36 protein-coding genes and 1 tRNA gene are annotated in these 44,290 nt (G+C 45.9%); 3 read left to right on the forward strand and 34 right to left on the reverse strand.

The features are described 5' to 3' along the window. The 14 genes from A1D16_RS06520 to A1D16_RS06585 form a co-directional block, all read right to left on the reverse strand. A partial coding sequence (locus A1D16_RS06520) for a DUF481 domain-containing protein (RefSeq protein ID WP_290708502.1) occupies nucleotides 1-558 on the reverse strand: 558 nt, incomplete at its 3' end. Between the two features lie 73 nt (nucleotides 559-631). Beyond that, complete coding sequence (locus A1D16_RS06525; protein WP_290708503.1) at nucleotides 632-1,651, reverse strand: LacI family DNA-binding transcriptional regulator; 1,020 nt, start codon at nucleotides 1,649-1,651, stop codon at nucleotides 632-634. Between the two features lie 24 nt (nucleotides 1,652-1,675). Then, a complete protein-coding gene (gene iolG, locus A1D16_RS06530) occupies nucleotides 1,676-2,695 on the reverse strand; it encodes an inositol 2-dehydrogenase (protein ID WP_290708504.1) in 1,020 nt (339 codons plus the stop codon). Nucleotides 2,696-2,723: 28 nt separating this feature from the next. Next, nucleotides 2,724-3,650 carry a TIM barrel protein gene (locus A1D16_RS06535; protein WP_290708505.1) on the reverse strand — a complete coding sequence of 309 codons (927 nt, stop codon included), beginning with the start codon at nucleotides 3,648-3,650 and terminating at the stop codon, nucleotides 2,724-2,726. Nucleotides 3,651-3,668: 18 nt separating this feature from the next. Then, nucleotides 3,669-5,141, reverse strand: coding sequence for a CoA-acylating methylmalonate-semialdehyde dehydrogenase (locus A1D16_RS06540; protein ID WP_290708506.1), 1,473 nt, complete (start codon nucleotides 5,139-5,141; stop codon nucleotides 3,669-3,671). Nucleotides 5,142-5,154: 13 nt separating this feature from the next. Next, nucleotides 5,155-6,729 (reverse strand): solute:sodium symporter family transporter, encoded by a 1,575-nt coding sequence (locus A1D16_RS06545; protein WP_290708507.1) that lies wholly within the window; start codon nucleotides 6,727-6,729, stop codon nucleotides 5,155-5,157. A 19-nt stretch (nucleotides 6,730-6,748) separates the two neighbouring features. Beyond that, on the reverse strand, nucleotides 6,749-8,611 hold the full coding sequence (iolD, locus tag A1D16_RS06550) for a 3D-(3,5/4)-trihydroxycyclohexane-1,2-dione acylhydrolase (decyclizing) (protein WP_290708508.1): 1,863 nt from the start codon (nucleotides 8,609-8,611) through the stop codon (nucleotides 6,749-6,751). A 20-nt stretch (nucleotides 8,612-8,631) separates the two neighbouring features. Then, the gene (gene iolC, locus A1D16_RS06555) at nucleotides 8,632-9,645 is read right to left on the reverse strand and encodes a 5-dehydro-2-deoxygluconokinase (protein WP_290708510.1); all 1,014 of its coding nucleotides are present in this window, start codon (nucleotides 9,643-9,645) and stop codon (nucleotides 8,632-8,634) included. Between the two features lie 12 nt (nucleotides 9,646-9,657). After that, entirely contained in the window at nucleotides 9,658-10,527 is an 870-nt protein-coding gene (gene iolB / locus A1D16_RS06560; RefSeq protein WP_290708512.1) for a 5-deoxy-glucuronate isomerase, read from the reverse strand. Next, the gene (locus tag A1D16_RS06565) at nucleotides 10,524-11,501 is read right to left on the reverse strand and encodes a class II fructose-bisphosphate aldolase (RefSeq protein WP_290708514.1); all 978 of its coding nucleotides are present in this window, start codon (nucleotides 11,499-11,501) and stop codon (nucleotides 10,524-10,526) included. Before A1D16_RS06565 ends, iolB begins: the two co-directional genes overlap by 4 nt. Nucleotides 11,502-11,572: 71 nt before the next feature. After that, on the reverse strand, nucleotides 11,573-12,931 hold the full coding sequence (locus A1D16_RS06570) for a c-type cytochrome domain-containing protein (RefSeq protein ID WP_290708515.1): 1,359 nt from the start codon (nucleotides 12,929-12,931) through the stop codon (nucleotides 11,573-11,575). 12 nt (nucleotides 12,932-12,943) lie between these two features. Continuing rightward, nucleotides 12,944-14,413, reverse strand: coding sequence for a DUF1501 domain-containing protein (locus A1D16_RS06575; protein WP_290708517.1), 1,470 nt, complete (start codon nucleotides 14,411-14,413; stop codon nucleotides 12,944-12,946). A gap of 1 nt (nucleotide 14,414) precedes the next feature. Beyond that, nucleotides 14,415-17,348 carry a PSD1 and planctomycete cytochrome C domain-containing protein gene (locus A1D16_RS06580; protein WP_290708519.1) on the reverse strand — a complete coding sequence of 978 codons (2,934 nt, stop codon included), beginning with the start codon at nucleotides 17,346-17,348 and terminating at the stop codon, nucleotides 14,415-14,417. Nucleotides 17,349-17,454: 106 nt separating this feature from the next. Then, nucleotides 17,455-18,573 carry a D-TA family PLP-dependent enzyme gene (locus A1D16_RS06585; protein WP_290708521.1) on the reverse strand — a complete coding sequence of 373 codons (1,119 nt, stop codon included), beginning with the start codon at nucleotides 18,571-18,573 and terminating at the stop codon, nucleotides 17,455-17,457. Nucleotides 18,574-18,813: 240 nt separating this feature from the next. On the opposite strand from A1D16_RS06585, the gene A1D16_RS06590 reads away from it, so the two are divergent. Further along, nucleotides 18,814-21,360: a TonB-dependent receptor gene (locus tag A1D16_RS06590; RefSeq protein ID WP_290708523.1), complete on the forward strand. Its 2,547-nt coding sequence runs from the start codon at nucleotides 18,814-18,816 to the stop codon at nucleotides 21,358-21,360. 49 nt (nucleotides 21,361-21,409) lie between these two features. Here A1D16_RS06590 and A1D16_RS06595 read toward each other — a convergent pair whose 3' ends face one another. Then, complete coding sequence (locus A1D16_RS06595) at nucleotides 21,410-22,621, reverse strand: sterol desaturase family protein (RefSeq protein WP_290708525.1); 1,212 nt, start codon at nucleotides 22,619-22,621, stop codon at nucleotides 21,410-21,412. Between the two features lie 76 nt (nucleotides 22,622-22,697). On the opposite strand from A1D16_RS06595, the gene A1D16_RS06600 reads away from it, so the two are divergent. Next, nucleotides 22,698-23,246 carry an alpha/beta hydrolase gene (locus tag A1D16_RS06600; protein WP_290708527.1) on the forward strand — a complete coding sequence of 183 codons (549 nt, stop codon included), beginning with the start codon at nucleotides 22,698-22,700 and terminating at the stop codon, nucleotides 23,244-23,246. Here the strand turns inward: A1D16_RS06600 and A1D16_RS06605 are convergent. The 14 genes from A1D16_RS06605 to A1D16_RS06670 form a co-directional block, all read right to left on the reverse strand. Continuing rightward, complete coding sequence (locus tag A1D16_RS06605) at nucleotides 23,233-24,765, reverse strand: cysteine desulfurase (RefSeq protein ID WP_290708529.1); 1,533 nt, start codon at nucleotides 24,763-24,765, stop codon at nucleotides 23,233-23,235. The two genes, A1D16_RS06600 and A1D16_RS06605, sit on opposite strands and share 14 nt — an antisense overlap. Continuing rightward, nucleotides 24,749-25,675: a family 2A encapsulin nanocompartment shell protein gene (locus A1D16_RS06610; protein WP_290708531.1), complete on the reverse strand. Its 927-nt coding sequence runs from the start codon at nucleotides 25,673-25,675 to the stop codon at nucleotides 24,749-24,751. The genes A1D16_RS06605 and A1D16_RS06610 overlap by 17 nt, the downstream gene beginning before the upstream one ends. Nucleotides 25,676-25,701: 26 nt before the next feature. Continuing rightward, a tRNA-Cys gene (locus A1D16_RS06615) sits at nucleotides 25,702-25,772 on the reverse strand. 23 nt (nucleotides 25,773-25,795) lie between these two features. Continuing rightward, nucleotides 25,796-26,398 carry a LysE family transporter gene (locus tag A1D16_RS06620; RefSeq protein ID WP_290708533.1) on the reverse strand — a complete coding sequence of 201 codons (603 nt, stop codon included), beginning with the start codon at nucleotides 26,396-26,398 and terminating at the stop codon, nucleotides 25,796-25,798. After that, nucleotides 26,395-26,781 (reverse strand): rhodanese-like domain-containing protein, encoded by a 387-nt coding sequence (locus A1D16_RS06625; RefSeq protein WP_290708535.1) that lies wholly within the window; start codon nucleotides 26,779-26,781, stop codon nucleotides 26,395-26,397. Before A1D16_RS06625 ends, A1D16_RS06620 begins: the two co-directional genes overlap by 4 nt. Before the next feature lie 8 nt (nucleotides 26,782-26,789). Continuing rightward, nucleotides 26,790-28,226: a hypothetical protein gene (locus tag A1D16_RS06630; protein ID WP_290708537.1), complete on the reverse strand. Its 1,437-nt coding sequence runs from the start codon at nucleotides 28,224-28,226 to the stop codon at nucleotides 26,790-26,792. A gap of 14 nt (nucleotides 28,227-28,240) precedes the next feature. Further along, a complete protein-coding gene (locus A1D16_RS06635) occupies nucleotides 28,241-29,545 on the reverse strand; it encodes a hypothetical protein (protein WP_290708539.1) in 1,305 nt (434 codons plus the stop codon). A gap of 24 nt (nucleotides 29,546-29,569) precedes the next feature. After that, complete coding sequence (locus A1D16_RS06640) at nucleotides 29,570-30,931, reverse strand: RagB/SusD family nutrient uptake outer membrane protein (protein ID WP_290708541.1); 1,362 nt, start codon at nucleotides 30,929-30,931, stop codon at nucleotides 29,570-29,572. Between the two features lie 21 nt (nucleotides 30,932-30,952). Then, complete coding sequence (locus tag A1D16_RS06645; protein ID WP_290708543.1) at nucleotides 30,953-34,003, reverse strand: TonB-dependent receptor; 3,051 nt, start codon at nucleotides 34,001-34,003, stop codon at nucleotides 30,953-30,955. A gap of 420 nt (nucleotides 34,004-34,423) precedes the next feature. Further along, nucleotides 34,424-35,242 carry a chromate resistance protein ChrB domain-containing protein gene (locus tag A1D16_RS06650; protein ID WP_290708545.1) on the reverse strand — a complete coding sequence of 273 codons (819 nt, stop codon included), beginning with the start codon at nucleotides 35,240-35,242 and terminating at the stop codon, nucleotides 34,424-34,426. A gap of 9 nt (nucleotides 35,243-35,251) precedes the next feature. After that, on the reverse strand, nucleotides 35,252-36,409 hold the full coding sequence (locus tag A1D16_RS06655) for a chromate transporter (RefSeq protein ID WP_290708547.1): 1,158 nt from the start codon (nucleotides 36,407-36,409) through the stop codon (nucleotides 35,252-35,254). 62 nt (nucleotides 36,410-36,471) lie between these two features. Further along, a complete protein-coding gene (locus A1D16_RS06660; RefSeq protein WP_290708549.1) occupies nucleotides 36,472-37,611 on the reverse strand; it encodes a serine hydrolase domain-containing protein in 1,140 nt (379 codons plus the stop codon). A 52-nt stretch (nucleotides 37,612-37,663) separates the two neighbouring features. After that, on the reverse strand, nucleotides 37,664-38,677 hold the full coding sequence (locus tag A1D16_RS06665) for a M20/M25/M40 family metallo-hydrolase (RefSeq protein ID WP_290708550.1): 1,014 nt from the start codon (nucleotides 38,675-38,677) through the stop codon (nucleotides 37,664-37,666). Continuing rightward, nucleotides 38,674-39,213, reverse strand: coding sequence for a hypothetical protein (locus A1D16_RS06670; RefSeq protein WP_290708551.1), 540 nt, complete (start codon nucleotides 39,211-39,213; stop codon nucleotides 38,674-38,676). The genes A1D16_RS06665 and A1D16_RS06670 overlap by 4 nt, the downstream gene beginning before the upstream one ends. 312 nt (nucleotides 39,214-39,525) lie before the next feature. Here A1D16_RS06670 and A1D16_RS06675 point away from each other — a divergent pair, with 312 nt between their 5' ends. Continuing rightward, nucleotides 39,526-39,882: a hypothetical protein gene (locus tag A1D16_RS06675; protein ID WP_290708552.1), complete on the forward strand. Its 357-nt coding sequence runs from the start codon at nucleotides 39,526-39,528 to the stop codon at nucleotides 39,880-39,882. Between the two features lie 100 nt (nucleotides 39,883-39,982). On the opposite strand, the gene A1D16_RS06680 is transcribed toward A1D16_RS06675, so the two are convergent. From A1D16_RS06680 to A1D16_RS06700, 5 genes are all read right to left on the reverse strand, one after another. Next, nucleotides 39,983-40,912 carry an NAD(P)-dependent alcohol dehydrogenase gene (locus tag A1D16_RS06680; protein WP_290708553.1) on the reverse strand — a complete coding sequence of 310 codons (930 nt, stop codon included), beginning with the start codon at nucleotides 40,910-40,912 and terminating at the stop codon, nucleotides 39,983-39,985. Nucleotides 40,913-40,922: 10 nt separating this feature from the next. Continuing rightward, entirely contained in the window at nucleotides 40,923-41,549 is a 627-nt protein-coding gene (locus tag A1D16_RS06685) for a hypothetical protein (RefSeq protein ID WP_290708554.1), read from the reverse strand. A 104-nt stretch (nucleotides 41,550-41,653) separates the two neighbouring features. Then, nucleotides 41,654-42,226 (reverse strand): Crp/Fnr family transcriptional regulator, encoded by a 573-nt coding sequence (locus A1D16_RS06690; protein ID WP_290708555.1) that lies wholly within the window; start codon nucleotides 42,224-42,226, stop codon nucleotides 41,654-41,656. Nucleotides 42,227-42,391: 165 nt separating this feature from the next. Beyond that, a complete protein-coding gene (locus A1D16_RS06695; protein ID WP_290708556.1) occupies nucleotides 42,392-42,895 on the reverse strand; it encodes a hypothetical protein in 504 nt (167 codons plus the stop codon). 11 nt (nucleotides 42,896-42,906) lie between these two features. Further along, the coding region (locus A1D16_RS06700; RefSeq protein ID WP_290708558.1) for a TIGR02594 family protein at nucleotides 42,907-44,290 on the reverse strand (1,384 nt) is incomplete at its 5' end.

Consider the following 44,290-nt stretch of genomic DNA (forward strand, 5'->3'; position numbering starts at 1 on the left):
ATGTAGTTTAAACCGGTTTTTCAGGCGGAATGAATTTCGGACGGTTTCATAGCTGGTCCGGCCGTATTTATCCATCTCCCGCAATGCCGATTTCTCGTACAGCAATCCATCGGAAACAACCAGGTTCAGCCGCTTATTGTTTACAATGGTATAGCCCAATCCCCCACCTAACTGGTACCGGTCAAAAATTTTCAGCGACAGGCTTTTTTCATAACCGGCCAGTCCCCAGTAATAAAGTTTACGGGTATTTTTAAACAGGTCTGCATCTACTATAAACAGGTAGTCATTATTGGTTTTCCGTTGTGGACTTTCTCCATAAATCCAGTTGGCAAAAGCATTTACCGTCAGCACTTTTTTTTCAATAGAAAACCGCACCGCATTATTAAAAATATAGGACGTACCATTGGCAGCGGTTTTATTAATATTACCCGTGCCCGTAAAGCCTACCCGGTAAATAGTAGTATCTGGCTCCTTACTGTAAACTGAATCGATTGGCTGAGCAAAAACCTGTTGAAGAGAACTAAGAACAATAAAAACTACGCCTATCCACTTTATCATGCCGGATTGATTGTTTGCGGCAAAAATAAGCCTTATTGCCTAGCTTCAACCCGCCTGCAAGCAACTAACCGGTTTATTGAACAGAGGCTCGTTCTATTAATTGCGTATGCAGTACCACGTGTGAAAGAGGGCTATCGGCCTGCTCAATTTGTTTCACCAGTACCTCCACGGCTTTTTTGGCCATCTGTTTAATCGGCTGGCTCATTACCGTAATGCCGGGTTTGCCCAGGCGAAACAAATCATTGTCATCAAAACAAAGTACGGAAACCTGGTCGGGTACTGTTAAGCCAAGTAGATTAAAAGCTTCCAGACCTGCCACCCCCAGGTTATTGGAAGTAAAAAAAACAGCGTCAAATTTTCCTTTCATCCTGGAAAAAAACTGCACCAGGTCTTTAACCTGTTTTGCTTCCGGCCGGCCGAAAGGGATTTTTTTAACCAGGGATGGATCCAGCGGAAGTTTATTCTTTTTCAATCCCGATACATACCCGTCGATCCGCTGTTGCATTTGTAACTGATCGGTATCGTTAGTGACAAGGGCAATTTTTTTTACGGCCTTCGAGGCCAGGTGATTGATGGCTTCCAGGCTGCCGGTAAAATTATCGACGGTTACAAAATTTGAGTTGAGTGATGGGAAATAGCGGTCAATCAAAACCGTTGGCCGCTTTTCCGCAATCAGCTTTTCCAGTTCAGGCAACATAAAGGTGGTGGGGGCAATGATATATCCATCCATGTGTTTATCCACCAGCATGTTCAGGATATTCCTCGATTTTCCCTCATTGTTTTCGCTGCTGCAAAACATGACGGTATATCCTTTTTTATCGGCCTCTTCTTCCACCACTTTTGCCAGGTGCCCGAAAAAATAATTCGAAATATCATCCACAATCAGGCCAATGGTATGGGTTTTACCCGTCCTTAATCCTTTGGCAAAAAGATTGGGGCGATAGTTTAGTTTTTCCGCCAGCTTTTCCACTTTTTTTGCCATGGCCTCACTGATTTTCATTTCCCTTGCCCGCCCATTTAATACAATGGAAACGGTAGTGGCAGAAACCCCGGCTGCCGAGGCAATATCTTTGATCGACACTTTTTTGGCCATAGTGGAAAAGCTAATGCGGCATAGTTACAAAATTGCTTTTACTTCTGCGATGCTAACCGGTCTTTTTTTCTCTACCGACCATTTTGCAGCCGTTGCAATTACTACGGCTTCCAGTCCATCCTGTCCGCTTACCGGTATAGGCTGCCCATTCAGCAGGGCATTTATAAAAAACTTCATCTCATTCAGGTAAGAAGCCGCATAGCGATCCATAAAGAAATCAAGGGGTTGTGAATGGTGTATACCTGCCTGATCGTACACGATATTTTTATTATGAAGATTATTCTCGACCTGTAGCATTCCTTTATTCCCAAAAATTTCCAGGCGTTGATCATACCCGTAAATTGCTTCCCGGCTGTTATCAATAACCGCATAGGAATCGTCTTCAAAAATAAGGGTGGTTAATGCGGTATCAATATCCCCTGCCTCCCCTACTTTCGGATCTACCAATACCCTGCCCTGCGCATACACTTCCCGCACTTCTTTTCCCATCAGGTAGCGGGCCATATCAAAATCATGAATAACCATATCCATAAAAAGTCCACCGGAGTTTTTGATATAATCAATCGGTGGTAATCCCGGATCACGGCTGGTAATTTTTACGATTTGTACTTCTCCGATACGACCATTCGTAAGTTGGCGGTGGGCATGCAGGAAATCAGGATCGAAACGCCTGTTGAAGCCAAGCATCAATTTTATACCGGCGGCTGTTACCTGGTCAACCAGTTCCTTGGTTGTTTCCAGCGAAAGATCCACGGGCTTTTCGCAGAAAATATGCTTCTCATATTTTAAGGCCAGTCTTATCATGGCAGCATGCGTACTGGTAGGTGTGCAGATCAGCACGGCATCCACGCCGGGTTGCGCAATCAGTTCTTCTGCATCCTGTGAAAAGGGAATAGCGCCGTACTCCTGTGCAAATTTATCTGCCGGGTAATCTTTATCGGCCACGCCCGAAATAGTAACTTCCGGAAACTGGCGTAAAATATTATTGAGATGAATACGGCCAATCCGGCCCATTCCTATTAAAACAAGGGATAACTTTTTCATACCGATCTATTGGTTGGTTTGCGTTTAATTAAAGTTGAATAGAAGCCAAAAATTGCCGGTTCTTTTGTGCACATTGAAAAGGATTGCCCATACCGGGTAATACGTCCTGTTCTACTACAATCCAGTCTTTATACCCTTCTTCCTGCAACAGGGTTTTAACGGCATCGAAAGGAACGGCTCCTTTTCCGAGCTCACAGAAAACACCATTTTGAACCGACTGGAAATAATCCCAGTTTTCCCGGGTTGCCTGGTCGCGTACTGCCGGATCAAAATCTTTGAAATGAACATGCCAGATCCGTTCAAAATGTTTTTTCATAAAACCAACCGGGTCGGTACCCCCACCCAGCATATAATGCCCGGTATCAAAACAGAGGCCCAGTAATCCGGGATCGCTTCCTTCCAGCAACCAGTCAATTTCCTGGGGAGTTTCCACATAACCCGCACCGTGGTGATGGAATACGGTGCGCATGCCAAATTTTTCCTTTACTGCCAGGGCAAGACGGGTGGCATTGGTGGCAATCCGCTTATATGCAACCTGGTCGAGCAGGTCTGCCGCCCCTACCCGCCCGGCTTTCCGGGTTCTTTCCGGAACCGATCCATTTTCATCTGCCAATACAATAAAAGCACCCGGGTAACCGGCCGCATGCAGGAGGCCGGCTGTACGTAGCGCCCGCTCTATTCCTTCTTCAAGCGCTTCATCTTTTACCAATGCAACCGGAACAAAAGCGCCCAGTAATTCCAGGTTTCTTGTTTGCAAAGCGCTGCGCAATGCTGCCGGGTCGGTAGGCATGAATCCCCAATCGCCCAATTCAGTACCGGCATAACCGGCTGCTTTCATTTCGTTGAGCACTTCTTCATAGCCCTTTTTATCGCCTTCCAGTTCAAATTCAAGTACTCCCCAACTGCAGGGAGCATTGGCAATTTTTATGGTGGTATCGTTTGTTGTTTGGTTCATAACACTACTGCTTATGCGTTAAAATTTACGGCTCCATTCTTTGGGCCATCTTTCCACGACCACTTTTGTTTGTGTAAAAAATTCGATGGCATGTTTGCCTTGTCCATGCAGGTCACCAAAAAAGCTGTCTTTCCAGCCACTGAAAGGAAACTGTGCCATTGGTGCGGCAATACCGATATTGATGCCGATATTGCCCGCCATTGCTTCGCTTCTGAATTTACGGGCACTGTTTCCATTACTGGTAAACAGGCAGGCCATATTGCCGTAGGTACCCCGGTTAATAAACTCAATGGCATCGTCTACATTTTTCATATGTACCAGGGTCATAACGGGTCCGAAAATCTCTGTCTTGATCAATTCGCCATCCAGGGGCAATCCTTCCAGGATGGTAGGCCGGATAAAATTCCCTTTTTCAAAACCTGAAACGGCTTTATTTCTCCCATCCAGTAGTACTTTACCGCCTTCATCCAGCCCTTTCCCAATCAGGGTTTCGATACGTGATTTACTTTCGGGGCTGATAACCGGCCCCATTTCCACAGAGCTATCCAGTCCGTAACCTACCGATCTTTTCTGGGCAGACTCGTACAGGGCTTCCTTGATTTGCGCATCGTTCTCGACTGTAATTACTACGGAAGCAGCCAGGCAACGCTGCCCGGCACAGCCGTATACGCTATCGGTAATGATCTGGGATGTAATTTCAATATCGGCATCCGGCAATACAACCACCGGGTTTTTTGCACCCCCCTGAGCCTGTACTCTTTTACCATTGGCGGTACCGCGTGAATATATATACCGGGCCACGGGTGTACTGCCCACGAAGCTGATCGATTTCACCAATGGATGATCGAGCAGTGCATCAACCGTTTCCTTGCCCCCGTGTACCATGTTCAGCAAACCGGGCGGCAGATCCAACTGGTCTATCAACTCAAATATCTTCATCATGGTCAGCGGCACTTTTTCCGACGGTTTAATGATCATACTGTTTCCTGTTGCAATAGCATACGGAAGAAACCAGAAGCTGATCATTGCCGGGAAATTAAACGGTGCAATACAAGCTGTTACCCCCAATGGCTGACGGATCATAAACTCATCAATGCCGGTAGCCACATTCTCCAGGAATTCACTTTGCAGCAGCATCGGAGCGCCGCAGGCAACTTCTACATTTTCGATGGCCCGCTGTATTTCACCGGCTGATTCAGCCAGTGTTTTACCGCATTCAAGGGTTATCAGCCGGGTTATCTCTTCCTTGTTTGCTTCCAGTAATTGCTTTAGTTTGAAGAGAGGTTGAATCCGTTTCAGTACAGAAACCCCTTTCCAACCCAGGTAAGCAGTTTGTGCTGCGTCAACTGCCAGGTCCAGGTCTTTTGCCGTGGCTGCGCCATACGGAACTTTGGCCAGTACTTCCTGCGTAGCCGGGTTTAACACATCTCTTGTTTCACTGCATTTACTCGGCACCCATTTGCCATTGATATAGTTTTGAAGAACATTCATATAAACTCGTTTATCAGCTTAATAAATAATAGACTAGAATAGTGGTCAATACCAGGAAAACGGCTACCGGTTTGGTGTATTTCCAGGGCTCGATATCTACTTCACCTGTATGCACCGGCTTATACGGATTGGTATTGGGGTAAAACTTTGAAATGAGCAGCATTACCAGGATGTTCAATACAAATTCAATTCCCCATACATGAATGAAATGAATATCCACTTTCAGGATAAATGTGGTAAGCAGGTAAAAAGCAAGCCCGGTAAAAATGGCCACTTTTGCACCTGCGGCAGAAATAGATGGAATAAAAAAACCACCCAATAATACCGAGGCTATAGGAATAAAAAAGATGCCATTCAGTTCCTGTAATAACTGGTAAAGTCCCTGGGGTGCTTTCGCCACCATTGGTGCCACGCAAATGGCAAAAACGGCCAGGAAAATCGAGGCCCACTTACCTGTTTTAACCAATTTTTTCTCATCGGCATCGGGTTTGAGCTGGCGTTTGTAAACGCCCAGCGTAAAGAGGGTTACCGCACTGTTCAGCACGGCATTTACGGTACTCAAAACGGTTCCCATTACAATGGCCGCAAAAATCCCGATCAATCCAACCGGCAATACTTTTTTCACCAGCTCCGGGTAAATAGTATCCTGGTTGGCATAGAGCGAATCACTGAAATAATAAAAACCAATAACACCGGGCAGTACTATAATCAGCGGCATCAGTATCTTGAACAAACCCATGATCAGAAATCCTTTCTGTGCTTCTTTAAGGTTGGCCGCCCCCAATGCCCGTTGTACAATTACCTGGTTCATACACCAGAAATAAATCTGGTTAATCACCAAGCCTGTAAACAGGGTACCGAAGGGCAATACCGAATCAGATGCACCGATTGAATTGAATTTTTCCGGCGCGTTCTCATAAACTTTCTGTAAGCCTGCTGCAATATCCGTATTACCGATATCGTACAATGCAAAAAACGGCACGGCTAATCCGCCAATAAAAAGACCAATTCCATAAATCAGGTCTGAATAGGCAATTGCTTTCAGTCCACCGAAAATAGCATAGATAGATCCGAGGATGCCGGTTAATACAATGATCCACCAGATAGATTGTTCCCTGGTAATACCAAACTTGGCGGATATATCAAACAGGGTTTCAAAATTGATAGCCCCGGTGTACAACACAATTGGCAACAGGGTTATGATAAATGAAAATATCAGTAATAGGTTAACGATGGTATGGGTTGATTTATCAAAGCGCAGTTCAAGGTATTGCGGAATGGTAGTTAAACCCATTTTCAAATACCGGGGAATAAAATACACGGCCCCAATTACCAGGGCAATTGCGCTGGTAACTTCCCAGGCCATTACTATAAATCCGTTTTTATACGCTGATCCATTCATCCCGATCAGGTGTTCGGTAGAAATATTGGTGAGCAGCATGGAGATGGCAATCAACCAGGCACCGAGGGATCTTCCTCCCAAAAAATAACTGGAGGCTGTCTCAAATGTTGAGTTACGCATTTTGTACCAGCAATAGAGGCCGACAAACAGCGTAAATAAAGCAAACGTTACAATGGCAAGATTCATTCGTTGGGTTTATAGGGAGTTAATAAGTACGTTGCCTGGCTTTGTTTTTCTTCAGTTTCTCGTATGCTGTTTTAACCTGTGCATGGGTCGACACTTCTGCTACCGGCACTTCCCACCAGGCATAACCACCGACCCGTTGTTCCCGATCGGTTTCAATGTACACCACGGTGGTATTTTTATTCTTTTTTGCCTGTACCAGGGCCGCTTTCAGCTCCGCTGCGGTTTCTGCCTTCAGTACTGTTGCCCCCATACTGGCTGCATTAGCGGCCAGGTCTACCGGCAGAATGCCCCCGTTTAACTGGCCGGTTTTTTTATTCCGGTATTCATAACGTGTACCAAAGCCCTTGGTGCCGAGCGACTCAGACAGGCCGCCGATACTGGCATAGCCATTGTTATTGAGTAATACAATTATGAGCTTTACATCTTCCTGTACAGCGGTAATAATTTCCTGGCTCATCATGAGGTAACTGCCGTCTCCTACCATCACATATACCTCCCGCGAGGGATCGGCCATTTTAATACCAAGGCCGCCCGCAATTTCATACCCCATACAGGAATAACCGTATTCGAGATGAAAGCCCTTGGGGTTCCTGGTTCTCCAGAGCTTATGCAAATCACCTGGCAAACTGCCTGCGGCACATACTACAATATCTTTGTCCGCAGAAAGGGTATTTACTGCGCCAATTACTTCGCCCTGGCTGATGGGTACCGGGTGTTCTAGGTTATACACTGCACTCACTACTTTATCCCATTGCCGGGCAGCTCTTTCCTGTTTGGTCCTGTATGCATCCGATACTTTATACCGTTTCAGCAAAGGCAATAATTCCTGCAGAATAATTTTTGCATCACCTACCAGCGGAATAGCGGCGTGTTTAAATGCATCAAATTCTGCTACGTTAATATTAATGAACCGAACTTCCGGATGCTGGAAAGCTGATTCCGAAATCGTGGTAAAATCGCTGTAGCGGGTACCGATGCCGATCACCAGGTCTGCTTCCGCAGCTGCGGTAATGGCACCCGGGGTTCCGGTAACACCGCAGGCACCCAGATTTAGCGGTTCTTTATAATGAACTGAACCTTTACCGGCAAAAGTTTCCATTACAGGAATGCCGGTTCGGTTAATCAGTTCCGTTAGTTCTTTGCTGGCTTCGCTGTACAAAACGCCGCCGCCGGCTATAATAACAGGTTTTCGGGCGGCTCTGATAGCGTCTACCGCTTTTGCCAGGGCACGCTGGTCGGGGCGGTTACGCTGCACCGGCCAAACTCTTTTTGCAAAAAACTCCACCGGAAAATCAAATGCTTCCGCCTGTACATCCTGCGGCATACAGAGGGTAACAGCGCCGGTTTCAGCAGGTGATGTAAGTACCCGCATTGCTTCGGGCAAACTGGTGAGCAATTGCTCCGGACGATTGATCCGATCCCAATATTTAGAAACTGGTTTGAAGCAATCATTTACGGAAATATCCTGGCTATAACTGGCTTCCAGTTGCTGCAGTACGGGCGCCACGTCTCGTTTAGCAAAAATATCGCCGGGCAACAGCAATACCGGAATTCGGTTAATGGTAGCCGTTGCTGCACCGGTAACCATATTGGTAGCACCCGGACCAATAGAAGTGGTACACACCAAGGCACCCAGCCTGTTCTTCATCTTTGCATAAGCAACGGCGGTATGCACCATCGCCTGCTCATTCCTGCTCTGGAAATAGGGGAAAGACGGGTATTGTAACAAAGCCTGCCCGATGCCGGCCACATTGCCATGCCCAAATATTCCGAAACAGCCGCCAAAGAAAGCCGTTTCTTTTCCATCTCTTTCCACGAATTGATTTTGCAGGAATAAGATCGTGGCCTGCGCCGTGGTTAATCGTTTAGTTTTTCTTGCCATATCAGGAGCAATTAATAGGTTTAATCAGTTAATCCGCCTCTTTCTTCCATCAGTTGCAGTACTTCTGCCAGGCGGGGCATATCATTGGCACAGCCGGGCCGTTGCACTACCAGTGCACCACAGGCATTTCCCAGGCGGCAGGCTTTGGGTATACTCCATCCCTGCACAAATCCATAAATAAATCCACCTGCAAACGCATCGCCGGCACCCAGCACATTCAGCACTTCTACCGGGTAACCCGGAACATCCTGCGGTTCCTGTTCAGCCCTATAGATGGTAACGCCTTTAGCGCCTTTTTTTACAATCAATACTTTTACACCGGCTGCCAGGATCTGTTTAACGGAGTTTTCAAGGTTGCCCTTTACTTTAGGCGCCGATATCTGCTGGTGTTCGATCACTACATCACTGATATCCTGTAATGTGGCGGCCAGTACTTCTTCTTCGGTACCGATAGCAATCCTGACTTTCGGCAGAATAGCCCGGATCATCAGCCCGAACGACCGGATATCCGACCACTGATCGGCCCGGAAGTCGATGTCGAGGATTACCGGAACACCCTTATCGTATCCTTGTTCAACCGCATAAAATATTGCGCTGCGCGATGGCTCTTTACTCATGGCATTCCCCGAAACCTGAACTACGCTAAACTGGCCAATATCGGCAGCCGCTACATGATCCATCGATACCTGTATATCCGCGCAGTTATCGCGGTAAAAAACCAGGGGAAAACGATCGGGTGGTTCTATGCCCAGGATTACTGCACTGGTGCGGGCTCCGGGAATACGCGGAATATACTCGGTTACGATATTTTCTTTCTTCAAAAAATTCAGGATAAAATCACCGGTTTTATCTTCTCCTACACCGGTTAATAAGGCTACTTTCAGGCCCAGCCTTCCTGCACATACGGCAATATTGAGCGGAGAACCGCCCACAAACGCGTTGAAGCCCCTGATGTCTATAAAATCGGCCCCTATATCCTGCGAATACAGGTCAATAGAAGATCGTCCGATGGTGAGCAAATCCAGTTTTTTCATATTCGGCAATTACTAAAGTTGATGATTCATGGTGGCAGTAACCATCGGTATCCGGGGATCCCGGAATTTCCAGGTATCGAATAACCAGCTATGGTCGGGGTCGGGGGTATTGGCGAGCGACTGATCACTGCCTGCCAGGAAATTGAGGTAATAACAATGGTAACCGTGCAGGGCAACTACCGGGTGATAGCCCCTGGGAACCAGCACCGCATCATTGTTGCCCGCCCGAAGAATTTCGTCGAGTGAGCGGTCGGAGGTGTACACCTGCTGCAACGCAAAACCTCCGGGTTTATCAATTTTATAAAAATAAATTTCTTCCAGGTTGGCTTCCTTCAAAACCCCGTTTTCGTCTACAATGCGTTCATCGTGTTTATGGGCCGGGAAGGAACTCCAGTTGCCGGAAGGCGTATATACTTCCACTGCTACCAGGCTGGAACAACCGAAACCCGGTTCAATTAAACTGTTTATCTGGCGGGTAGCATTTTCTCCTCCCCTGATCTCTATTGCCGCTTCTTCCGGTGTTTTAAAGCGGGCGGGGAAATCTTCCTTGGCCAGCACCCAGCCTGCCGCCAGGTCTAGTTGCTCACTGGTGGCAGTAATGGTAAATTCGGTATGGCGGGGCAGGTACAAACTATGTGCAATACCGCTGAAAACATTTTTCCGGCCATGCACCGTGCTCCAGTTTCCTTTGCTGGTTGTAGCGGTATAATTACCGCTTAACAGGATAAACCCGTATTCAAATTCCCCGGTATAGCCCGTCCATTGCTCTCCTGCTTTCAGCAGGCGCGCTTCCATATTGAGGTGGGTCCAGCCGGCATCAGCAGCGGTTATGCGCTGGTAAACGGTCGCATCCTGCCTTGGATGTACTAATAAATTATTCATTCGGCTCCTATTATTACCTGTTGTAAATCAGTTACGAGGGGCTGCAACTCCTTCGATTGCCCGGCGGCACCCATTACCGCAAACCTGTTCAGCATAAATTCGCGGTACGATTGCATGTATATTTTGCCCGGAACTACCGGATCAATTAAATCGGGCTGGTTGCTGAAAAATTGCCGGTGATCGCGGGTCCAGAGCAGCCGGAGGTCGGTTGCAATATTCACTTTGCAGATACCCAGGCGGATCGCTTTCTGCAATTCTTCATCCCGTACCCCCGATGCATCGGGCTTTAATTTTCCGCCGTGGGCATTGATCGCCGCTACTACTGCCGGGTCCACGCAGGAACTGCCGTGCAATACCAGGGGGAAACCTGGTAAAGCTGCCTGAATTTTTTCGAGTATGGAAAACTGGATGCCTTTACCACCACTGAATTTGTAGGCACCGTGGCTGGTACCCACGGCAATGGCCAGGGAATCACATCCGGTTCGGGCAACAAAAAGCGCTGCCTGCTCCGGATTGGTATAAAGCGCATCTTTTTCTTCCACCGACAGATCGTCTTCCACTCCACTTAATACGCCCAGTTCCGCCTCTACCACAATTCCATGCGGATGCGCTTTTTCCACCACCGATCTGGTGCGTTCACAATTTATGTCAAAGGGGTCGTGCGAGGCGTCTATCATTACAGAAGTATATCCCTGCTCTATTGCCGCCAATGCATGTGCTTCATTGCCATGATCCAGGTGAATGGCATAGAGTACCTCGGGATACAGTTTGGCCGCTCCCTGGAGCATCGCCTGCAACATTAATGGACTTGCGTAGTTTCTTGCGGCGGGGGTAAGCTGTACCAGGATGGGGGCTGCAGCTTCCTGCGCTGCGGCAAATAAGGCCAGCACCTGTTCCATGGTAAACACATTCACAGCCGGGATAGCATAACGGCCATAACAATGCTTGTACAAAAGGCGGGGCGAAACCAGCATAAACAATCGTTGTATAAAACAGGTTACTAAATCGTTTTAGTAAAACGTTAAATTAGTGTTTATAGAAGGAACTACAAAATTAATTTTGGACTACGCAGCGCGTTACTGTCGAGCAATGCCGGGTTAATTTTGGTATCCCAGAGATAGATCTTTTTAAGGGCCGGCATTTTTTCCAGTATAGGAAGTGCTGCGGGTGTAATAGCCGTTCCATACAAGTTCAGGTATTCCAGTTTTTTCAGCGCATCGAGTGCAGCAATACCCTGGTCGGTTACCGGGTTCCGGTTTATATTCAGTTTATACAAATTGGGCAGCGCTGCCAAAACAGGCAGCGAGGCATCTTTCAACTGGCAGTTTTCGAGTTGCAGCCATACCAACTGGTCTTGTATACCGGCTAAAGCTCCGAGGTCGGGGTGTTCATTTCCATTGCCATTGAATTTCACTTCCAGCAAATGCGCAGTTTTAGTGAGCAGGTTTACCTGGAACCCTTTTTCCAGCAATTTCCGGATTGCTGCAGGGTCTGCCGGAGCAGCTGCATAGCCGGCAACCGATTCCCGATCGAGTTGAAAAAAGCTGGTTAACTGCTCTTTTATCCGAGGGCCGGGTGCCAGTGCACTGATCCGCTGTTGCTGGTGAGCACCCGTTTCTATCCACCATTCGAGAATAGCTTTCTGTTCTTCGGACAGCGGCGTTTTACCATCGGTAGGCATAAATTCCTTATGCTCTTTCGGCAAGCTGATGCGCCGGTACAACTCACTGGTGGCCAGGTTGCCCGGCACTACCCCTGTGCCGGTTTTTCCACCTGCTAAAATTGCAGCATGGCTGGTAAGCAGGTAATCGCCTTTTTTCTTTTCTGCATTATGGCAGCTTACACATTTGGCCTGCAGAATCGGCACCACGGCATCTTCAAAAAGATAGGCCGAATCCAGGCTGCGAACCACCTGGTTTACCGTAGCTGCCTGGCTACCGGTATCTTTTTTTCCCAAGGGAGCGTATTCAGTTAAATAGCTTGCTCCATGCGTCAGGGACCCACCCCAATGCCCGGTCAGTACCATTGCTGCCACGGCACTAACTATCAGCAGTAACCGAAATGGGATTCCGGCATACACACCGGTTTTTTTTCGCCCTTGAAAACTGAGAAAAACCAGGAATGAAAGCAGGGCTACGGCAATACCACCGAGCTTATGGTTTCGCAGGGTTGTTGGTTCGTAATCGCCGCCATCCGAAAGCAACCAGCCGGTCAGCACAGAAAGGCCTCCACTAAGGGCAGCCAGCAGCCAGAGCAGGGAAGCTATTCCCTGAATTCGGTCAGCAGGCCGCTTCCATTGTACCAGTTGCAGCACCAGCGCAAAGGTCAGTAATCCAATCGGAAGGTGTACGAATAAGGGATGAAATCGCCCTATAAATAAAGAGAGCTCGGGGTTTAGTTGCATTCCATAAAATTATCAGGCCAGAATTTCTTTCACTACATTTCCATGTACGTCGGTCAGGCGAAAATCCCGTCCGCCAAACCGGAAGGTCAGTTGTTTATGATCCATTCCCATCAGGTGCAGCATGGTAGCATGCAGGTCATGTATAGTAACCGGCTTATCTACTACCCGGTATCCATAATCATCGGTAGCGCCGTAAATGGTGCCGCCTTTTATGCCGGCGCCAGCCATCCACATACTGAAGGCCGAGGGATTATGATCACGCCCATCAGTACCCTGGGCAAAGGGAGTACGTCCGAATTCACCCGACCAAACCACCAGGGTTTCATCCAGCAGACCACGCATTTTCAGGTCTTTCAATAAACCGGCAATGGGCTGGTCCACGGCATGGGCATTTCTTTCATGCCCCGCTTTCAGGTTGGAATGCTGGTCCCACCGATCGGCACCGCCGCCAATATCGGGGCAGGTCAGTTCAATAAAACGAACCCCTCTTTCTACTAACCTGCGGGCCAGTAAACACTGGGCTGCATAATTGCGGGTGTTGGGATCGGAGGAATCCAATCCGTATAATTTTTTCGTGGCTTCTGATTCCGTTTTAAATTCCGTTAATTCAGGAATAGAGGACTGCATTTTATAGGCCAGTTCGTAATTGGAGATAGCCGCTTCGATTGCATCGGCCCCATCCAGGGTTTTCAGCAAATGACCATCGCGCTCTCGCAAAAAAGCCAGTTTCTCTTCCTGGATGCCGGCGAGGGAATCAGCGGGACGAATATTGGCCAGTGGTTCGGCGCCAGCTCTTAACAGGGAAGCCTGGTAAGCTGCCGGCAAAAACCCATTTTTGAAATTATCCAGTCCACCGGGCGGAATCAGTCCACCGTCCAGCACTACGTAACCGGGCAGGTTACTGTTTTCGCTGCCCAACCCATAATTTACCCAGGCGCCCATACTCGGCCGCCCTTGTAAACCACTGCCTGTGTGAAGAAAATAATTGGCATTGGTATGTTCCGGAAAATTAGATACCATTGAACGGATTAAAGCCAGGTCATCTGCACAACTGGCAATATGCGGAAAAAGTGTACTGATCTCCATGCCCGATTCGCCATAGCGATGAAATTCCCAGGGGCTTTTCAGAATCTTTCCGACATCCCCAAACTGGGTAGCATCCATTTTAAATTTCCTGGCCGGGTCTTCGCCATTTTCCCGGGCCAGCCTTGGCTTTGGATCAAAGGAATCTACCTGAGATACCCCGCCGTCCATATACAGGAAAATAATGTTTTTGGCTTTGGGTACAAATCCAGGCGGAATAGCGCCGCCGCCCAATTCTCGCAGAAGTTGGTCTTTTCCATCCGCTACGCCAGCGCAGGACGGAAGCAAACTACCAAACAAACTAACCATTGCCAGGGAGCCAAAACCGCATTTGCAGATTCCCAGCATTTCCCGGCGGGAAAGCGGACGATGTACCGGATGTACGGGTTGTTTACTCATATCAATTGAGGTAGATAAATTCTTTCAGGTTAAAAAGAGAATGTATATAATCTTTCCAGGCCAGTGCAACCGCATTACCCGAAACACTTGTTCGTTTGTACGTAGTAGTTAGCTGGTTCACAAAGGCTGTTCCTTTTTCCACTTCATCGGTGGTTGCAGCCCGGGCAAAACAGGTCGTATAAAGCCATTGTATTTTTTCGGCAGCAGAACCAGGCATAGCTTTCTGCATTCTTGCCTGCAAACGGGCTGCCTCCTGCACCACAAAGGGATCGTTTAGTAAGATCAGCGATTGGGAGGGCACATTGGTTACATCTCTTTTACCAAAACTGGTAAACGGCAATGGACGATCAAAACTAGACAACATCGGGTCGAGAAAATTCCGACGTACTTCCAGGTAAATAGAACGCCTTCCTGCGCCGTCCAACGGACCAGATTGCGCCGGCTTACCGCGGCCATTCATAAAGGAGGTAATATGTTGCAATACCGGTGGCCCGTACATGGTAGTATCGAGCCGGCCCGAAACCGCCAGCAGGGCATCGCGTATTGCTTCTCCTTCCAGGCGAAGCAGGGGAAAATGCGATAACCAGGTATTAGAAGGATCTTTCTCACGGGCAGCTGCTTCCGGTTTTACCGCCCGCTGAAAAGTTTCCGACAGCATTATTTTCCGAACCATGTATTTGATTGAATAGCCGTTTTTCTGAAACTCAAGAGCCAGGTGATCGAGCAGGGCCGGGTGAGTGGGAAGTTTGCCCTGCAGACCGAAATTATCGACAGTTTCAACGATGCCTTTTCCAAATAAATAGTGCCAGATCCGGTTCACCATTACCCGTGCAGCAAGGGGATTGTTTTTTTCCAGTATGGCATTGGCCAGTTCAAGACGGCCGCTTCCCGGCACATCAAGCCGGACATTTGTTTTTGAAACAGCGGGAAGAAATTGCCGGGTTGCCGGCTCTTTGGATAAATCGAGGTGATTTCCCCGAACAAATACCGGGCTGTTTTTGCCGAAACCATCTGTCACCCCATATATAAACTGGATGGAATCCTTTACTTGTGCGCGCAGGGCCAGTTCTTCATCCAGCAACTGGCTTAGCCGGGCATTGGGTGTACTACCCAATTGGCTTTTGATCCGTTTATTCAGTTCCTGCACAATACGACGGTTCTTTTCAGGAACCGTTTTGGTTGTATTAAATGCAATAGCATAACGCAGATCAACATACGAATCAGGGCGCTGGATAAATACATGGTTTTCATAGGTACCCGGCAGCACTTCGATATAGGCTTTATGCCCCTTCCAAGCCGACACATCAAATAAGTAAGGCGTAAAATCGGTTGAGCTTACCTGTTGTTCCAGGTTGCCGTAAATCGGCTGTTGGATCAGTTGGAAATTATCAATCACAATCCGGATGGAGCTCTGCCGCCCTGCCGCTTCCACCTGAATAAAATTGGTAGACACTATAAAATCCGGCGAGCGCAATGCCCCATATAAACCCACTGCAATTTTCCTGCTGCTGGCCATACCTTCCCGGATACCGATCCATTTTTTAGCCGCTGAAAAAACCGGATCACCGAGGGTAGTGCTTTGTCCGAAGGCCTGTCCATCTGATTTCCAGCCATCCAGGTCAGCGCGGGAAAAATCACCTAATACCAGGGTTCCCTCCTCTCCCGCAACCGGATCAGTGTTCGTTTTTGCAGGTATAATTTCCGAATAGGCGGGCTGCTGTTTTAATTGAACAAGGGCCCATTGCCGAATACTGTCCTGCACCTGTACCAACCGGTCGAGGGCTGCTTTTTTGGCTTCCTGGTTCACTGCATGGTGCGCAAAACGGGTACCTTCCATTACGCCATAAAAGGAATAATAATCTTTGGCACTGATAGGATCAAATTTATGATCATGGCAGCGGGCACAACTGATGGTGAGTCCTAAAAATGCCTTCCCGGTAACATCAATCATATTATCGATCCGGTCGGCTTCATCCTTTCGGATATCCACCGGGCTATGGGTGCCTTCCGTCATCGTAAGAAAAACCGTACCTACTATTGATTCGTTCTGGTTACCCGGTCCTTTTCTTGGCTCAGGCAGCAAGTCGCCTGCCAGCTGTTCTTTCAACAACTGATCATAGGGTATATCCTGGTTAAAAGCACGTACCAGGTAATCGCGGTAGCGCCAGGCTCCCTGGATGGTATAATCGAATTCATGCCCGCGGGTTTCTGCATAGCGCGCAATATCCATCCAATGCCGGGCCCAGCGTTCTCCAAAACGCGGAGAAGCCAGGTAAGCATCTACCATTTTCGGGTAGGCATCATCGTTGGTAGCTGCCAAAAAAGCCGCCTGTTCTTCCTGCGTGGGAGGCAATCCCGTTAATAAAAATGCGGCTCTGCGAAGCAATGATTCCCTGGATGCTTTGGGCGCTGCAGGTAGCTTTTCCCGTTCTAATTCTTTATTGATAAAATAATCGATGGTATTACCGTTAAACCCGGCCAGTTCGGGGGTGGCAACCGGCGGAAGAAATGCCCAGTGCGGATCGTATTTAGCGCCCTGGTCGATCCATTTTTCCAACAAGGCCATTTCCCGTTCCGTAAGCCGGAGATTGGATTCGGGAGTAGGCATTACCATGTCCGGGTCCTTATGATAGATGCGCTCCACCAGTAAAGACGAAGCGGCATGACCGGGATCAATGGCTTTTCCGCCATCTTTTAATAAAGCGGTAGCGCCTTCATACGTATCGAGTCGAAGATTTGCTTTCCGGCTGCTTTCATCCGGCCCATGGCAGAGATAACATTTCTGTACCAGTATCGGACGTACATGGTAATTAAAATCGACCGTATCGGGCAGGTCGGCTAGGCTGTCGGTTCCGCATCGGCTGAATACAAACAAGCCCAACACCAGAGACCCAAAAACAACCCCCATTTTAGCTGGCAAAATGCGTAGGCTCATGACTGCAATTCATTAGGTCTCTAATTTAATGCTATATTCCCAGAGAGGAAATGCCCAGCGTCAGGAATGCGGTCCTTTTGCGCATTCTGTTGTAAAATTTCCGCGATTATACCCTCAGCGTCCTGGCCCTGGCCGTTGTTTCCCAGCTTCCTGCCACTTGCTGATCAATAATAGTAATGGCTTTTTCATACAAGGCTACTGTTGGACAAATATGATAAGGAAGTCCTACCAAGAGGTCGGCGATCTGCAGTGATGCACAGGCTTCGCCGGTAAAGAAGAAATGCTCCTCACTATGCCCGGCGGGTAATAAGCCGGCTGCATTTAACCATTCTACCCGTTTATCCAACCCGTTTTCGGAGGCAATAGATTTATGCCCCAGATCCAGGGTAACCCGGTTGGGGGCGGGTTTAGATACTACGCGGCTTAGTACCAGTGCTGCCGGTACAAAAGGAGTATCCGCCAATTTTGTAGAATAAGATGCATCCCAGTACACAAAAGTACCCGGACTGCAAACCAGCGCTGGATGTTTAGCCAGGAAGGGAAAACTGGGCATTCCGCCGGCAATTATCTCTACCGCCGCGCAACCCCTTGCCAGCAGGGTTTCACGCATTGCCAATACCGGGGCAAAAGCAGCTTCCACCCGTTGTTGCCGCAGGATGGGGTCGGCATCCGCAATATGCCCGTCATAGGCATGCAAGCCCTTTAGGGCCAGCCCTGGTTGCTGGTACAGTTCCAGGTAAAATTCCAGTGCTTCCTGGTCGGGTCGAATCCCGGTTCTGTGCATGCCTACATCCAGATCGAGGTACACACCGAGCGAAATGCCGCGTTCCCTGGCCTGCTGAAGCAGTGCCCCGGCAGCCTCCCGGTTATCAACCAGGCAGGAAAATTCCGTGGCCGGATAATTTTCAAGGAGTTGCAGCAGGCGATCTGTTTTAGGCCCCACGGGCTGATAGGCCAGTAATACATCCGGTGCGCCTTCTTGGGCCAGCATTTCTGCTTCGGCAATGGTGGAGCATTTAAACTGCCGGATCCCCGACGCCAGCAGCAACCGGGTTAAGTCGGCCGATTTATGGGTTTTGACATGGGGACGGAGCCGTTCGGGCCTGCCTACCAGGGCCAGGGCTGTGTCAATATTTTGCTGAACCCGTTGGGGGTAAACCAGCAGCGCCGGGGTATCCAGCAAGTCCATTCCTTCAAATACAAACCAGTCGGGGGAATTTTTCATACCAGCCTAAGTTACATCATGGGTCTATTGCTGCGGAACCTCATTCGTCGAAATCCAGAAAAAATTAAGTCTACAAATTTGGTAGAATAAAATTTATGATTAGTTTTGTATTGTCTATAGGTTTTATAGACATTATAATTCCAAACCAGATATATTAGTCTATCTAATTGATAGTGTATTTATTATACATTATCAAAAGGGGAAAAGTATGTCACCCATAAACCATCGCAAACCACTGATATGAAGCGTATTATTCCAATTGTAGTTTTTGTATTGCTGGCTGGTATCAGCCAGGCGCAAACCAGCCTAACTGGTTTTATTAAGGACGATAAAGGACAGGCAGTGGAAGCTGCCACCATTAAGGTAAAAGGCAGTGTGGGAAGCACTGTGGCGGATTCCAAAGGAAAATTTCAGTTAACCACCCCCAGGAATCTTCCCTTCACCTTGCAGATCAGTTCTGCCGGTTACACACCGAGTGAAATTGAACTAACCCAGTTAAGAGATTCGGTCTTAACGATCATACTGGTTGAAAGCACGCAGTTATCCGAGGTGGTTATTACCTCACGTCGCCGGGTAGAAACGGCGCAGGATGTACCCATTCCTATTTCGGTATTGGGAGGAGCACAGGTAGAGGATGCCGGTGCCTTCAACGTAAATCGCCTTAAGGAGTTGGTTCCGACGGTACAGTTATATTCATCTAACCCGCGGAACACCACCTTAAATATCCGGGGTATTGGCTCCACCTTTGGATTAACCAACGATGGTATTGATCCGGGCGTAGGTTTTTATGTAGACGGTGTGTATTATGCCCGCCCGGCAGCCACCACCCTTGATTTCATTGATATTGAACAGGTGGAAGTACTGAGAGGCCCACAGGGAACCCTGTTTGGCAAAAACACCACCGCCGGTGCCTTTAACATTACCACCCGGGCACCCAAGTTTAAGCCAGGCGCCAACTTTGAGGTGAGTTATGGCAATTACGGTTTTGTACAGGCAAAAGCGTCCATTACCGGGGGTATTACAAAAAAGCTAGCTGGTCGTATTTCCTTTTCCGGAACACAGCGGAATGGTTTACTGGAGAATGTGGCAACCGGAAAATCAGTGAATGATCTGAATAATATAGGCGTACGCGGACAATTGCTTTACACCCCTACCGATAAAGTTAAAATAACATTTATAGGGGACATAACCGATCAAAAGCCAGACGGCTACGCCCAGGTTATTGCCGGGGTAGTACAAACCCAACGGCCAGGATACCGCCAGTTTGACTCCATTATTGCAGACCTGGGTTACCAATTACCATCGCGGAATCCCTTTGATCGCAAAATTGATCACAATACCACCTGGAAATCAGGCAACCAACTGGGCGGCGCTTCCGTAAATATTGATGCCAAAATTGGCGGGGGTACCCTTACCTCTACTACGGCCTGGAGGTACTGGAACTGGGATCCCTCCAACGACCGCGACTTTACAGGCCTGCCTGTATTAACCTTATCGCAGGCCACTTCCAAACACCAGCAATGGACGCAGGAGATCAGGTATGCAGGTGATTTTTCAAGCCGGCTTAGCGGGGTTGCAGGGGTCTTCCTGATTGGGCAGGATCTTAAAACAGATCCTTATCATATTGAAGAATCAGGCGCTGCTCAGTGGCGTTTTTCGAAAAGCAGCACCAGTTCCTTATGGGAAACACCGGGCCTGTTTGAAGGGTATGGTATCCGTACCAAATCAAGGCTGAAAACCTTTGGCGCAGCCGTCTTTGGCCAGTTAGACTGGGCAATCACTGATAAACTGCATGTATTACCAGGTATCCGTTATAACTATGACAAGAAGCAGGTAGATTTTGACCGGAAGACCTACGGAGGACTGCAAACTGAAGACCCGGCGCTGCTGGCTCTTAAAAGAGCAGTTTACACCGACCAGGCATTTAGTGCCGATGTAGACGAAAGTAATTTTTCGGGGCAACTAACGGTTTCGTATAAGGTACGGAAGGATATTAATGCCTTTGCCACCTATTCACTCAGTTATAAACCCGTTGGCGTAAACCTGGGAGGATTACCCACGGCTAACGGCGAAGTACTGACAGACCTGGCACGTATCAAACCAGAAGGGGTTACCCATTATGAAATCGGCGTTAAAACCACTCCCAGCAGAAACTTCATTTTTAACCTGGTACTTCACCAAACCGACATAAAAGACTACCAAACCCAGGTTCAAACAGCCGAAGTGGGCGTAAACCGGGGTTACCTGGCCAATGCGGAAAAAGTTCGGGTAAAAGGCATTGAGTCAGATGCCAATTATAAAATAAACGATCATATTACGTTATACGGTAACCTGGCATATACTGAAGGAAAATACCTTTCTTTCACCAATGCCCCGGTACCCCTTGAAGAAACAGGCGCAAGCACTTCGTTTAAAGACGTATCAAAAGGAGACCTGCCGGGCATTTCCAAATGGGCGGGTTCTATCGGGGGAGAAATTCAGTCAAAACTGAAAAAGGCCTTTACCAAGGAAGGTCGCTATTTCCTGGCCCTGGATAATTATTTCAGATCCGGATTTTCTTCCAGTCCCTCTCCTTCCAAATACCTGAATGTACCGGGTTATGCACTGTTCAATGGCCGGGTGGGCTTTCGTTCAAAAGAAGGCATCAGTGTATTCCTCTGGGGACGTAACCTGCTGAATAAAAATTACTTTGAGCAACTACTACCTGCCGCCGGAAATGCCGGACAGTATGCCGCAGTATTGGGCGACCAGCGCACCTATGGAATAACGCTGCGTTATAACCTGTAAAAAATTTATTCTTTAAACAAAAAAACTACCGGTGCTACCGGTAGTTTTTTTATTTCCTCTTATGAAACAGCAATCGTTCATATTGCTCTTGCAGCGTACCATAAAAGCGGATAAGGAGAAAGCAATTTCCAATAAGTAAAAGAAAAACTAAGAACGAGTTGTAAATAAAAAACAGCCAACCTGCAAGTATAACAATTCGTACAGCTTCCAGATGAAAAATCCAGGTCTTCTTCTCAAGTATTGCTCCGGATATAATCAAACTTACCAATAGTGCTATCCCTGCAAACCAAAAACTAAGGTGGTTAAAATGGCGGTGAAATCCGGCTAATATGAAAACGAGCAATACTGATACAAGTGTTTGAAAAACTACATATCTTTTTAAAAAATAAGAAGCCTTGAATTGTTGGTTCCTTTTTAATAAACGTCTTTCCAATATTGTCCTGTTTACAGGATCAAGCATGGCTGGCGTACCAAATAGTATTCGTATTTTTTCACGGCCATTGTTTGCTCGTTTCCAGGCCAACGCAATTTCCAGAAAATAATGAAAATGTTGCCATAAAAAACTGTGGCTATTCAACGGTTTTGTTAAGCCATAAACCGGCTTCTCTCCTTCTTTTGCAAACGTGCCAAACAGTTTATCCCAGATGATGAAAATATCACTGTAATTTTTATCAAGGTAACAGGGATTGCTGCTGTGGTGTACCCGGTGATGGGAAGGCGTTACCAATATATGTTCCAACCAACCTAAGTTGCCGATCGTTTCCGTATGCGTAAAAAACGGATAAGCACCGTGCACCAGAAGAATTGTTGTTACCATCTCCGGAGGAAAGCCCAGTACCGGCAAAAAAGACCAGAATATAGAGCGAAAACCCGCCTGCAATACAGTAATCCTGGCGGCTACTGAAAAGTTAAATTCATCACTCTGGTGATGTACAACATGCGCTGCCCAGAAAATGTTAACAGTATGGCCTAACCGATGATACCAGTACCACAGCAAATCGGTAAGCAGTAATAAACCAATCCACCAATACCAGGTAGACGTAATTGTAAACAAGGCAAAATTTTCATATAACCATACAAACAGGCCATGGAACAAACCCGTGGTGCAGATATCAAAAAACCGTTCTGCGATGCCCACATTGACATTTGCAACAGCCTCTTCAAATGCTGGTTTTATGCCAGCAGATTGCTTTTTTAAATACCAGCCTTCGATTATAATAAATGCTCCAAATATTGGAATAGCTAAAGCAATAAGATCCATGAATTTTATTTATTCTTTTTTTAATTTATTTAGTCTACTTAATAAGTAGACTTATTATCTTTGATAAAACAATTCCATGAAATATATTAATGTACCCGGCCTTTACAACTCAGGGCCAGAGCACTGGCAAACAAAATGGGAAGAAACCTATCCAACTGATTTTATTAGAGTTCAACAAGACAACTGGAATTCCGCGACCAAAGAAAAATGGGTACATAATCTTCAAGCAGCAATTGCAACTGTTAAAGAGCCCATGATACTTATTGGGCATAGTCTTGGAGCTATTACCATTCGTCATTGGCTGGAAGAATTTAAAAATCCATTGATAAGAGCCGTTTTACTGGTAGCTCCTGCTGATGTAGAATGTACGGCTTTAAAAGCTGTGTCCTCCTTCGCACCTATTCCCAAATCCACTATTCAGGTAAGAGGGTTTGTGGTGGCAAGTACTAATGACCCCTACGTAGCAATCGAAAGAACAGCCACCTGGGCAGCTTATTGGGGCAGCCGATTCATCAGCGTTGGAAACAAAGGACATATTAATGCATTATCCGGCATAGGTTATTGGGAAGAGGGATGGAACCTGTTGCAGGAATTAAAAAAACCAGAACTGATCAGCGCTGGCTGATCAGTTTAAAAAGCGCATCCTGCAGCCAATCAATTTCCTCCTTTGTATTGTAAAAAGCAAGCGATGGACGTACAGTTGTTTCCTGTCCAAAACGTCGAAGAATAGGTTGTGCGCAATGGTGCCCGGTTCTTACTGCAATTCCATGCTCATCAAGGTGTTTGCCAACTGATTCATTGCTGAAATCTGCAAGTGTGAAAGAAAGTACGCTGGCTTTATCTGCAGCTTTTCCAATTATTTCTAACCCAGGCACCTGTTTCAACTTTTCTGTGGCGTAGAGCAACAGTTGATGTTCATAAGCTGCAATGGAATGCATTCCAATAGTACGCAAAAATTCGAGCGCCGCACCAAGCCCTACAGCATCTGCAATATTTCCGGTACCAGCCTCAAATCGGGCATGTCCATTCTGATAGGTTGTATTATCAAAACGTACATCCCGGATCATGTTACCTCCCCCCTGCCAGGCAGGTAATTCGTCTAGAGTATCATTTTGGATATACAATACCCCGATCCCTGTTGGACCAAATACTTTATGCCCGGAGAAAACAAAAAAATCAGGCTTCAATTCCTGCAAATCTATTGGCATATGTGATACCGACTGCGCACCATCCAACAACACTTTTGCACCAGCTGCATGAGCCCATTGAATCATCTTTTTTGCAGGTGTAATAGTACCCAAAGCATTGCTAACCTGAACAAAACTAACAAGCTTTACTTTCGAAGTGAGCAAATTTTTATAGGCCTCCATATCTATTTGCCCAGAATCATCCACCGGAATCACCACCAACTCAATGCCGATTCGTTCCCTGAGTTGTTGCCATGGAACAATATTTGCATGATGCTCAAGGTTACTGATCAATACCTGGTCTCCACTTTTAAGATAACCTGCACCAAGTGTATATGCTACCAGATTGATGCCCTCTGTAGTTCCACGAACAAAAACAATTTCATTTGATGATCCGGCATTTATAAAGGAACGAACAGATTCCCTTGCAGATTCATAGGCATCCGTTGCCCTTGCGGCGAGCTGATGGGCGGCACGATGAATATTGGAGTTTTCCTTTCTGTAAAACTGACTAATCCTTTCAATTACACAACTCGGCTTTTGGGTAGTAGCTGCATTATCCAGCCAAACCAGGGGTCTTCCGTTTACATATTCCTGTAAAATCGGAAATTCTTTTCTTAGAACGTCAACGGGAAAATTTCCCATTTCCGGAAGCTGCGCAACAGGTCGGTCCTTTAAAAAATAATAGTCCTGGTGATATTGCATATAATCAAATATGGGCAACTGACTTAACGTACTAAGTTTAGCAAGATCAGTTGCTCCACTGCCTCCAGACGGAAAATGCGGATCGGGTAAAGCTGTTTGAGGTGCTTTCATGTTAACCACATTACCCGTATCCGGTAAGCGAATTCCACTGGGTGATGTTCCCACTGAGGCTCTTGATTGGCCAAATAAATAATTAGCCAGTTGTTGCAGGCGAAATTCTTCCGCTTGCAGGTTATCAATGTTTATATTCATGGTATTTTCCTATTTCAACATTATCTAGTACAGCAATTGCATCATCAACCAATACAGCAAGTGAGCAGTAAAGCGATATCAGATAAGAAGCAATGGCTCTGTCATTAATACCCATAAACCGTACACTTAAGCCGGGTGATTGTTCCCCTGGAAGACCGGGCTGATACAAGCCTACCACACCCTGACGGCTTTCCCCGGTACGTATCAAAATGATTTTTGACGTACCATTTACTATGGGTAATTTATCCGACGGAATTAAAGGAATTCCACGCCATGTTAAAAAAGGAGAGCCAAAAAGCTGGATGGTTGGAGGTGGAACACCCCGTCTCGTACATTCCCGTCCAAATGCAGCAATTGCCAAAGGATGAAGAAGAAAAAAACCCGGCTCTTTCCATACCCTGGTAATTAGTTCATCCAAATCATCGGGAGTAGGCGCTCCTGTTCGCGTAGAAATTATCTGCGAAGGTGCTACGCTATTCAGCAAACCATACTCTTTATTATTAATGAGTTCACTTTCCTGCCGTTCTTTAATTGTCTCAATCGTTAGACGTAATTGTTCCCCTATCTGATTATAAGGCTTACTATAAAGATCAGAAACTCTGGTATGGACCTCAACAACTGTAGTTACAGCGCTAAGGTTATACTCTCTTGGATTCTCTACATAATCAACAAAAGTCTGGGGAAGCACCCGTTCATCCCGTGAAGAGCAATCAACCCGAACTGAGTTGGCATCTTTCACTTTATTGAGTCGGTATACACCAGATTCCACGGGAACCCATTGTAGTAACTGGGTTAACCAACGAGGACTTATTGTTATCATTTGGGGAACGGTTCTTGTTGCAATTGCCAATTGTCTGGCGGCAACATCTCCTAACGAAGTTTGTTGAAGAATGGGATCGGTGGCTGACATAAATTATACTTTACAATTAAAAAGGGAAGCAACGAGCGGATTCGAACCGCTGTAAAAGGTTTTGCAGACCTCCACCTAACCACTCGGCCACGTTGCTTTACATATGTGTGTTCTACTGTTTTAGTTGAGCAAAAAATGAAGAATACCGATTAATCCTAACAACACCATCAGCCAGGAAGGAAATAACCTGAGGCGGTCAGACTGAAGCCAGGCTTTCCGCTGAATTCGTTCCGCGGTGTTCGCTACCACCAATAGAAGGCTGATAACTCCCAATGACACACCGATCAGAAAAAATTGTACCTCTATCCAGGTATCCAGGTGAATCCAACCCATCGATTTCAGGTAGGCAATTATCCCTATCCAGAAAGGCATTGCCAGGGGATTCAGAAATCCTAATACCAGGCCTTTCCGAAAGCCCCCGGTTTTAACTACTGCAGTTTTTTCAGCTTTTTTTGCGGGCAACAAAGCCGCCAATCCCAATACCAGCAATACAATAGCCGCCAATAGTTTAAACCAGCTGAATAAACCGATTTGCCGGTTGATCAAGGCTTCAAAATAAATGGCCAGCCCGGCATAAAAATACTCCACCAAGCCTGCTGCCAGGGCCATTCGCCGGCCTTTACTAGCGGCACCTTCCAATCCGGCCTGCAGTACCGACAAATTGATGGTACCCGGTGTCAGCGAACCCGCAACACTGCAGAAAAATGATAGTATAAAATTCATTTTGTCAGAATAGGTAATCCGGATGAACGCCAGCTTTCAATACCTCCTTTCAGTTCAACCACCTCTTTAAATCCCTGTTTCAGGAACCAGTCGGCTGCTTTGGCACTGCGGCCGCCCGATTTACAATACAGGTATACTGGTTTATTTTGTTGCAGTTGCTGCGCACCCGCTTTAAAAGCCACCGAATCTTTCCAATTTAGTAGCAAGGCCCCTTCGATATACCCCGTCTTAAATTCTTCCGGCGTTCGCAGATCCACCAGCTGTACCTGCGGCTCCTTAGCCTGCTTTTCAAATGCTGCTGGCGCCAACTGCAGGGGCTTTTTTTCAACCTGCCTGCAACCAATAAATACCAGCATTGAACAGAGTGTTAGTATTTTTTTCATAGTACGTATTATTGAGTGAATGATTGAAGCGCAAACGCATCCTTGGTTCTGTCTAATACTACATAAATCGAATCCCTGGTTCCATATGAACCACGAAGCAGGAGCCGGTCAGCCGTAGGCCGCTCATAATGCCAGGTGTATAACGGTTTGTCCTTTTTTTCCGTTTCCTGTTTTTTGGCAGCAGCAGCGCCCCGCGAGCGGTTTCTACCATCGCGCTGCTTGTTCTTATCAAAAAGGGTGAGGGTTTGGTGCACCGAGTCAATTGTATAATACAGGAATCGTTTACCTCCGCCAATGCCCGCTAATTCATAGGTACGATCAATATCCTTTTCATTAGGCGTACCATTGGCCAGCGAAATTGGAAAAGGTTTATTGACTTTATAAACAAGCGTACTCCAGTTCTCCAGCATTACCTGTTGCCAGCGAACAGAATCCTGCGGATCATACGGTAAGAGCTGGTTATTTAACCGGAATTCGGTTACCGTGTACAGGCCTTTGGCATTGGCCAGTCCGGGACTTATCGGCTCCTTCAGATACCCCTCTTTATAATGCACCTGGTAACGCAAGGCCCCATATACCACGGTAAACAATAACACGATCCCTACTTTTACCGTCAGCAGTATCTTTTTTACAGGGGGAGAATAAACCGGCAGATAATCGGCAGGCGTTACCTCCTGCTTCAAGACATATAATTTCCACAGTTCAACCAGGTAGGGAATTAGCAGGATCAATGCAAATAATACAAAAAAAGAACTGTAAACATGTACTCCTCCGTCATACGCAAAATTTGCATGGGCTATATTAAACAGTACACCTGCATTGAGCAATGCGCCCAAAAAAACAGTAGGTCGGAAAAACAGCAATACACCTGCTATTACTTCCACCCAGCCTAATAAAACCTGGTACCAGGTTGAAATACCAATATGCTGCCAGTAAATTTTATAGGTATTGTATTCGCCGAAATCGGTCGCCAGGTTAGATATTCCGGGAAACGGCATTTGCATCGGGTATACTTTCAAAAAACCAAATGCTATAATACCCAACGCTATTCGGTAGCGGATCAATACTTTGGTCCAGTAATAAATAGCGGCATAATTTATTTTGGGCAACCAGCGTGCAACCAGGGTCCAGATAAGTGCTCCGCCCAGGGCAATCAATGCCACTATGCCCCAACTGGCATAGCCCGCTAATCCCCAGCGTCCGCTTTCGGATTGAATCTCTACCAGGTTGGGCCTGTATCCGGCAATTGCCGACAGGTACCAAAAAAAGGAGCGTGATTCTGTAAGCCGCTGGTACCACTCCCATTCAAAGGGCACCACAAATAGTAACACAAACAGGAAAAGCCAGCGGATCCCAAATTTCTTAAATACAGTAGCTGGCTGATCTACCAGCTTGGATGGGTCATATTTGCCATAACCGGGTAAACTAAGAGAATTCAACAACATAGAATGGTCGTTTATCAGTTGATTACAATAGGTTTTCTTCTCCCTTTGTACAAGAGGTATTGCTTGTTAATTTTTTCAAGTGTAATAGCCAGGGGGTTTCCATCGGGTCCCGATCCGTTCAAAACCACTTTACCAGCATCCGGCCGTGATAATTTAAACGTATAGGCCGGTTCCCGCGTAACCAGGTCCAGCAAGCGGATAGAATCCTCGGCAACGGTGTAAGAATAAAAACGACGGTCGGCATTGCCGGCTGCGAGGTAGAGATCGGGCTGCCTTTTTTCCCAAACTGCTGCTGGCGTATTTTCATAAAAAGTTTCGGGATGGTTTTTTCGAATACTCAGTAATGGACCCTGCTCAAACACCAGGTCTTTCCAACGGGTACTATCGGTGAGGGAAGGCGGATAATCCTTTCCAGCCAATTGAAATGTGCTGACCTGGTAATATCCTGCGATGCCGTTAAAATATTCAAACCGGGTATACGGCCAATAGGCTGCGTCGGTTCCAAATGCAGCCAGGGAAACAAATACCAGGGCCGTTAGAACATACAACACGATACCTGTTTTCCGGATAGATTCCAGCACCGGACTGCTTTGCTTTTCCGGTACAGCTGCAATGGTTTTTCTGCGAAGAACTAATAAGGAATAAAGCCTGGGTAGTTCAGGTAGTAATAGTGTCAGTGCCAGCAAAAAAAGAAAACTGGCCTGCAAATGATCTCCAATCGAATAGGCAAAATTTGCCAACACCACATTGCTTAAGATAAACAGGAGAAGAATTAAGCCCGCTACCATAGTGCGTTTCCATAGCAATAACAGGGCACCCAAAACCAGCAAAAAACCAATGGTTTGGCTATACCCGGCAGCAGCAACAGCCGACGAGAGAAAGTAAATTTTCCAGGGCGCCAACTGACCGTATTGGGAATGCAGATCACTTAGTGCAGGTTGCGGAAAATATAAGGACAACAATAAAAGCACACCATAAAACAAGCCGCCAATGGATAAACGGATCCGCAAAAAATCGTACAACAGTTGATAAAAGGAGGCAGCAGTTGCTGCCCCTTTTTCCCGTTTTTGCCACAAATAGGCAATTAAAAATGCAACCAGCAGGGTAAGGATCCAACCTATATAAGTTTCCTTTCCGGCAGTACCGAATGATACAATGCCCGGACGATGATGCAGGAGTTGAAACAGATCCATAAAATTCAGTTGACTGAATTTTATGGAAAACAAATACCTGTAATACGATTCGTTGAAAGGAAGCGATAACAGGGTACCGAAAATAAGCAAGGTCCTGAAATACAAAGAGGTGAAAGTAGCTGACATAGCTGTTTATTGATACGTTAGGGATTATTCGCCGTACCCGGGATTTTGTACTAACTGCGGATCAACCAGTAATTCCCGGAAAGGAAGGGGCAGCACTAATTTATTGGGATCCGTTATACCCAATACTGCAGCCGCGCGGTTCGTACGTACCAGGTCATACCAACGGTGGTTTTCAAGTGCAAACTCCAGCCTGCGTTCCTGTTCAATAGCCAGTAACAACTCGTTCTTATCAGCGGTTTCTTCCAGGAGCGGAATACCTGCACGGGACCTTATTTTATTGAGATCGGTAAGTGCTGTTTCGAGTTTATCCTGGTTAGCCCTGGCTTCTGCCCGATTCAACAGTACTTCCGCAACCCGAATCAGGAAAGCCGGATCTGTACGATCTGCCCGGTAGTATAGGTTCCCGAACCAGTTATCAACGCCGCTTATTACCTGTTTTTGCAAAAGGCTGCTCCGGTTGCCTCCGCGACCAGGGTCATTGAGTAATTGCACTAGTTGGTCGGTAGGGCGGATCCAACCTACTCCTCCCTTGGTGGTGGGTAACCACTGAGAAGCCTGGTTATTCGTAACTGCGGTGCTGTAATACAATTCCAAAACAGACTCACTGGTATTGGAACTATTATTGGCGAAAAAATTCTGGTAAGGTTGCACCAGTGCATAATTGGCAACATCGTCCAATAATTGGGAGGCATAGGTTTCTGCCAATGCCCATTCCTGCCGGTACAGATGAACCCGGGAACGAAGGGCCCACACCGTTTTACGGGTAGCACGTATCCGGTTGGTTGTGGCCGGCAAAAGACCTTCCGCCGTTTCCAGGTCACTTATTACCTGTTGATAGGTTTCTTCCAATGTACTCCGAGACAGGCTGGGGCGTTCACTGGCCGATTTGGTAGGCTCCAGTACTAATTGCACACCGCCCCAGGTTCTTGCCAGGTCAAAATAACTGATTGCCCGGATAAAATAGGCCTCTCCCACCAACTGGTCTTTTACCGCTTGCGTAAGGGTTGAAGTACTAGTAAGAGCTGGCACTTTTTCAATTACATGATTGGCCCGGTTAATTGTATTATAAATCGCCGACCAGGCCGTGGATAAAGCAGATAAATCCGCTTTTACATCATGGTTCGTAAGTTGGTTGTTGACGGTTTGCGAACCGGTATACTGTATATTATCGCCCGAGAAAAAACCCAGGGTTTGAAACGTGTAACCATAATAACCGTTGGAGGCAAGCTGGTTATACACCCCTCTTACTGCCGTTCGGGCCGAATTTTCATCAACAATGGTAATATCATCCGACGTAAATTCAACCGGATCAACTTCCAGGATTTTTTTGCAGGAGCTGAATTGAACTACTGCCAGTATACTTATAGGTACAATAATTTTTTTCATAATGTTCAAAACTTAAAATGATTATAGGGTAAGGTTGAGGCCGAATTGAAAGCCACGTGGTTGCGGGGGCGTTCCAAATGATCCGATACCCTGGGCGGTAGGATCAGAGGTCACATTCGATTCCGGGTCGCCGGTATACTTGGTCAGGAGGAATAAATTGGTAGCTACGGCATAAACACGGGCCGATTTCAGCAAAGCCCTATGTGCCCATTTTGCCGGAAGATTATAACCCAGTGACAGCTGCCTTAACCGGAGAAAGGAAGCATCTTCGAGGTAACGACTGTTCTGATCGAGTGAATAATTATTGCCCACGGAAGTTAATCTCGGCATATCTGTCTGGTCCCCTTCTTTCTGCCAGCGGTTGGAAAGATTGGTTAATACTCCTCCGCTCAGCGGATTCCTTTCCCGGAAATAACGTTGCAGGTTGAGCGAATAATTTCCATATTGAAAACTGAAAAGAAAACTCAGGTCAAATTGGCGATACGTGAAAGAATTTGTTATGCCTCCATAAAATTTCGGATAAAAACTGTTCATTATTTTCCTGTCTTCTACTGTTAACCCATCTTCCTGTCCTTCAAATACAGCATCGCCTGTTTTAGGATCAACATACAGCTGCTGGTACAGCCAGAAAGAGTTCATCGAATAACCTTCCTGCAGTATCACCCAATCGCGGGTATAGCGGGTAATGGGTGTGGGCAGGCGCTCGATCTTATTACGGTTACCGGAAATATTCAGGCTGGTGCGCCAGCTGAAATTCCGTTCGTTCAGGTTAACATGCTGAATGGTCAGTTCCCAACCGGTATTGCTTAACTCCCCCACATTTTCCCAGTAAGAACTAAAGCCACTGGAAGAGGGAAGTGGTTGTTGCAAAAGAATTCCCGATGTATATTTCCTGTACCAGTCGGCTGTTATGGACAGCCGGTTATTATTGAGGGAGAGGTCTATACCGATATCGGTTTGAGCGGTTTTTTCCCAACTCAGGTTCTGGTTGCCCAATTGCCGGGGACCAATACCTGGCAGTGGCGTACCCGCCACATCAGCATACCCCGAACCGCCTGACCACAACCCCCGCGAAGCAAAATTATCGATGCCCGACTGGTTACCCGTTATACCATAAGAGGCACGTAGTTTCAATTCATTTAACCAGCTAAGATTTTTTAGAAAAGATTCTTCTTTCATTCTCCAGCCTACGGAAAAAGCGGGGAAATAGCCCCAGCGTTTGTTGGCGCCGAATTTGGAAGAACCATCTGCCCGAACAGTAGCTTCCGCAAAATACCGGGAGGCATAGTTATACCCGATTCTTCCAAATAATGAAGAGAGGGTAAACTTTGTATAGGACTCAGACGATGTTTGAATGGAAGCAGCAGAAATCAACCTGTAATTATCATTCGCAAAGCCGCGCCCTTCTGCATAGGTATAGGCAAGGTCACTGCTTTGAATGGTATTGCCTGCCAGAGCAGTAAGTCCATGTAACCCCCATTTGGTCTGGTAAGTAAGGGTTTGCTCATTGATCCAGGTATTGTTTTGCGAAATGGCTGAAATAGCCTGCCCGTTGGCTGCCCGACCTATACTTGTTTTGGAATTCCAGTATTGTGCTTCGTCATAGGTATTATAGTCAAGGCTGAAACTGCTTCTGAACTTTAGTCCCTTGGCAAGCTGAGCATCGAGGTATGCACTACCTACGTAGCGGATACTTTTAGTATTAACCGCATAGTTCTCCATTAATACATAGGTATTATCGGATCCAACCGACGTACCATCTTCGGCAAACTTGGGCGAATAGGTTGCGGCAGAAACCGCAGAATTCCATAAGCTAACCTGTGGGCCATCGCCTGTGCGGGCCTGGTTGCGATAGCTGCGCGAAAAATTATTGGTTAATCCGAAACTGATCCGGTCGGTTAGTTTCTGGTCAAAATTGAATTTTACACCCACCCGGTTAAAACCTATTACTTTAAAAAACGCGTCCTGATCTGTATAACCTGCACCCAGGTAATAGCGCGAGCCATTGGTACCTCCTTCCAGAGAAAGATTATAATCCTGCACCCTACCTTTTCTTAAAAGATCGCCCAGGCGGTCATAGGTTTCCTGTTCTTCCGGTAAGCCGGCGCCGCCTTCTGCCTTCGGACGAAATGGACGATTGGCAAAGGTTCTGTTCAAAGCAGGGTTATCAATGCCTGAGTTAATCCAGTATTCATTGGCAAGGCGCGCCGTTTCCGGACCCGATGCCAGTTTAGGCAAAGTAGTTTTATCCGCTTCTACCCAACCATTAGATATAGCCAGTGAAAGTTTGGGCTTGGCATTGTATTGTCCTTTTTTAGTGGTTACAATTATTACTCCGTTGGCTCCGCGTGAACCGTAAATGGCCGTAGCCGACGCGTCTTTCAGCACTTCAATGCTTTCAATATCAGCAGGATTAATATCGGCCAGCGGAGAGGTGGTTCTACCCCCCAGGTTGGTGGTTTGAAGGCTGTTATTATTCAGGAAAACCCCGTCAATAATATAAAGGGGATCGCTGCTGGAGTTGATAGATGTAGTACCACGTACCCGTACAAACGCAGCTTCGCCCGGCACCCCTGAATTTGAGATTACCTGCAACCCCGGAGAAGCGCCCTGCAATTGCGCATCAAAACTTGCCACCGGTATGCGTTTCAACTCAGCGGGATTGATCTTTGCTACAGAACCAGTAATATCTGAACGCTTTTGGGTGCCGTATCCAACCACCACCACTTCATTCAGATCGCCGGGTTTAGGTTGTAACTGAAATTGATTGACCCGGCTCGATACCGTTTGTTCCAATCGCTCATAACCAACATAGGTTATCAGTAGCACCACGGGCAGTTGCCTGATGCCTTTTAACAGGAACCGGCCATTTTTATCGGTTATTACTTCCAATGGCAGATCCTTTGCCTGCACCACTGCACCAGCCAGTGGTTGTTGTGACTTACTATCTATAACAATGCCGGTGAGGGCATTTTCCGGAATAGAATCTTTGTTGGTTTGTGCAATTACCTGGTTGGCCAATAATACCAACACAAAAAAATAGAAATGCTTTACAGCATACTTGCTATACATGGGGAATATTTGTGAAAAGTAAGGGAATAGAAGTCCTGTGCCAGTTATAAACCGACAGATCAAAGCAGTGTGCAACAGTATTAACCACCAGCCATGAAACAGCCGGCTGGCAATTACCGCACTAAATTTGTTTTAATAAATTGGGGAGAAAGCGCTATCAGCAACAACAATACTGCGAAGAAAAATAATGCGCCTGAACAACCACCCTACTCCTGGAAGGAGCAGCTTTTGATACCTGTATCATAACAATAATTTTTTAAGCAGACCGATTTTTCCTGCTGGTGGTTAACAGCGAAAAATCTTTCTATTTATTAGTCTACCGATTAGATAGACAAAATAACTACATAATTCCCATCTCTCCAAATTCATTGATTTTTTTAGGGGAAATTTTCCGGGCGGATTTTTTTTAATAAGTTTCGTCTAGTACTGAAGTGGATTAACACCTGTTACCTTTTTAAAAATACGCGTAAAATGACTTTGGTCTGAAAAGCCGGTAAGGTAGGTTATATCCGTTAGTGAATAGGCTTGCTCTAACATTAGTTCTTTAGCCTTTTCAATACGTTGTTGGCGAAGGTAGTCGCCAAAACTCAGGTTATTAAAGTATGCTGGAAATTCCCTTGAAATATAAGACGGATGGAGATCAAGTGATTGTGAAACTTCTTTCAGACTAAGGGCTGTATCGATATGATCCTGCAAAATGGTTCTCAGCTCCTGCACCCATTGGGGAGTATGTTTTTTCTTTCGGTTATTTTTTTCCAGCAAGCTGCTGTATAGTTTCCAGAGCATAGATTCATTGGGTTGTTGTAAATGAGTTTCATGCTGCAGAAACCGGGCCCAGTTATACAAGGCGTCGTATAGTATTAGTCCCACAGACAATAGTTCCTGATCATCTTTTATCGTATAGGAAAGGCCCGAAGACAGGGCCCACCATCCCGCCACTTCCGGAGCAAGTTGGTGTTGATCAGTATCAGCGCCTCGCACGATAACAGCCATTCTACGTAAAGCCGGTTCGTCCAGTTTATATTCTTTCAAAAAAGCATCAAAGCTGCAATATGGACCATCATGGGAAAATTTTACACCCGGCACATCAAAAGGGATGGCCGATTCTGTAACTGCCAATGTGTGCACCTGGTCGAAAGGAACAAAAAGAAAAACAGCTTCGGGATCAATAAAACGGCGGATCAGCCAGGGACAGGCTATTCTGTCAACCTTTGGTCGTTCGCGTGTAATCCATTTCATGCGGAATAATTATAGATCGGGAAATAGTAATTTAAGTACAAGTCCAACGCCCGCTCCCAACAGGATCAATACAGGTTCCGGGATTTTTTTAAACCGGATGAGTATGATCAACACCAGTAGCGCGAGCACAATCGAAGGAAAATCCGTAAACTGCCTTTTTCCTAAAACCACTACTGCACCAATAATTGCACCAATTGCTCCGGCTGTGACACCTTCCACAAATTCTTTGATTCCGGCTTTTTTCCCATATTTCTTGAAATAGGGAGCAGGTAATACTGTAAACAGGTAACAGGGTAAAAAAGTTGCCAGGGATGCAACTACAGCGCCCATCCAACCAGCAGTAAGGTAACCTATAAATCCGACGGTGATAACAACTGGTCCGGGCGTAATCATTGCCACCGCCACTGCATCAAGAAATTGCTGATCATTTAACCAATGGTATTCATTTACCACCGACCCGTATAAAAATGGCACTATTGCCAGGCCACTGCCAAAAACAAAAGCTCCTGCCTTTAAGAAAAAAAGCCCAATAGTAGTGAGTTTTTCGTTCTCCTGAACTTGTACGGTTTGTTGCCAGAATAAAAACAGTGTTTGTATTCCGTTCAATACCTGAGTATGCCCGCGTTTTTTTGATAACCACCAACTGAGCCCTCCTGCCGCCAATAGTAACCAACTACTTTCCTTTTCTGTAATAAACGTGTTGATTGCCAGTAGGAATGCGATGATCCAGTAGATCTTATTTTTTCCCAGGCTTTTTATTGAAAGTTTATAGGCAGATACGGCTATTATAGCCATTACTGTTGCACCAACTCCATAGAAGACCGCCTGGATCCAGCCAATTCCATCGTATACTACATATAAATAACCAAGGGCCAGCACCATTAAAAAGGACGGCATTATAAATGCAAAACCCACCAGCGTTGCGCCGATTAAGCCAAAATGAATAAACCCTATATAAATTGCCAACTGTGCTGCAAGAGGACCCGGTGCAAGTTGCGCAAGCGAAAGTCCTTCTTTATATTCTTCTTCAGAAATCCAGTTTCTTTGTTCTACAAGATCTCTGTGCATATGGGCCACCAACGCTACCGGGCCTCCAAAACCAATTGCTCCCAGTTTAAGAAAATATTTTACCAAATCAAAAAGCCGGTAGCGGATTGACAGTTCCATTTTTGCTGCTTGTTATTATTTACAAGTTTAGCTATGCAAAAAGGGAAAAAATAGCACACTATTTACTTTTGGAAGAACGATGACAGTTCCAACACAATCTCTTTAATAACGTTATTAAATCCCTCTTCATATGCAGGAAGACAACCGTTGCTGATCACAACAATTCCATATTTTTCTTTGGGATCAAAAAACATTGCGCTGTGTAATCCATAAGCCGAACCGGTATGTCCCACCAGGGTTTTGCCAGGAAGCAGGGTTTTGGTAACATGCAATGCCAGGCCATAGCCCGATTGTTCAGACAAAGGGGTTTGCATGCGGCGGCTATGCTTTCTGGAAATAATCCGCTGACCATTGGTTTTCCCGTAATTCATGTGCAGGAGCATATAACGGGCCAGGTCAGTGGCAGATATTTTCATACCACCGGTAGGAGAAAAAACAGGGGTACTATAACCCATAGTGTACTGGCTGATTTCTTCTCTCCTGGGTGCATAAGCGGCGGGAGAAGCCAGGAAACCCAGGGTATCGTTCCGGTATTCATAGAGGGTAGCAAACCGACCTGCATCAAGCGAGTCTACACAATACCCGCCATACAGGTTAAGTGGGTCCAGGATATGGTGTTTGATGTATTGATCAAACCGCTCTCCGCTGAACTTTTCAATAATGGTTCCGACCATATTAAAATTAAGGTTGCAATACTGGTAACCGTCACCAGGTGCATACTGGTTGTAACAACTGTCGGCATGGGGGTTTTTAGCTGGGTTAATAGCATCCAGGGTAAAATAGCCCTGGCTGTCATTGATGCCGGAGCGATGTGATAAGAGGTGTTCCAGTGTAATGGCTTTATCCGGGAAACGCGGATTTCTTACGGTAAATCCAACCAGCTCACTGACATCGTCCTGCAGGTTCAGTTTTCCCGCTTCCACCAACTGTAAAACTGCGGTTGCAGAAAAGGATTTGGAAATAGAAGCAATACGGAAAATATCCGTATTGCTTAAAGGAATCCGGGCAGCAAGCTCTTTGTATCCGAAGGATTGCGTATAAACCAGTTTATTTTTTTTCACAACGGCCACCGAAAACCCCACGGCTTTTCCTGCATCAACGATTGCCTGTAAAGATTGCTCCACCGTTGACACCTGCGCCTGCGCTGCGTAAGTAACCAGTACTAACAGCCAAGAAAAACTTCGCATAATTCTCCTGTACATAGGTTAAATTTTAACTGTTCAGTATACGCTTTCCGTTTTTTAACAAGCTTCACTAATTCCCAGTCCTGTTCGCCTTTCTTTGCGCCGGCCATTCGGCTTGTTTGCCGCTACGGGAGTTGATCGGCAATACTGCTTTTTCGCGCGATGTTTTTTCCGGATCCTCGCAAGCCATATATACCAGGATTGCGGTAAGAATGGCATTGTTCCGGACGTCATCAAACACTATTTTATCATAAGTATCGCGGTTGGTATGCCAGGTGTAATTGCCATAAGACCAGCTTTTGGAACTCAGGGAAAAAGCTGGTGCACCTACCGCTACAAAGGAGGCATAATCGGATCCACCACCACTGGGCGATCCAGGGAAACTGGTTTCAATTTCTCCCCGGATCTCCTGGGGTACTTTCGACAACCAACGACCGATATAGGAGTATGCATGCAAAAAACCCTGTCCGGAGATATTGGCCACCCGGCCCGTACCATTATCCTGGTTGAACAGGGCCTGCAGGTTGTCTACAATTTCGGCATGGTCTTCTACAAAAGCGCGGGAACCATTCAAGCCCTGCTCTTCACTACCCCAATGGCCAACCAGGATGGTTCGTTTGGGATTGGGATAAATTTTCCTGAGTATGCGCATGGCTTCCATCATTACAATGGTGCCGGTAGCGTTGTCTGTAGCACCGGTACCGCCGTCCCAGGAATCGAAATGGGCGGACAGCATTACATATTCGTTGGGTTTCTCGGTTCCTTTGATCTCCGCGAGGGTGTTAAAAGTTGGAACTTTACCCAGTTCTTTGGAATCCGCCCGAACACTGATAACGGGTTTTACCCCCGATTCTGTGAGGCGGTATAACATTCCATAATCTTCCAGGGCCACATCTATGGTTGGAATTTTAGTGGTATTGGCACCAAAGATCTTATTAACACCGAATCCGGAAGACCAATTGCAGATAACTACGCCCGCAGCGCCTGCATTTTCGAGTGCCAGCGCCAGTGCTTTTGCATTGAGACCGGTATTGCTGATACGTTTTCTCCAGGCAGTGGTTTGGGCATCGCGTTCTTTTTTCATTTTCTCAAAAGAAGCGGTGGTGGCCCATTCCTGCCAGTTATAATCTGGCCGGCCAGTGGGTTGGTTCTGGAAATAAGCACAAATTTTCCCTTAACAGCTGGCAGCCATTTCTGAAAAGATAGAGAATCGGGCTGGTCGGCCAGGATAATGGTTTCACCCGTAACAGTTTTTCCTTTGGTACTGGGGCTCCAGGCAAGCTGCATGCCTTCCAGTGATTTTACGCGGGGCGATACCAGGTCAATATGGGTGATGCCTCTCTCCCAGCCTCTCCATTCGCCCCAGTTTTCGATCCTGGCCTGGATGCCCCATTCCTTGTATTTGGCTATAGCCCAATCGGCGGCTTTTTTCATTTGCGGGGTGCCAACCAGGCGGGGACCAATACCATCGGTTAGCTGATGGGCAATGGTTTCCAATTCTGAGTGCTCATTGGCTTCTTTAACAATTGCGGCTATAATCAGCGAATCGTTGTTTTGGGCGAATCCTGCAGTACTAATCAGGAAACAGCCTGCAAGCAGGGTTTGCTGGAAAAATCTCATGTTCGGTTAAGTATTGTTGTTAGGGTTACAATTTACGGAATTCAGATCAACGGACATTTACTGCTTTAAAGCAGCAAGCTACCGGGAAGGCGCTCCGTGACAGCTGCCTTCCGGGCTGTTTTAAGAGGTTTGCCGGGTCATTAAAAAGAGCATGTTGATAGGGTATTACTAGGGTTTTGATAGGGTTTTGATAGGGTATTTACTGAAGCTATACCCAATCTAAAGTATTTAAAGATTCTATAATATTTGTACAACCCTAGCGCTGTTACACCTATATTATTTATATTTAATACATCACCAACCCCCTCATCCATGGCAAGTAGTACAACTTCTATTCTGAAGGAATACAGCGGCAAATTGGGAGACCTGTTTGTATTGAAGCGCTATGGCAACAAATCAGTGATCTGTATGCTGCCACAAAAGAATAAGCAAAAAAAGCGAACAGAGAAGCAGTTACAGAACAACCAATTGATGGCAATGGCAAATACTTTTGCTAAGGAAATAATGGAAGATCCGGCAAGAAGAGATGCGGCCCAGGTTTATTTAAATGTAACCCGTAACAAATTATATACAAGCCTGGTGCAGTTCTATTTTCAGCAGGCAAAAAAAGCAAAGGAAAATGGCTTGCCTATTCCGGGCACCATAATCATACCTGCTGCAACCAGGTAAGCGGGCGGCAGGTATGAAAAAACACCATCACTTTAACGCCACGACCGGCTTCACACATCTGCTGCACCCGACCTTGGCAATTGCCCGCTCTTTTTTTAAACTACTCATTCAGCAGGAGCACTACATTCCCTTTCTTTTTTCCGCTATCAACATACCGGTTAGCCGCAACGATTTCGTTAAACGGATAGACTTTATCAATAACAGCCTGGCATTTCCCTTTTTCAAATAATTCCCTGATAAGTTGTAGATGGGAAAGTTTTTGACCAGCCATATCCAAACCGCCTACGGTTACAAACCGACCGCCCTGGTTAAGCAGGTGTTTACAGGATTGCCTGGAAATTTTACCCACGGCATCAAAAACGAGATCGAATTTTTTTTGGCATTGGGTAAAATCCTCCTGATCGTAACAAATAATGGAAGTAGCGCCCAGGCCTTGTAGCAGATCTTTACCAGCGCTGCTGCAAACGGACGTGAGCTCCGCATTAAAATAGTGAGCCAACTGAACAGCAGCTGTACCTACCGACCCACTGGCGCCGTAAACCAGTATCGAAGCTCTTTTGCTTGCATTGATACCAGCTTTTTCAAAAAAATATATTGCAGTATGCCAGCCAAATGGCAAGGCTGCGGCTTGCTCAAAACCAGCATTAGCGGGCATTGTAAGCACGATGCTATTTTCTTTTACGTTGATGTATTCTGCATAGGCACCGAAGCTAAACCCTGTCATACCAAAAACCCTATCGCCTACTTTAAACCTGCTTACCTTTTTTCCGGTATCAACCACCATACCAGCGTACACCATACCCAATACCGATCTTCTTGGCCGGGAAAAACCAAGCACCATTTGCATTACTATTTTCTGAAGGCCGCTAACGGCAAGACTACGAAGTTTTACATCGCCTGAATTAACGGAACTGGCCATTATTCTAACCAAAATCTCGTCATTTCTGCAAACAGGCTTCTTTACTTCCTGAATTTGCAAAACCTCGGGGGCACCGTATTGCCTGCATACGGCAGCTTTCATTTTCTGCATGTAATACTGGTTAGAAGTTAATACCAAAATGAAATCCAGGTTCGCCGTAAACAAATTTGGACCATTTATCATCCAACTGCTTAAATCCATCCGGCAATTTGGTATGATAAGCACGGTGCGTAATTGCAAGAGATGGCTGAATAAAAAACCGGTCCTTAAAAAGTTTAATATGGTACCCTATGCGGTAGGTATTAAAAAGCTGGAAACCCCTGTCCATCTTTTTGCCATTATTGTTCACAAAATCCTGTAACGTAGGCATTAGATTGAGTTCGGCATACAGGCCATTCCATACAAACCGTTGGTAAGCCACCGATAAGCCATATTCACGAACATAGCCAGGAAATTTTTCCTCCGGCTTGCCGTAAGCCTTGTTCAAAAAAGGGTGAATGCCATTTGGCCAGGCGTATTTCCAGGTTTTTGGTTCCAGTGTAATGACATCATTTCCTGAAATCCGGTAGCCAATATTTAGCTGTACAAAGTCGGGGGGATTGGTAGAAGACAGGTTACCGAGTAAAAACAAGGTGCTGCCAATGAACCATTTTTTATAGGTACTGTCTGTTTGGGCATATTGTGCATTGAGTTGTGACCCGGAAGACAGCATAAAGGCAAGGCTAAGGAGTAAAAATTTATTTTGCATATCATTTTTTAAGGTAAATGATCCTACAAAATTAGACGGGGTACCTACCGTAACCCGTACACTTAAGTTAAGAAAATCTCTTGCCAACCTACGCTTAGTGCGGCCTATTTTTTGACGAGTCTGCCCCGTAGTCTGCTGAGCGATTGTGGTGTAATTCCCAAATAACTTGCCAATTGATGTTGAGGTATTCTTTGAAAAAGATCCGGGCGTTCCTGCAAGAGTCGCAAATATCGTTGTTCCGGACTGGATGTTTTAAAGTTATCCAGTTCCTTTTTAGTTTTAGCAGCTACATTTTCCGAAATTACCCTGCACAGCATTTCAAATCGTGGAAACCGGGCAAATGATTCTTGTTCTATTTGCGGGTTAGACACTAAAAGTACCGTGTCTTCTACACAGGAAATATAGTAGTCAGAATAGGTACCGTCTTTAACGCAAGGAGGAGATAATACATCCAATTCGGTATAAAACTCGGTCGTTTTTTCTTCACCATCTATTAAATAGTAACAGCGTAAACAACCTTTCAGCACAAAATAATTATCCTGTGATTTCTTTCCCGCCTCTAGCACGCAGGTTCCTTTTTTGCAATATTTAGTCAGGCTCAGTTCTCTGATAATCTGCTTTTCCTCATCGGAAAGGTTGATATAACGCGCCACATAATCAAAAAGTATATTCTCCATTTTTCAACAATAAAACCGGCATTCTAAAAAATAAAGGTATTAAAAAAACGCTTACCCGCTGCTGCTGTGCATTGCTCGTGAGCTCCTCCCATATTTCGAAGCACCCTATATTATAGTAACGAGGCGGTTGACCTCCGTAGACGTTGCCGTGGAGTTAAAACAAAATTACCATTTATTATTATTATTGTTTCGTTTTCTCAGAATACCAATACTGATATATTGACAATTTGAGACTTCAAACCCTGACGCATTAATTACAACTTTGTCTTTCGTTTTCATTGCAATTCGTATTGCTAAAACTTTTTCACCCTTTTCATATAAATATTCTATTGAAGGATAACCGAATCCTTCTTCATCATTATCCAGTTCAGGATCACTATCTGGGTGTTTGTTAAGAGCTACACCTTGAATTGTATCTACACATTGTTTGATGTTATTTTTTGTGACATATTTAAAATCAATTCTATTGTTATCTAGAAAATCGATTTTTATTTCTTGAAAAACTGTATCATTTTGAAACTGATAATAGTATTCTTTTTCCTGATAATATATTTTATTCGTTGGCATTTCGGATTTTTCACTATTACTATCAATAATTATTTTTTCCATTTCCCTAGTAGTGATATTTCCACAACCTGACAATGATAAAAACAAGATTAACCTAATCATATTTACCTATTTTATCTAGTGCTTTTTTGGGTTTCTTTATTGCCTTTAATGCTTTTCTTTTTAAGTTGCCTATCTGAAGAAGGTATTGTGTATTTGGATGGAACTCTATAGTCTATAATATCTTTTCGCTTAAATTTCGACTCTTTTACTTGATCTCCTTGATTTCCCCCAAGCAAAATTGTTATATTATCTCCATCAATAGCAGTTACGAATCCTACATGCCCTTTGCCGCCGCCATAGTCAATAACCGCAATTGCACCAAAAACTGGTTCTCCTCCTGTGCTTTTGCCCCAGTCTTTCCATGAAAGGGCTCTAGCACTTCCAGTACCGCTGTATCCAGCTTTTTCCATCGTCCAGTTAACAAATGAAGAGCACCATGCAGTTTCATCATCTTGAAATTTACCTGAAGTAGTTGAATGATACTCTATTATTCGTTCATTGTGCTTGTTTTTTTCTTTTATTTCAACTTGTCCAATTTCTTTTTCCGCTATTGTCATCCATGGCGCTGAAATTGTCGATATTGAAGTTTTGCTAAGTCTAAATCCAAATGGAGAAGAATGTGCTTTTTCTGCTGAAGCCAATCCTCCAAATAAAAACACCTTTTTCCCTGTGTTGTCATCTACAATATAATTGTATGTACTTGTATTTAAAACCTTCCCATTATTAAACGTTTTATACTGATGAACTTCATAATGAAACCCATCTTGTATTGGAATATTATTGTCTTCTTTTTCTATTGTCAAAATTGGCTTTGACTGGCTGGTACCGAAAATATGAACAACTACTTTTGATTCTTCGCCATCAAGATCAATTGACCCAATTGGGCTATTGCTTGAGTATTGATATGGCGTTAGCATTGTATATGACTTAAAAAGTGGATCCACACTTAAGAACCGTCCCAACCTTGGATCATGGATCCTCATTCCATAATCCTGCTGATTGCCCGTTCCTTTTACCTCATTGTCATTCTCTTTTCCATTAAATCCATACCTGTATACGCCCGCTGTCCCATACATTCCGCCGCCGGTGTATTGGTTACCTGTTCCGGCATAGCTTTCGTCGGCAATATATGCATCGAATTCGTCGGTTGCACCACTTTCAAACTCTCCGGAAAGCTCTATGCTGTTACTGGCTACGTATTCGCTCGGCTCAATACCGCTGCGACTCGATAACACCAGGTCTACCGGCAACTGGTAACCGTTCACCTCGGTAGTCCCAGACACTTCGCCTCCCGGAATATTGATTCCCATACCTACCTGCCGACCCGGCATCAACATACCGAATGGATAATAATCACTGGCACTAACCACTTCCGCCTGGAAATAATCATAGATTCCATCTGAATCGGTGTCTATCCCGACTTTCTTATCCGATACCGTAGCCAGCACATTGCCC

The sequence above is a fragment of the Flavihumibacter sp. CACIAM 22H1 genome (assembly GCF_001601815.1).
Taxonomy (GTDB): domain Bacteria; phylum Bacteroidota; class Bacteroidia; order Chitinophagales; family Chitinophagaceae; genus Flavihumibacter.

Excerpts from the sequence above, each read along its gene's own strand:
- A1D16_RS06525 (WP_290708503.1), bottom strand. The coding sequence starts at position 1,651 with ATGGCCAAAAAAGTGTCGATCAAAGATATTGCCTCGGCAGCCGGGGTT.
- iolG (WP_290708504.1), bottom strand. The coding sequence starts at position 2,695 with ATGAAAAAGTTATCCCTTGTTTTAATAGGAATGGGCCGGATTGGCCGT.
- A1D16_RS06535 (WP_290708505.1), bottom strand. The coding sequence starts at position 3,650 with ATGAACCAAACAACAAACGATACCACCATAAAAATTGCCAATGCTCCC.
- A1D16_RS06540 (WP_290708506.1), bottom strand. The coding sequence starts at position 5,141 with ATGAATGTTCTTCAAAACTATATCAATGGCAAATGGGTGCCGAGTAAA.
- A1D16_RS06545 (WP_290708507.1), bottom strand. The coding sequence starts at position 6,729 with ATGAATCTTGCCATTGTAACGTTTGCTTTATTTACGCTGTTTGTCGGC.
- iolD (WP_290708508.1), bottom strand. The coding sequence starts at position 8,611 with ATGGCAAGAAAAACTAAACGATTAACCACGGCGCAGGCCACGATCTTA.
- iolC (WP_290708510.1), bottom strand. The coding sequence starts at position 9,645 with ATGAAAAAACTGGATTTGCTCACCATCGGACGATCTTCTATTGACCTG.
- iolB (WP_290708512.1), bottom strand. The coding sequence starts at position 10,527 with ATGAATAATTTATTAGTACATCCAAGGCAGGATGCGACCGTTTACCAG.
- A1D16_RS06565 (WP_290708514.1), bottom strand. The coding sequence starts at position 11,501 with ATGCTGGTTTCGCCCCGCCTTTTGTACAAGCATTGTTATGGCCGTTAT.
- A1D16_RS06570 (WP_290708515.1), bottom strand. The coding sequence starts at position 12,931 with ATGCAACTAAACCCCGAGCTCTCTTTATTTATAGGGCGATTTCATCCC.
- A1D16_RS06575 (WP_290708517.1), bottom strand. The coding sequence starts at position 14,413 with ATGAGTAAACAACCCGTACATCCGGTACATCGTCCGCTTTCCCGCCGG.
- A1D16_RS06580 (WP_290708519.1), bottom strand. The coding sequence starts at position 17,348 with ATGAGCCTACGCATTTTGCCAGCTAAAATGGGGGTTGTTTTTGGGTCT.
- A1D16_RS06585 (WP_290708521.1), bottom strand. The coding sequence starts at position 18,573 with ATGAAAAATTCCCCCGACTGGTTTGTATTTGAAGGAATGGACTTGCTG.
- A1D16_RS06590 (WP_290708523.1), top strand. The coding sequence starts at position 18,814 with ATGAAGCGTATTATTCCAATTGTAGTTTTTGTATTGCTGGCTGGTATC.
- A1D16_RS06595 (WP_290708525.1), bottom strand. The coding sequence starts at position 22,621 with ATGGATCTTATTGCTTTAGCTATTCCAATATTTGGAGCATTTATTATA.
- A1D16_RS06600 (WP_290708527.1), top strand. The coding sequence starts at position 22,698 with ATGAAATATATTAATGTACCCGGCCTTTACAACTCAGGGCCAGAGCAC.
- A1D16_RS06605 (WP_290708529.1), bottom strand. The coding sequence starts at position 24,765 with ATGAATATAAACATTGATAACCTGCAAGCGGAAGAATTTCGCCTGCAA.
- A1D16_RS06610 (WP_290708531.1), bottom strand. The coding sequence starts at position 25,675 with ATGTCAGCCACCGATCCCATTCTTCAACAAACTTCGTTAGGAGATGTT.
- A1D16_RS06620 (WP_290708533.1), bottom strand. The coding sequence starts at position 26,398 with ATGAATTTTATACTATCATTTTTCTGCAGTGTTGCGGGTTCGCTGACA.
- A1D16_RS06625 (WP_290708535.1), bottom strand. The coding sequence starts at position 26,781 with ATGAAAAAAATACTAACACTCTGTTCAATGCTGGTATTTATTGGTTGC.
- A1D16_RS06630 (WP_290708537.1), bottom strand. The coding sequence starts at position 28,226 with ATGTTGTTGAATTCTCTTAGTTTACCCGGTTATGGCAAATATGACCCA.
- A1D16_RS06635 (WP_290708539.1), bottom strand. The coding sequence starts at position 29,545 with ATGTCAGCTACTTTCACCTCTTTGTATTTCAGGACCTTGCTTATTTTC.
- A1D16_RS06640 (WP_290708541.1), bottom strand. The coding sequence starts at position 30,931 with ATGAAAAAAATTATTGTACCTATAAGTATACTGGCAGTAGTTCAATTC.
- A1D16_RS06645 (WP_290708543.1), bottom strand. The coding sequence starts at position 34,003 with ATGTATAGCAAGTATGCTGTAAAGCATTTCTATTTTTTTGTGTTGGTA.
- A1D16_RS06650 (WP_290708545.1), bottom strand. The coding sequence starts at position 35,242 with ATGAAATGGATTACACGCGAACGACCAAAGGTTGACAGAATAGCCTGT.
- A1D16_RS06655 (WP_290708547.1), bottom strand. The coding sequence starts at position 36,409 with ATGGAACTGTCAATCCGCTACCGGCTTTTTGATTTGGTAAAATATTTT.
- A1D16_RS06660 (WP_290708549.1), bottom strand. The coding sequence starts at position 37,611 with ATGTACAGGAGAATTATGCGAAGTTTTTCTTGGCTGTTAGTACTGGTT.
- A1D16_RS06665 (WP_290708550.1), bottom strand. The coding sequence starts at position 38,677 with ATGAAAAAAGAACGCGATGCCCAAACCACTGCCTGGAGAAAACGTATC.
- A1D16_RS06670 (WP_290708551.1), bottom strand. The coding sequence starts at position 39,213 with ATGAGATTTTTCCAGCAAACCCTGCTTGCAGGCTGTTTCCTGATTAGT.
- A1D16_RS06675 (WP_290708552.1), top strand. The coding sequence starts at position 39,526 with ATGGCAAGTAGTACAACTTCTATTCTGAAGGAATACAGCGGCAAATTG.
- A1D16_RS06680 (WP_290708553.1), bottom strand. The coding sequence starts at position 40,912 with ATGCAGAAAATGAAAGCTGCCGTATGCAGGCAATACGGTGCCCCCGAG.
- A1D16_RS06685 (WP_290708554.1), bottom strand. The coding sequence starts at position 41,549 with ATGCAAAATAAATTTTTACTCCTTAGCCTTGCCTTTATGCTGTCTTCC.
- A1D16_RS06690 (WP_290708555.1), bottom strand. The coding sequence starts at position 42,226 with ATGGAGAATATACTTTTTGATTATGTGGCGCGTTATATCAACCTTTCC.
- A1D16_RS06695 (WP_290708556.1), bottom strand. The coding sequence starts at position 42,895 with ATGATTAGGTTAATCTTGTTTTTATCATTGTCAGGTTGTGGAAATATC.